This is a genomic window from Shewanella phaeophyticola (genome assembly GCF_025398315.1).
GTDB lineage: Bacteria > Pseudomonadota > Gammaproteobacteria > Enterobacterales > Shewanellaceae > Shewanella > Shewanella phaeophyticola.
Map to the genome: position 1 here is coordinate 4325354 of NZ_JAODOQ010000001.1, position 57671 is coordinate 4383024.

At 43.2% G+C, this 57671-nt stretch carries 47 protein-coding genes, 1 tRNA gene, 2 rRNA genes and 9 pseudogenes (1 of these 59 cut by a window edge); 39 read left to right on the plus strand and 20 right to left on the minus strand.

Annotation, left to right across the window (positions count from 1 at the left end):
* The first annotated feature begins 265 nt into the window (after positions 1 to 265).
* From N4T56_RS20105 to N4T56_RS20115, 3 genes are all read left to right on the plus strand, one after another.
* Positions 266 to 3161: ribosomal RNA gene (locus N4T56_RS20105) — 23S ribosomal RNA — on the plus strand.
* Between the two features lie 129 nt (positions 3162 to 3290).
* Positions 3291 to 3406, plus strand: a 5S ribosomal RNA gene (rrf, locus tag N4T56_RS20110).
* Positions 3407 to 3510: 104 nt separating this feature from the next.
* Positions 3511 to 3587: transfer RNA gene (locus N4T56_RS20115), tRNA-Asp, on the plus strand.
* Between the two features lie 383 nt (positions 3588 to 3970).
* On the opposite strand, the gene rbsK is transcribed toward N4T56_RS20115, so the two are convergent.
* Positions 3971 to 4882 (minus strand): ribokinase, encoded by a 912-nt coding sequence (gene rbsK, locus N4T56_RS20120; RefSeq protein ID WP_261734427.1) that lies wholly within the window; start codon positions 4880 to 4882, stop codon positions 3971 to 3973.
* 49 nt (positions 4883 to 4931) lie between these two features.
* The gene (gene rihA, locus N4T56_RS20125) at positions 4932 to 5864 is read right to left on the minus strand and encodes a pyrimidine-specific ribonucleoside hydrolase RihA (protein ID WP_261734428.1); all 933 of its coding nucleotides are present in this window, start codon (positions 5862 to 5864) and stop codon (positions 4932 to 4934) included.
* Positions 5865 to 6107: 243 nt separating this feature from the next.
* Between rihA and N4T56_RS20130 the strand changes: the two genes are divergently transcribed.
* Together N4T56_RS20130 and N4T56_RS20135 are read left to right on the plus strand one after the other, a co-directional pair.
* Positions 6108 to 6359, plus strand: coding sequence for a YkgJ family cysteine cluster protein (locus N4T56_RS20130; protein WP_261734429.1), 252 nt, complete (start codon positions 6108 to 6110; stop codon positions 6357 to 6359).
* 35 nt (positions 6360 to 6394) lie between these two features.
* Positions 6395 to 6850 carry an Rrf2 family transcriptional regulator gene (locus N4T56_RS20135; RefSeq protein ID WP_261734430.1) on the plus strand — a complete coding sequence of 152 codons (456 nt, stop codon included), beginning with the start codon at positions 6395 to 6397 and terminating at the stop codon, positions 6848 to 6850.
* Here the strand turns inward: N4T56_RS20135 and N4T56_RS20140 are convergent.
* The 3 genes from N4T56_RS20140 to gpmM form a co-directional block, all read right to left on the minus strand.
* The gene (locus N4T56_RS20140) at positions 6825 to 7583 is read right to left on the minus strand and encodes a divergent polysaccharide deacetylase family protein (protein ID WP_261734431.1); all 759 of its coding nucleotides are present in this window, start codon (positions 7581 to 7583) and stop codon (positions 6825 to 6827) included. The genes N4T56_RS20135 and N4T56_RS20140 overlap by 26 nt on opposite strands.
* A 120-nt stretch (positions 7584 to 7703) precedes the next feature.
* A complete protein-coding gene (locus N4T56_RS20145) occupies positions 7704 to 8837 on the minus strand; it encodes a murein hydrolase activator EnvC family protein (protein WP_261734432.1) in 1134 nt (377 codons plus the stop codon).
* A gap of 10 nt (positions 8838 to 8847) precedes the next feature.
* On the minus strand, positions 8848 to 10389 hold the full coding sequence (gene gpmM / locus N4T56_RS20150; protein WP_261734433.1) for a 2,3-bisphosphoglycerate-independent phosphoglycerate mutase: 1542 nt from the start codon (positions 10387 to 10389) through the stop codon (positions 8848 to 8850).
* A gap of 239 nt (positions 10390 to 10628) precedes the next feature.
* Between gpmM and N4T56_RS20155 the strand changes: the two genes are divergently transcribed.
* The 4 genes and pseudogenes from N4T56_RS20155 (at position 10629) to N4T56_RS20170 (ending at position 14058) form a co-directional block, all read left to right on the plus strand.
* On the plus strand, positions 10629 to 11063 hold the full coding sequence (locus N4T56_RS20155) for a rhodanese-like domain-containing protein (RefSeq protein ID WP_261734434.1): 435 nt from the start codon (positions 10629 to 10631) through the stop codon (positions 11061 to 11063).
* A gap of 201 nt (positions 11064 to 11264) precedes the next feature.
* Entirely contained in the window at positions 11265 to 11738 is a 474-nt protein-coding gene (secB, locus tag N4T56_RS20160; protein WP_188922756.1) for a protein-export chaperone SecB, read from the plus strand.
* A 3-nt stretch (positions 11739 to 11741) separates the two neighbouring features.
* Positions 11742 to 12759, plus strand: a pseudogene (gene gpsA, locus N4T56_RS20165) (NAD(P)H-dependent glycerol-3-phosphate dehydrogenase).
* Positions 12760 to 12876: 117 nt separating this feature from the next.
* Entirely contained in the window at positions 12877 to 14058 is a 1182-nt protein-coding gene (locus N4T56_RS20170) for a BaiN/RdsA family NAD(P)/FAD-dependent oxidoreductase (protein WP_261734435.1), read from the plus strand.
* A gap of 223 nt (positions 14059 to 14281) precedes the next feature.
* Here the strand turns inward: N4T56_RS20170 and N4T56_RS20175 are convergent, their stop codons facing one another.
* Positions 14282 to 15037: a TetR/AcrR family transcriptional regulator gene (locus N4T56_RS20175; RefSeq protein WP_261734436.1), complete on the minus strand. Its 756-nt coding sequence runs from the start codon at positions 15035 to 15037 to the stop codon at positions 14282 to 14284.
* A gap of 550 nt (positions 15038 to 15587) precedes the next feature.
* Between N4T56_RS20175 and N4T56_RS20180 the strand changes: the two genes are divergently transcribed.
* From N4T56_RS20180 to N4T56_RS20200, 6 genes and pseudogenes are all read left to right on the plus strand, one after another.
* Positions 15588 to 16274, plus strand: coding sequence for a hypothetical protein (locus N4T56_RS20180; protein WP_261734437.1), 687 nt, complete (start codon positions 15588 to 15590; stop codon positions 16272 to 16274).
* Positions 16256 to 16435, plus strand: a pseudogene (locus N4T56_RS22885) (hypothetical protein); the annotation flags it as partial. The gene N4T56_RS20180 and the pseudogene N4T56_RS22885, both read left to right, overlap by 19 nt.
* A 21-nt stretch (positions 16436 to 16456) precedes the next feature.
* Positions 16457 to 16579, plus strand: coding sequence for a hypothetical protein (locus N4T56_RS20185; protein ID WP_261734438.1), 123 nt, complete (start codon positions 16457 to 16459; stop codon positions 16577 to 16579).
* A 23-nt stretch (positions 16580 to 16602) separates the two neighbouring features.
* Positions 16603 to 18111 carry a flavocytochrome c gene (locus tag N4T56_RS20190; RefSeq protein ID WP_261734439.1) on the plus strand — a complete coding sequence of 503 codons (1509 nt, stop codon included), beginning with the start codon at positions 16603 to 16605 and terminating at the stop codon, positions 18109 to 18111.
* A gap of 14 nt (positions 18112 to 18125) precedes the next feature.
* Positions 18126 to 18494 (plus strand): cytochrome c3 family protein, encoded by a 369-nt coding sequence (locus N4T56_RS20195; RefSeq protein ID WP_261734440.1) that lies wholly within the window; start codon positions 18126 to 18128, stop codon positions 18492 to 18494.
* A 116-nt stretch (positions 18495 to 18610) separates the two neighbouring features.
* The gene (locus N4T56_RS20200) at positions 18611 to 19834 is read left to right on the plus strand and encodes an MFS transporter (protein WP_261734441.1); all 1224 of its coding nucleotides are present in this window, start codon (positions 18611 to 18613) and stop codon (positions 19832 to 19834) included.
* 33 nt (positions 19835 to 19867) lie between these two features.
* On the opposite strand, the pseudogene N4T56_RS20205 reads toward N4T56_RS20200, so the two are convergent.
* A pseudogene (locus N4T56_RS20205) lies at positions 19868 to 20276 on the minus strand (MarR family winged helix-turn-helix transcriptional regulator).
* Positions 20277 to 20283: 7 nt separating this feature from the next.
* Positions 20284 to 21312, minus strand: coding sequence for a cation diffusion facilitator family transporter (locus N4T56_RS20210; RefSeq protein WP_261734442.1), 1029 nt, complete (start codon positions 21310 to 21312; stop codon positions 20284 to 20286).
* Positions 21313 to 21584: 272 nt separating this feature from the next.
* Here N4T56_RS20210 and N4T56_RS20215 point away from each other — a divergent pair, with 272 nt between their 5' ends.
* From N4T56_RS20215 to N4T56_RS20250, 8 genes and pseudogenes are all read left to right on the plus strand, one after another.
* Positions 21585 to 22448, plus strand: a complete 864-nt coding sequence (locus N4T56_RS20215; RefSeq protein ID WP_261734443.1) for an alpha/beta hydrolase family protein — start codon at positions 21585 to 21587, stop codon at positions 22446 to 22448.
* Positions 22449 to 22576: 128 nt separating this feature from the next.
* Positions 22577 to 23399 (plus strand): annotated as a pseudogene (locus N4T56_RS20220) (metalloregulator ArsR/SmtB family transcription factor).
* A 55-nt stretch (positions 23400 to 23454) separates the two neighbouring features.
* Positions 23455 to 23961 (plus strand): phosphatase domain-containing putative toxin, encoded by a 507-nt coding sequence (locus N4T56_RS20225; RefSeq protein WP_261734445.1) that lies wholly within the window; start codon positions 23455 to 23457, stop codon positions 23959 to 23961.
* A gap of 97 nt (positions 23962 to 24058) precedes the next feature.
* The gene (locus tag N4T56_RS20230; RefSeq protein ID WP_261734446.1) at positions 24059 to 25069 is read left to right on the plus strand and encodes an ArsJ-associated glyceraldehyde-3-phosphate dehydrogenase; all 1011 of its coding nucleotides are present in this window, start codon (positions 24059 to 24061) and stop codon (positions 25067 to 25069) included.
* A gap of 6 nt (positions 25070 to 25075) precedes the next feature.
* Positions 25076 to 26287: an organoarsenical effux MFS transporter ArsJ gene (gene arsJ / locus N4T56_RS20235; RefSeq protein ID WP_261734447.1), complete on the plus strand. Its 1212-nt coding sequence runs from the start codon at positions 25076 to 25078 to the stop codon at positions 26285 to 26287.
* A gap of 331 nt (positions 26288 to 26618) precedes the next feature.
* Positions 26619 to 26792 (plus strand): DUF1328 domain-containing protein, encoded by a 174-nt coding sequence (locus N4T56_RS20240; protein ID WP_223419036.1) that lies wholly within the window; start codon positions 26619 to 26621, stop codon positions 26790 to 26792.
* Between the two features lie 62 nt (positions 26793 to 26854).
* Positions 26855 to 27049: a hypothetical protein gene (locus tag N4T56_RS20245; protein WP_188923183.1), complete on the plus strand. Its 195-nt coding sequence runs from the start codon at positions 26855 to 26857 to the stop codon at positions 27047 to 27049.
* 68 nt (positions 27050 to 27117) lie between these two features.
* Positions 27118 to 28761 carry a diacylglycerol kinase family protein gene (locus N4T56_RS20250; protein ID WP_261734448.1) on the plus strand — a complete coding sequence of 548 codons (1644 nt, stop codon included), beginning with the start codon at positions 27118 to 27120 and terminating at the stop codon, positions 28759 to 28761.
* Positions 28762 to 29315: 554 nt separating this feature from the next.
* Here N4T56_RS20250 and N4T56_RS20255 read toward each other — a convergent pair.
* A complete protein-coding gene (locus tag N4T56_RS20255) occupies positions 29316 to 30491 on the minus strand; it encodes a hypothetical protein (RefSeq protein ID WP_261734449.1) in 1176 nt (391 codons plus the stop codon).
* A gap of 762 nt (positions 30492 to 31253) precedes the next feature.
* Positions 31254 to 32615 (minus strand): sigma-54 interaction domain-containing protein, encoded by a 1362-nt coding sequence (locus N4T56_RS20260; RefSeq protein WP_261734450.1) that lies wholly within the window; start codon positions 32613 to 32615, stop codon positions 31254 to 31256.
* A gap of 259 nt (positions 32616 to 32874) precedes the next feature.
* Here N4T56_RS20260 and N4T56_RS20265 point away from each other — a divergent pair, with 259 nt between their 5' ends.
* The 5 genes and pseudogenes from N4T56_RS20265 to N4T56_RS20285 all read left to right on the plus strand — a co-directional run bounded on the left by N4T56_RS20265 (position 32875) and on the right by N4T56_RS20285 (position 35957).
* The gene (locus tag N4T56_RS20265) at positions 32875 to 33369 is read left to right on the plus strand and encodes a glutamyl-tRNA reductase (RefSeq protein ID WP_261734451.1); all 495 of its coding nucleotides are present in this window, start codon (positions 32875 to 32877) and stop codon (positions 33367 to 33369) included.
* Positions 33370 to 33541: 172 nt separating this feature from the next.
* Entirely contained in the window at positions 33542 to 34099 is a 558-nt protein-coding gene (locus tag N4T56_RS20270) for a BON domain-containing protein (RefSeq protein WP_261734452.1), read from the plus strand.
* Positions 34100 to 34178: 79 nt separating this feature from the next.
* A complete protein-coding gene (locus N4T56_RS20275; RefSeq protein WP_188738978.1) occupies positions 34179 to 34448 on the plus strand; it encodes a hypothetical protein in 270 nt (89 codons plus the stop codon).
* Positions 34449 to 34719: 271 nt separating this feature from the next.
* Positions 34720 to 35304, plus strand: coding sequence for a TetR/AcrR family transcriptional regulator (locus N4T56_RS20280; RefSeq protein WP_261734453.1), 585 nt, complete (start codon positions 34720 to 34722; stop codon positions 35302 to 35304).
* 129 nt (positions 35305 to 35433) lie between these two features.
* Positions 35434 to 35957: pseudogene (locus N4T56_RS20285) on the plus strand (NlpC/P60 family protein).
* 87 nt (positions 35958 to 36044) lie between these two features.
* Here the strand turns inward: N4T56_RS20285 and N4T56_RS20290 are convergent.
* Positions 36045 to 39179 carry an efflux RND transporter permease subunit gene (locus N4T56_RS20290; RefSeq protein WP_261734454.1) on the minus strand — a complete coding sequence of 1045 codons (3135 nt, stop codon included), beginning with the start codon at positions 39177 to 39179 and terminating at the stop codon, positions 36045 to 36047.
* A gap of 10 nt (positions 39180 to 39189) precedes the next feature.
* The gene (locus tag N4T56_RS20295) at positions 39190 to 40428 is read right to left on the minus strand and encodes an efflux RND transporter periplasmic adaptor subunit (protein ID WP_261734455.1); all 1239 of its coding nucleotides are present in this window, start codon (positions 40426 to 40428) and stop codon (positions 39190 to 39192) included.
* 412 nt (positions 40429 to 40840) lie between these two features.
* Between N4T56_RS20295 and N4T56_RS20300 the strand changes: the two genes are divergently transcribed.
* Positions 40841 to 41461: a TetR/AcrR family transcriptional regulator gene (locus N4T56_RS20300; RefSeq protein WP_261734456.1), complete on the plus strand. Its 621-nt coding sequence runs from the start codon at positions 40841 to 40843 to the stop codon at positions 41459 to 41461.
* Positions 41462 to 41614: 153 nt separating this feature from the next.
* On the opposite strand, the gene N4T56_RS20305 is transcribed toward N4T56_RS20300, so the two are convergent.
* Positions 41615 to 42106, minus strand: a complete 492-nt coding sequence (locus tag N4T56_RS20305) for a prepilin-type N-terminal cleavage/methylation domain-containing protein (protein ID WP_261734457.1) — start codon at positions 42104 to 42106, stop codon at positions 41615 to 41617.
* Between the two features lie 201 nt (positions 42107 to 42307).
* Here N4T56_RS20305 and mog point away from each other — a divergent pair.
* Positions 42308 to 42843 (plus strand): annotated as a pseudogene (mog, locus tag N4T56_RS20310) (molybdopterin adenylyltransferase).
* Between the two features lie 338 nt (positions 42844 to 43181).
* Here mog and N4T56_RS20315 read toward each other — a convergent pair.
* The 4 genes and pseudogenes from N4T56_RS20315 to N4T56_RS20330 all read right to left on the minus strand — a co-directional run bounded on the left by N4T56_RS20315 (position 43182) and on the right by N4T56_RS20330 (position 46985).
* Entirely contained in the window at positions 43182 to 43406 is a 225-nt protein-coding gene (locus N4T56_RS20315; protein WP_261734458.1) for a hypothetical protein, read from the minus strand.
* Positions 43407 to 43510: 104 nt separating this feature from the next.
* Positions 43511 to 44644, minus strand: a complete 1134-nt coding sequence (locus N4T56_RS20320) for an ABC transporter permease (protein WP_261734459.1) — start codon at positions 44642 to 44644, stop codon at positions 43511 to 43513.
* Positions 44644 to 45379: pseudogene (locus tag N4T56_RS20325) on the minus strand (ABC transporter ATP-binding protein). Before N4T56_RS20325 ends, N4T56_RS20320 begins: the two are co-directional and overlap by 1 nt.
* A 2-nt stretch (positions 45380 to 45381) precedes the next feature.
* Positions 45382 to 46985 (minus strand): annotated as a pseudogene (locus tag N4T56_RS20330) (alpha/beta hydrolase).
* Positions 46986 to 47079: 94 nt separating this feature from the next.
* On the opposite strand from N4T56_RS20330, the gene N4T56_RS20335 reads away from it, so the two are divergent.
* The 7 genes from N4T56_RS20335 to N4T56_RS20365 all read left to right on the plus strand — a co-directional run bounded on the left by N4T56_RS20335 (position 47080) and on the right by N4T56_RS20365 (position 52959).
* On the plus strand, positions 47080 to 47457 hold the full coding sequence (locus tag N4T56_RS20335) for a GntR family transcriptional regulator (RefSeq protein ID WP_261734460.1): 378 nt from the start codon (positions 47080 to 47082) through the stop codon (positions 47455 to 47457).
* Positions 47458 to 47494: 37 nt separating this feature from the next.
* Complete coding sequence (locus tag N4T56_RS20340; RefSeq protein WP_261734461.1) at positions 47495 to 48364, plus strand: ABC transporter ATP-binding protein; 870 nt, start codon at positions 47495 to 47497, stop codon at positions 48362 to 48364.
* A gap of 178 nt (positions 48365 to 48542) precedes the next feature.
* Entirely contained in the window at positions 48543 to 49001 is a 459-nt protein-coding gene (locus tag N4T56_RS20345; protein WP_261734462.1) for a hypothetical protein, read from the plus strand.
* Positions 48973 to 49653, plus strand: a complete 681-nt coding sequence (locus tag N4T56_RS20350; protein WP_261734463.1) for a hypothetical protein — start codon at positions 48973 to 48975, stop codon at positions 49651 to 49653. Before N4T56_RS20345 ends, N4T56_RS20350 begins: the two co-directional genes overlap by 29 nt.
* 139 nt (positions 49654 to 49792) lie before the next feature.
* On the plus strand, positions 49793 to 51586 hold the full coding sequence (locus N4T56_RS20355; RefSeq protein WP_261734464.1) for an AMP-dependent synthetase/ligase: 1794 nt from the start codon (positions 49793 to 49795) through the stop codon (positions 51584 to 51586).
* Between the two features lie 119 nt (positions 51587 to 51705).
* Complete coding sequence (locus N4T56_RS20360) at positions 51706 to 52494, plus strand: lipase family protein (protein WP_261734465.1); 789 nt, start codon at positions 51706 to 51708, stop codon at positions 52492 to 52494.
* Positions 52495 to 52572: 78 nt separating this feature from the next.
* Positions 52573 to 52959 carry an acyl-CoA thioesterase gene (locus N4T56_RS20365; RefSeq protein ID WP_390904135.1) on the plus strand — a complete coding sequence of 129 codons (387 nt, stop codon included), beginning with the start codon at positions 52573 to 52575 and terminating at the stop codon, positions 52957 to 52959.
* A 7-nt stretch (positions 52960 to 52966) separates the two neighbouring features.
* Here N4T56_RS20365 and N4T56_RS20370 read toward each other — a convergent pair whose 3' ends face one another.
* Positions 52967 to 53221 carry a GNAT family N-acetyltransferase gene (locus tag N4T56_RS20370; protein ID WP_261734467.1) on the minus strand — a complete coding sequence of 85 codons (255 nt, stop codon included), beginning with the start codon at positions 53219 to 53221 and terminating at the stop codon, positions 52967 to 52969.
* A 41-nt stretch (positions 53222 to 53262) separates the two neighbouring features.
* Positions 53263 to 53686, minus strand: a pseudogene (locus N4T56_RS20375) (acyl-CoA thioesterase).
* Between the two features lie 813 nt (positions 53687 to 54499).
* Between N4T56_RS20375 and N4T56_RS20380 the strand changes: the two are divergent.
* Positions 54500 to 55644 (plus strand): IS3 family transposase gene (locus N4T56_RS20380; RefSeq protein WP_261731852.1). Its coding sequence is split into 2 segments (ribosomal slippage): positions 54500 to 54755 and positions 54755 to 55644, totalling 1146 coding nucleotides; the frame shifts between segments, so codons are not numbered across the junction.
* Between the two features lie 194 nt (positions 55645 to 55838).
* On the opposite strand, the gene mtnC is transcribed toward N4T56_RS20380, so the two are convergent.
* Positions 55839 to 56519, minus strand: a complete 681-nt coding sequence (gene mtnC, locus N4T56_RS20385) for an acireductone synthase (RefSeq protein ID WP_261734468.1) — start codon at positions 56517 to 56519, stop codon at positions 55839 to 55841.
* A gap of 203 nt (positions 56520 to 56722) precedes the next feature.
* On the opposite strand from mtnC, the gene N4T56_RS20390 reads away from it, so the two are divergent.
* Positions 56723 to 57671, plus strand: the 5' portion of a protein-coding gene (locus tag N4T56_RS20390) for an alpha/beta hydrolase-fold protein (protein ID WP_261734469.1). The gene runs 272 nt beyond the window's last position; 949 of the gene's 1221 nt are visible here — the first part of the coding sequence; the start codon lies at positions 56723 to 56725; its stop codon lies beyond the right edge, outside the window.

Sequence of the window (57671 nt, forward strand, 5' to 3'; positions counted from 1 at the left end):
GTTCTTTAACAATTTGGAAAGCTGATAGTACTAACTAAAAGGCGCATAAATGACGATTCGTTGTTGTTTGTGTGATTAGGTTAGTGCGAAAAACGTTAATGCGAAAGCATTAACACTTGAGTTCTCAAAACACTGTTTAAGTGTCTTGAATATTCTAAAAACTAAGGCGATTTCGTGTGCGAAAGTGCATGAATTATCAAAGTAAAAACCAGCTGGTCATGATATGACCCAGAGTTCACATAAGTGAAACTCATTTGGGTTGTATGGTTAAGTGACCAAGCGTATACGGTGGATGCCTTGGCAGTCAGAGGCGATGAAGGACGTAGTAACTTGCGAAAAGCGTTGGCGAGCTAGTAACAAGCATTTGAGCTAACGATGTCCGAATGGGGAAACCCACTCACATAAGTGAGTATCTGCACATGAATACATAGTGTGTAGAGGCAAACCCGGGGAACTGAAACATCTAAGTACCCGGAGGAAAAGAAATCAACCGAGATTCCCCTAGTAGCGGCGAGCGAACGGGGATTAGCCCTTAAGTCAGTGGGGTGTTAGTGGAATGTGTTGGAAAGCACAGCGGCACAGGGTGATAGCCCCGTACACGAAAACTAACCATTGATGAAAACGAGTAAGGCGGGACACGTGACATCCTGTTTGAATATGGGGGACCATCCTCCAAGGCTAAATACTCCTGACTGACCGATAGTGAACCAGTACCGTGAGGGAAAGGCGAAAAGAACCCCTGTGAGGGGAGTGAAATAGAACCTGAAACCGTATACGTACAAGCAGTGGGAGCGGTTCTTGAGACCGTGACTGCGTACCTTTTGTATAATGGGTCAGCGACTTACATTTTGTAGCGAGGTTAAGCGAATAGCGGAGCCGTAGGGAAACCGAGTGTTAACTGCGCGTTTAGTTGCAAGGTGTAGACCCGAAACCCGGTGATCTAGCCATGGGCAGGTTGAAGGTTGAGTAACATCAACTGGAGGATCGAACCGACTTATGTTGAAAAATGAGCGGATGACTTGTGGCTGGGGGTGAAAGGCCAATCAAACCGGGAGATATCTGGTTCTCCTCGAAAGCTATTTAGGTAGCGCCTCGTACGAACACCATTGGGGGTAGAGCACTGTTAAGGCTAGGGGGTCATCCCGACTTACCAACCCTTTGCAAACTCCGAATACCAATGAGTGCTATACGGGAGACAGACGGCGGGTGCTAACGTCCGTCGTCAAAAGGGAAACAACCCAGACCGTCAGCTAAGGTCCCAAAGTGTATGTTAAGTGGGAAACGATGTGGGAAGGCTTAGACAGCTAGGATGTTGGCTTAGAAGCAGCCATCATTTAAAGAAAGCGTAATAGCTCACTAGTCGAGTCGGCCTGCGCGGAAGATGTAACGGGGCTAAACATACCACCGAAGCTACGGGTGCATTTCATTAGAGATGCGCGGTAGAGGAGCGTTCTGTAAGCGGTTGAAGGTGAAGGGGTAACCCACACTGGACGTATCAGAAGTGCGAATGCTGACATGAGTAACGATAAAGGGAGTGAAAAACTCCCTCGCCGAAAGACCAAGGGTTCCTGTCCAACGTTAATCGGGGCAGGGTGAGTCGACCCCTAAGGTGAGGCCGAAAGGCGTAATCGATGGGAAACAGATTAATATTTCTGTACTTCTGCTAACTGCGATGGAGAGACGGAGAAGGCTAGGCTAGCGCGGCGTTGGTAGTCCGCGTTTAAGGTGGTAGGCTGATTTCTTAGGCAAATCCGGGAAATCTTAAGGCCGAGAGCTGATGACGAGTCACTAAGGTGATGAAGTAGTTGATGCCATGCTTCCAGGAAAATCTTCTAAGCTTCAGGTTAGTAGAAATCGTACCCCAAACCGACACAGGTGGTCGGGTAGAGAATACCAAGGCGCTTGAGAGAACTCGGCTGAAGGAACTAGGCAAAATGGTACCGTAACTTCGGGAGAAGGTACGCTCCTGACGGTGATGAGACTTGCTCTCTAAGCTGTTGGGAGTCGCAGATACCAGGTGGCTGCAACTGTTTATCAAAAACACAGTACTGTGCAAAATCGCAAGATGACGTATACGGTATGACGCCTGCCCGGTGCCGGAAGGTTAATTGATTGGGTTATCCGTAAGGAGAAGCTCATGATCGAAGCCCCGGTAAACGGCGGCCGTAACTATAACGATCCTAAGGTAGCGAAATTCCTTGTCGGGTAAGTTCCGACCTGCACGAATGGCGTAATGATGGCCACGCTGTCTCCAGCCGAGACTCAGTGAAGTTGAAATTGCGGTGAAGATGCCGTATACCCGCGGCTAGACGGAAAGACCCCGTGAACCTTTACTATAGCTTGGCACTGAACATTGAACCTACATGTGTAGGATAGGTGGGAGACTTTGAAGCATGAACGCTAGTTTGTGTGGAGTCAATCTTGAAATACCACCCTTGTAGTTTTGATGTTCTAACCGCGGCCCCTTATCGGGGTTCGGGACAGTGCCTGGTGGGTAGTTTGACTGGGGCGGTCTCCTCCCAAAGAGTAACGGAGGAGCACGAAGGTTGGCTAAGTACGGTCGGACATCGTACGGTTAGTGCAATGGCATAAGCCAGCTTAACTGCGAGACATACACGTCGAGCAGGTACGAAAGTAGGTCATAGTGATCCGGTGGTTCTGAATGGAAGAGCCATCGCTCAACGGATAAAAGGTACTCCGGGGATAACAGGCTGATACCGCCCAAGAGTTCATATCGACGGCGGTGTTTGGCACCTCGATGTCGGCTCATCACATCCTGGGGCTGAAGTCGGTCCCAAGGGTATGGCTGTTCGCCATTTAAAGTGGTACGCGAGCTGGGTTCAGAACGTCGTGAGACAGTTCGTATCCCTATCTGCCGTGGGCGTTGGATGATTGAAGGGGGCTGCTCCTAGTACGAGAGTGACCGGAGTGGACGAACCGCTGGTGTTCGGGTTGTTATGCCAATAGCATTGCCCGGTAGCTACGTTCGGGATCGATAACCGCTGAAAGCATCTAAGCGGGAAGCGAGCCCTAAGATGAGTCATCCCTAGAGCTTTAAGCTCTCTAAAGGCCGTAGGAGACTACTACGTTGATAGGCAAGGTGTGTAAGCGTTGTGAGGCGTTGAGCTAACTTGTACTAATGACCCGTGAGGCTTAACCATACAACCCAGATGGGTTTTACTGATACGAACTTAGTATTAGAATAGAGCACTTAAATGGTGTGAGAATACTCAATAAAATTAGCTTTCCGAATTATTATTTAATGCCAAGGCGTTAAATAAACAATTTTGTCTGGAAACCATAGAGCTGTGATTCCACCTGATCCCATTCCGAACTCAGAAGTGAAACACAGTATCGCCGATGGTAGTGTGGGGTCTCCCCATGTGAGAGTAGGTCATTTCCAGACGCCTAATTACCTCGATATGAGATGCTCGAAAGAGCAAGTCTCCTAGTGATGACACACTAGCGACTTAAAAAGCATTTAGCATCCTGCGTAAGCAACTTGCTAAAGGAGCGGTAGTTCAGTTGGTTAGAATACCGGCCTGTCACGCCGGGGGTCGCGGGTTCGAGTCCCGTCCGCTCCGCCAACTTTAGATGAAGGCCTTTGCAGCAATGCAAAGGCCTTTTTCGTATTTAACACGGGCGAAAGACTAAAGATAGAGCGGTAGTTCAGTTGGTAGTTTAGTTGGTTAAGGTTTTTTATTAGAGATACCGGCCTGTCACGCCGGGGGTCGCGGGTTCGAGTCCCGTCCGCTCCGCCAACTTTAGATGAAGGCCTTTGCAGTAATGCAAAGGCCTTTTTCGTATTAAAATTTTAAAACCCAATCTACGTGGAAATGTAGTTTGCTGCACTATATATGTATCGCAGGCGGTTTGTCATACTTCACCTCCCGCGACTACTTGTATCAGCTTAAGTAATGACAAAAAAGCCTCGTCATAGGCGAGGCTCTTCGTTGTAGAGAACTTGATATCAATTATTCAGCTGATCTCGGTATGGAATACTACTTTGTGCTCCATGACGAGTAACCGCAATTGATGAGGCTTTATTAGCAAAAGTTACCGCTTCTTGCAGACTTTTACCTTCATCTAATGCCACCATCAGTGCACCATTAAATGTATCTCCCGCCGCGACAGTATCGATAGCATTAACTATTGGTGCTGGTATCAGCTTTCCTTTACCTTGTTCACTAACATAAGCACCTTTGCTACCTAGGGTGATAACAACTTTATTGATACCTTGTTGATGAAAATAATCAGCAGCTTTTGAGGCACTTAATTGATCGCTGACCTCTACGCCCGTTAATGCAAATGCTTCTGTTTCATTTGGTGTGATAATGTCGACTAAGCTAAGTATTTCTTTACTTAACATAGCTGCTGGCGCAGGGTTGAGTAGGCTGATGCATTGATGTTGTCTTGCAAGTTGTAATGCTGCTTTAACACTTTCTAACGACGTTTCTAGTTGGATTAGCATGTAATTTGCTTGAGCAAACTTAGCTTGCTGTTGTTGAAAATGCACTGCCGATAGGTAGGCATTAGCACCGGGAACTACACCAATGCTATTTTCACCTTGTTGATTAACAAAAATCATCGCAGTCCCAGTACTTTGATCCGCGATTTGGTAGCATCCTTCAAGTTCGATACCATCAGCAGCCCAAGCATTACGCATCATGGCCGCGTTACCGTCATCACCGAGTGCTGTTATAAAACTGATAGTCTGCTTTGCATTTCGTAAGCGAGCAGCCGCGACAGCTTGATTTGCGCCTTTACCACCGAGTTCAAGGCGATATTTTTGGCTAATTAAGGTTTCTCCGGCTTTGGGAAGAACATCAAAAGTCAGGACATGATCGGCATTGGCGCTACCGACTACTAATAAAGTGCTCATGCTTTTCCTTTATTGTCATGTAGATATCAACCTACATGACATTTTGGGGTTAGTAATCGTTTAGGCGGTCTACGATAAAGTCGACAAACCCTTGACGGTTTATATCAAACAAGACTTTGGTATTGTGCGGATTTCCAGTTAGTTGATATCGGTCTACAACCGTCATTCCTTGAGTGTGCTCACCTTTTGTTTCAACGCCAACCCAACAATCTACAGTGGTAAATAATGATGGATTCAGCAGCCAGGCAATGGTGCACGGGTCATGCAGTGGTGCGCCAGTAAAGCCCCATTTAGGATCACGGTGATAAATCATAAAGAAGTCGAGCAGCTCGGCAACACATTGAGCAACAGGGTTGCTAATGGCTCTTATACGTTCTATGTCTTCATCCATAATCTGTGCTTCATGAGTAACATCAAGTCCACACATCACGATTGGAATGCCTGATTTAAACACCATGTCAGCCGCTTCTGGGTCGACAAAAATATTGAATTCAGCTGCAGGGATCCAGTTGCCAACACCAGCCGCACCACCCATCAGTACGATGCTATCAATATTATGATGCAGCTCTGGGTGTGTTGCTAAAAACAGTGCAATATTGGTTAAAGTGCCTGTTGGAACAAGGGTTACAGGTTTAGGGCAATTTTTGACTTTTTCAGCCATTAATTCAATTGCTGTTTGGCTGACTGGATTAAATGCAGGATCAGGTAGTTTAGGCTCATCAAGACCCGTTTCACCGTGGACGTTATCTGCAATAATTAATTCGCGCGCTAAAGGTTTAGGTGCACCGGCGGCCACGGGTATATCATGTCGGCCTAATAAGGTAAGCACGCGTAAGGCATTGTTTAATGTTTTATCTGGTGTTTGATTACCCGCACTGGTTGTTACTGCAAGGACATCAAGCTTGTCTGAACTTAATGCTAAAATGAGTGAGATGGCATCATCATGGCCAGGATCACAATCGAGAATGACAGGACGTTTCATAGGTGATTTCCTTATTCAATAAGAGGGATAATGTACCATTATGACGGAGGTCGATTTAATGCTTAATAACTGAAAATGTGATCTGATATACGCCGATATAATGGGGACTAAAAAAGCATCGCAGCTAATTTGCCTTAGTTGGGTTGCCGTTTCAATTATTGATTTGATGAATAATGTAATTAAACGTGTTTCTATGATGCTGTTTTTAAATATAATAAGCTGTTATAACCCGCGGAGTAAGTTATGGATTGTCGTTTAGGTTGTGGTGCTTGCTGCATTGCGCCTTCAATCACGAGCCCGATCCCTGGTATGCCAAATGGTAAACCAGCGGGTGTGCGTTGTGCGCAGCTAAATGACGACAATTTATGTAAGATTTTTGGTCTGCCTGAACGACCAGATGTGTGTGCTGAATTTACTGCCAATATTGATGTTTGCGGCACAACAAATGAGCAAGCTTTATGGTTGATCACTGATTTAGAGTCTTCAACATGTTAATCTGCGGCAAATATTTACTTTGGATACTTTAGATTATGCAACTGACTCGATATACAGACTTTGGTATTCGTATTTTAATGTACCTTGCTGTGCAACCAGAGCGCGAAAACTTGTTTCGCATTGCAGAGGTAACGAGTGTATTCGACTTGTCGTCTAATCATGTCGCTAAAATTGTTCATCAATTGGGGCGATTGGGTTACTTACAAACAATACGCGGTAAAAGTGGTGGATTTAAATTGGCTAAAACGGCTAGTGAGCTCAACTTAGGCCAGTTAGTGCGTGACCTAGAGCATTCACTTGCCCCCATTGATTGTGAATCTCCTTATTGTCGTTTTACCCCGGTTTGTAAACTGAGGGGGGTTTTAGCGCAAGCGGTTGCGGCGTATTTAGCCATATTAGATCAGTATACTTTAGCTGATATCGTGACCAACAAAGACGACCTATTAGCGTCTTTACCTGATTTATCTATTTCAGTGTTGCAGTTGGATTAGCCTGACTTGTGGTGGCAATGTTGATGTCATCAAATAACTGCGATGTTTGAACTAACACAATGCCGTTGGCTTCTAAACGGGTTAGGTTTGCTCGTAAAAACTGAATCGTTTCAGGATAAGGATGGGCAATAGCCACTAATTTACCTTGCTGTTTAGTTCGCTCAATTATCTGGTTAAATTGTTTCTCTAACCCTCGCTGACTCACGTCATTATCTAAAAATACATGCCTTCTTAACAACGGAACCCCAAGTTGATTAGCGGTATCGCTCGCCTTAGTGTATTTGGTTGTCACACTGTCGACAAAAAACAATTGTTGCTGCTTTAAGCTCTGCATAACCCAAAGCATGGGGTCGTCCATTTGGGTTAACAGGCTACCCATATGGTTATTTGCCCCTTTGGCAAAAGGGATACTTTTAAAGGCGGCTTGTAACTGTTGTTTTATTTGGGTTTCGCTCATGTCGTTAGTTAATCCGCCATGGCCTAAGGCTTTACCGTTTAATGCCTGCATGGGCAGATGCAACATGATTTCGTGGCCTTTTTCATGGCCATCATTAGCCAGTTTTTGGCCGAGTGGGGTATGAGGTAATACTGACAAGGTAATATTGGCAGGCAGTGTTAATGCTGCTTCGTCAGTGAGTCTATAACCAATATCGTCGATGATAATGGCTAGTTTGGCAGCATTTGCGGGTAATAAACCGCATAAGTAAATGAAGAAAATTAATAGAATTCGCACAAGTTTAGCTTATCTTTTTAAGAGGTATTGTTGTTAATATCATGCTAACAAACCGATTATAGGCATATTTGATAGGCTTGATACAGCGCTATTTAGACGAAAACGTCGTGAACAGTATCATTAGCGACAATAATAAGCAGGATCGACCGCTTTACCTTTATTACGGATTTCAAAGTACAGTCCGGGTTCGCTTTGCCCACCAGAGCTACCCACTAAAGCAATTGAGTCGCCACTTTTGACCATATCGCCAGGTTGCTTTAATAATGTTTGTGCGTGACCATAAAGGCTCATGTAACCCTTACCATGATCTATCACCAACACCATACCAAAGCCTCGTAGCCAGTCGGCATAAATGACTTTGCCAGACGCCACAGCATGAATATTTTGCCCTTCAGGTGCCGACAAAACGCTACCTTTCCAGACTATTTGCCCTGAACGGCTACTGCCAAAGCGTTTGTTCATACGGCCTTTAGTTGGCCATTTCAACTTACCCCGTTGATTGGCTAAGCCGTCCATTGTTGGATTAGCTTGAGCGGTTACCATGGCTTGCTGAATAATGCGCTTTAAACTGGCCTCTTCAATTTGTAACTGCTCGAGCTCTGCACCTTTACTCGATAAGGTACGCTGTAATTGAGTGAGGGTTTGCTTTCGTTGATCTTGTTCTTTAGATAACAGCTGTGCCTGCTTTTTTTGTTCAAGCACTAATGCATTGAGTTTTTGCTGCGAAGTTACTTGTTGTTGCTTCACTTTATCTAAATCAATGCTGGTTTGCTTTAACTGTTTAATTGCTTTAATGCGGGCGTTATTTAAAAATTGATAATACGCAAGCATGCGCTCAACAGTGGCTGGGTTTTGCTGATTAAGCATCATTTTGGTGTAGTCATGATTACCGGCAAGGTAGGCACTAGATAGTTGTTTTGATAATGTTTTTTGCTGACTACTTTTGAGGCTGGCGAGTTCGATCTGTTGCTTGTCCAATTCGCGTAATTTAGCATTGACCGCTGATAGTGAGGCTTGAGATTGATTCACTTTTTGAGCTGCTTTGGCAATGGCTTGCTCGTCACTTTTTAATAAATTAATCAGCTTTTCGCGTTGTTTAGCGGTATCTTTAAGTGAGTTTTGTTGTTGGTTTATTTGCGATTGAATAGATTTTAATGCCGATTGACGAGAAGCCAAATCAGCACTGTTTGCCATAAATGAAAGGATTAGAAAGCCAGCAATTATGCTGGCTTTAACAAATAAACGAGTTATCACGAGTTAATGTTTACTCTTTAAGGTCAATAATACAGTGCCCGCTCATTTCTTCCGGGATGCTTTGACTCATTAAGGTTAACATAGTTGGCGCGATATCGCTCAAGCGTCCACCATCTTTTATTGTGGCATCACGACCAACATAAACGAACGGTACCAAGTTACTGGTGTGCGCAGTAAATGCTTGTCCATTAGAAGGATCTTTCATTTTTTCGGCATTACCATGATCAGCTGTAATCAAGCATTCGCCATCAACTTTAGCTAATGCTTCAACGACACGACCAATACAAGCATCAACAGCTTCACAGGCTTTAACCGCAGCATCAAAATTACCCGTATGACCAACCATATCGCCATTAGGATAGTTACAAATAATCACATCGTATTTGCTTGATTCAATTGCGGCAACGAGCTTGTCGGTCAGCTCTGTTGAGCTCATTTCAGGCTGTAAATCATATGTAGCCACTTTAGGTGATTGGATTAAAATCCGATCTTCGCCTTTAAATGGTTGCTCTTTGCCACCGTTAAAAAAGAACGTCACGTGAGCGTACTTTTCTGTTTCAGAAATACGTAGCTGAGTTTTACCCTGGTTTTGCAGGGTTTCACCAAGGGTATTCACTAGGTCTTCTGACGGATAAGCCACTGCTGCGTTAATGTCGGCAGCGTACTCAGTTAGCATCACAAAATTGACTTTTGGGGTTTTATTACGAACAAAACCATCAAAGTCAGGGTTGACGAAACAGCGGGTAATTTGACGGGCGCGGTCGGCACGGAAATTCATAAAAATAAGTGCATCGTTGTCGTTTAATTCAGCGACTTGACCTTGGTCATCAGTAATGGTCGATGCCGCGACAAATTCATCGTTTTCGTCACGAGCATAAGCCGCTTCTAAGGCTTCAGGGGCACTGCTGTAACTAAACTTGCTTTTGCCTTCACTGATTAATTCGTAGGCTTGAGACACTCTATCCCAGCGGTTATCTCGATCCATCGCAAAGTAACGGCCAATGATTGATGCCGTGCGTCCATGGCCTAATGATGCAAACAGTTTATCAAAATGCACTAAGCTATTTTGGGCACTGCGTGGCGGTGTGTCGCGACCATCTAAAAATGCATGTAAATACACTTTAGTTGCGCCACGCTCAACAGCCATACGGCACATGGCTTCAATGTGCTCTTCGTGGCTGTGTACGCCACCAGGAGACAATAGCCCCATGATGTGAACCGCCCCATTGGCTGCTATAGCCTTGTCTACCGCTTCACAAAGCGCTTGGTTTTTTTCAAACTCATGGTCAGCAATCGCTTTGCTGACACGGGTCAGTTCTTGATAAACAATACGGCCTGAACCGATATTGATATGGCCAACTTCAGAGTTACCCATTTGACCGTCTGGTAAACCAACATCGATACCAGAACCTGAAATTAAGCTGTGAGGATATTGCGCATTTAGCTTATCTAACACAGGGGTGTTTGCATGGAAAACCGCATTGTCTTGCGGATCTTCACTGTAACCCCAGCCATCGAGGATAAGTAATGCTAAAGGACGTTTTTGGGTCATTTGCAAGTACCTTTTAAGTTAAAAATAGAAGTGCTATAAAATTTCAATTGTATGAATATTACTACTTATCGATTGCGCGCAAAAGGCATATAGGTTTGAAGATATAACTAAAGCAATGATTAAAGTGGTGCGGCCACGAATAAACGCGTTATTTAGGTGTTTCACTAATGAAAACTACCTAGCAAAACGATATACTCGGTGGCATCTCATCTTAGCCATTGTCAGAGAAATCAGTAATTATGCAAGAGTACATGGAATTTTTTAAAGCTAACCCAATGTTAAGTTTAGCGTGGGTAGGCCTATTTGTGGCGCTTGTTGTTAGCGTCATTAAATCGGGTACATCTAAAGTTAAAAACGTCAGCCATCAAGAATTAACCATAATGGTTAACAAGCAAGATGCAAAAGTTGTCGATGTACGCGGTAAAGAAGAATTTAAGAAAGGCCACATTGTTGATGCATTAAATGTGACCTTGTCTGAAATTAAAAATAATCAAGTCTCAAGCCTTGAAAAATTTAAAACTAGCCCCATTATACTTGTATGTAACTCAGGTATGACATCGTCACAAGCGGCTCAACTCCTTACTAAACAAGGTTTTGAAAACGTGTTTAACCTTAAAGGTGGCATGGGCGAATGGCAGGGTGCAAATTTACCCGTAGTTAAAAGTAAGCGTTAATTACGCGACTAAATAGACAACAGTGTTAACGAATTGGGAATGCGCTAACACTGTTTATCAACAAGATTTTGTTGAAATTATTTTAGCAAAATCAACTTTACGGGACAGCACTAACGATAGATCAATCGATTGATTATTAGTTGCGAAAGCCCAACACAATTAGCTGCAAAGAAAAGCTAAATAACACATAGGTAGGACATTATGGCTGAAGTCGCAAACAACGAAGCACAAGCACCACAATTTAACATTCAGCGTATTTATACAAAGGATTTGTCTTTTGAAACGCCAAACAGCCCAGCTGTTTTCCAAAAAGAATGGAACCCAGAAGTCAAGCTAGACCTAGACACTCGCAGCAACAAACTGACTGACGACACATTCGAAGTGATTTTATCTCTTACTGTTACCGCTAAAAATGGCGAAGAAACCGCATTCTTATGTGAAGTTCAACAAGCCGGTATCTTCTCTATCTCTGGTTTAACTGAACCACAACTTGCTCATTCTTTAGGTGCATACTGCCCTAACGTATTGTTCCCATACGCACGTGAATTAGTCGGTAACTTAGTGGGTCGTGGTACATTCCCACAATTAAACCTAGCACCAGTTAACTTTGACGCGCTATTCGCTCAGTATGTTCAACAGCGTCAAGCTGCTGCAACTGAAGAAGCAACAGCATAATTTATGAGTAACACTGCCGAAATTACGGTATTAGGGGCGGGGTCTTATGGCACCGCCCTTGCTATTTCTTTGGCGAGCAACGGTCATAAGACTTTGCTTTGGGGACATGATCCTAACAGCATGCAAGTGTTAGCTGACAATCGTTGTAACCAACGGTTTTTACCGGGTATTCAGTTTCCGGATTGTTTAGTAATTGAACCCGATTTAGGTAAAGCACTTGCCGCCAGTAAAAATATTTTAGTGGTAGTGCCAAGCCATGTATTTGGTGATGTGCTTAAACAAGCTAAACCGTTATTGCGTAAAGATGCACGCATTGTGTGTAGCTACCAAAGGGCTAGAGCCTGAAACAGGTCGTCTATTGCAAGACGTTGCACGTGAACAGTTAGGTGAGCAATACCCATTAGCGGTATTGTCTGAGTCGACTTTTGCTAAAGAATTAGCTGCGGGCTTACCTACTGCCATTTCGGTTGCAGGTACTTGTCCTCAGTTTACCCACGACCTAGTAGAATTACTCCACAGTCCAAAACGTTTACGTGTTTATGCTAACGACGATTTTACTGGTTTACAGTTAGGCGGCGCGGTTAAAAACGTCATTGCCATTGGTGCCGGTATGTCAGACGGTATTGGCTTTGGTGCCAATGCGCGTACGGCATTGATTACCCGTGGACTTGTTGAGTTGAGCCGCTTAGGTGAAGCGCTAGGCGCTGATGCCTCAACCTTTATTGGTATGGCCGGTTTAGGTGACTTGGTACTGACATGTACCGACAACCAGTCGCGTAATCGCCGATTTGGTTTGGCTTTAGGTCAAGGCAAAGACGTGAACACCGCGCAAGAAGAAATTGGCCAAGTGGTAGAAGGGTATCGTAACACTAAAGAAGTGTTCACTTTAGCCAAGCGTCTCGGGGTAGAAATGCCCATCACAGAGCAAATCTATCAAGTGCTATACCAAGGTAAAGCACCCGTTGAAGCAGCAAAAGAGCTACTCAGTCGTGATAAAAAGTCAGAGACACTCAAAAAATAGCGCAGCAGAACGGTTAAGTTAACCGTGAGTAGATATCAAAAAGGATGCTAAAATAGCATCCTTTTTTGCATTTATGCTTAAAGATAATTGAGTCACTTAATTTGTGTGGAGTAAAGCGTGAAACATCATGACGTAATCATCATCGGCGCCGGCGCGGCAGGATTAATGTGTGCTGTAACTGCGGGCTATCGAGGTCGTGATGTATTAGTGCTAGACAACGCCAAACAGGCTGGTCGCAAAATTTTGATCAGCGGTGGTGGGCGTTGTAACTTCACCAATCAAAAAGTCGAACCACACCAGTTTATTTGCGGCAATCCGCATTTTGTTAAATCGGCGCTAGCACGTTATCGCTCAAGCGACTTTATTGAGCTCGTTGAACGCCATGGTATTGAATATCATGAACGCGATCATGGTCAGCTATTTTGTAACGATTCAGCCAAAGATATCGTTACCATGTTAATGACCGAATGTGAGTGGGCAGGGGTTAAGATTAAGCTGCGTACAGAGATTTTGTCAGTTAATAAAACCAACAACGGCTTTTTGTTAACCACCAGTAATGGCGAGCTAAGCTGCCAATCTTTAGTGGTGGCGACAGGCGGTTTATCCATGCCTAAACTTGGTGCCACGCCTTATGGTTATAAACTCGCAGAGCAATTTGGTTTAACCGTATTACCGACCAGTGCCGGTTTAGTGCCTTTTACTTGGCATGCTGATCAAAAGGTGCGGTTTGAAGCATTATCGGGTATCGCTGTGCCTGCAACTATCACCGCACAAGATGGCACGCAATTTAGCGAAGCATTATTGTTTACCCATCGCGGTTTATCTGGCCCAGCAGTACTGCAAATTTCAAACTATTGGCAAGCTGGTGAAGCCATTTCAATCAATCTACTCCCAGGTGAAAATGCGCTAGAAAAAATTGAACTTGCGCTTAAAAACCACCCTAAACAAAGCCTTCGCAACACCCTAAGTCATTGGTTGCCAAAACGTTTAGTTGAAGCCTTATTTGAAGAAACACAATTAGATAAAGCCTTAAACCAACTCGGCCACGGCGAGCGTGAACAACTCGCTGCAAGTTTAAATAACTGGTCAATTATCATGAATGGCACCGAAGGTTATCGCACCGCAGAAGTCACCCTCGGTGGCGTTGATACCAACGAGCTATCGTCTAAAACCATGGAAGCTAAAAACGTATCAGGGCTTTATTTTATTGGTGAGGTAATGGACGTAAGTGGTTGGCTAGGCGGGTTTAATTTTCAATGGGCTTGGTCATCTGGCGTTGCAGCAGGGCTGGCTGTTTAGTTGTATTTTGATTAAATTAGAACGAAGGTTCTTTTAAGAAAGCATATTGGCTTAGTTTGTATATTGCGGTAGTAAATCTTATCTTTTATCTAAATTAAAAGTGTTTACAATCTAAACCTAATAAACCCGATTGTTTTATTATTATTCCATAGTATAGTCTTGTTTTTTGAGGTTTTTATTTAGTTTAAAACGACAGGTTCGCTAACTATGAATATATTAATAATCAATAAACTATATTTGATTTTTTTTGACGTAGACAACGTTGACAGCTGTTAATGTCTTCTTTAATACCTTGATAATAAAGGTGAACTTTCATACCTATACGCTCAAATTGATTAAATGTTAGAGGTGTTATCCAGTTATAACGTTCGAATAGCAACTGTAAATGACGAAACATCGTTAAACGTGTCTCTTGTAGGTAACTCCCTTGAATAAGCTGAGATTGAAATGCATTAAGTGCTCCGGAAAGATAGAATGTTATTCCTTGTGTCAATTCGTTAATCTCAAGTTCAGTTGCTATTAATTCATTTCCTGAAACCGCATCTTCAATAAACTTATGAATCCATTGCCAATAGAGATTAACCCTATGTTCTATAATTTTACTTTTTTCTGAGCTTGCTAGTTCCCAGACCAAGCGATTTACGGCAACTTGTCTAACAATATTAAATACGGGTGAAAAGTAAAGTGTTTCGAACGTAAATATGATCGGTAATAAAACTTTATCTAAACTAGACAAATTAGGTGTGACATCAATGAATTCTTGGAAGTGGTTGCTTGTAGCATTGCGCAAAAAGCAGCAGACAATTAAGTCCTCTTTACTTTCAAATAATTTATAAAAACTCGCGTTAGCACATCCAGATTCTTGAATAATCTGTGATAACCTGAATGATACGATTCCCTGATCTTCAATTAATCTTTCAGTTGCATTCAGTATGTTGTTGCTGCGAGCTAATTGGCATTCATTTTGTGGACAATGCATATATGTGTACTCATTCGTTGACTAAAAAAGTAGAGTCACTGATTATCATCATAACAGTCGAAAAGTATATGTGTTGTGACGTGGTCTTCTTTTAATCAGATTTTTTATGAGTATATCCCCCGTTATTAAATTTTTTCTAGTGCATCTAGTGAAAAGTTATTCTCGATGTTGATCGTAAGCTCCAGCTCAATAATTTTTATTTAGATGTGATTAGTCTTTATAAACTAAAGCTTCAGTTTAAATTTTTATAGAATTTAATGGGGTATTTTTCATATTTATATATGTTTTGGAAAAGAATATTCTCGCTTGCCTCCAAAGTTACGTAAAACCAGCCTTGGTAATATTACATCCACTAAGAAATCAACCCTTTCTTCTTATATGAACTATTAATGCTCGTTTATTAAAAGATGTTTGAATTTAGATTTAAGACTAAAAAGCAGTGAAATCTAGTTTCCTTAAAATTTTTTAAGCCACTTATACATAACGAACCATTATTTTGTTTATTTAGTTTCGGAACGGGTTAGATATTAAAAACCTTAAGGAGAGTGAAATGTTTAGAGTTTCTTGTGGTGTGGTGAGTTTGTCCGTTGTTATGGTATCTACCGTATTTGCGGCAGAATCACCGGCTTCGTTAGATGTTTACGGAGATTTTCAAGGGCAAGGTATTTGGCAATCTGGTGCGAGCAGCACTTTTAACGCTGAAGCCAAGCAGGTTAATTTAGGTGCGAAAGGTGTATATAAAGTCGACGAAATAACAACGTACTACAACTTATCTGCTCAATATAGCGATAACTTTGATGATATAGAAGTACGTAACGCTAGTTTGTATTTCAATACTGAATATGGGGGGATTTATGTAGGTAAAGGCTCTTCCGGTAGCTATGCAAATGTCTACGGTCGAATTGATATACATGCCAATAATAATAATGATCCATCAGGCAAGAATAAGATGCTGTATGAGCAAGGTAAATATACAGACAATGTTCTTTTCTATGTGTCTCCAGAATGGTCAACCAATTTAGGTAAGTGGCAATTCAAAGGTGGGATTGTCACTTACAACGAAGCCAGCGAATCTAGTGATGATGCTTTAGTTGCCCGCTTATTATATTCCCACGATAACTTCAATGCAGTTCTTAATTACCAGCGTTTTGATGAAAATGTGGACCAGAAGGGACTGATCAAGTTTATAACCGTTTTTCTTTCGGAGCCGATTATAGCATCGGTAACCTTAAATTAGCTGCGACAACAGAGGTCACCGACAATAGTTTTAATGGTGCAGAAAACACATATATTGGCGCCGCTATATACAGTCGTGGAAAAGTTGAATTTAGTGTTAGTTATCAGCACAAAACATTTGAGAGCGATTTTGATGACCTTGGCTTAATCATTGCCAGTGTCAAATATCACTACGGGAAGCAGTTGACTTTATATATTGAAGCTGCCGACTACACCGAAGACACCATTGATTATGTTGAATTTTCTGATAATCGATTTGCCGAAAGTGATGATAATGTCGCAATCGGTGGAATTTTCAAATTTTAGTATTAACGATAAGGGAATACACTATGAACGATAGACGATCCTTTTTAAAGAAAAGTGCAGGTTTAGCTGCTGTTGCAACTGGAATGGCGACTATTTTGCCAGCTCATGCGAATACTCTAAGTTCGACTAAGTGGGATGAAGAGGTTGATTTACTTATTATTGGGTCTGGGTTTACTGGTCAATCAGTTGCTGTAAATGCAAACCGTGCAGGTATTAAGGTTACAGTGTTAGAAAAAATGCAAGTCATTGGAGGCAACTCTGCAATTAATGGTGGTTGGTTTGCCGTACCGCGTAATCCAATTCAACTTGCTCAAGGTATCACTGATGACAGTCCAGCTGAACTAGTAAAAGATCAAATGATCGCTGCTAGAGGTATGGGCAATGAAGCTATGCTAACTCGAATAGCTGAGAAGGCGCTCCCGGCTTATAACATGTGTATTGAAGCAGGTGTGAAGTTTAAAAAAGATTTCAATATTCAGGTAGGTGGACACAACAAAGCTCGTGCTATTCGACTAGAGGCTGGTACAGGTGGTGGCATTACTACTAAGCTTTACGAAGCTGGCGTTCGTGAAGGTGTTGATTACCGTCTACAGCACAAAGTAGAAGATTTCATTATGGACGGTGATGAGATTTTAGGCGTAGTCGTTCGAAAGGGCTACCGATTCCCTAATGAAGACACAGGTCATCTGGTGAGGATTCGTGCGCGTAAAGGGGTAGTACTAGCATCTGGTGGCTTTGCTCGCAATATGAAACTGCGATTCATCGTTGATCCTTCTTTGGATCCAACATTAGATTGCACTAATCAACTTGGTGCAACGGGTGAAGCGACTCTGACTGCTATGAACCATGGTGCTTTACCTGTTCATATGAATATGATCCAAACCGGACACTGGGGGTCTCCTGATGAAGGTGGGTTTGGATGGTCGAATGCACTCTTATCTATTGGTTGGCACAAAGGAATTGCCGTTAACCCAACTACCGGTAAACGTATTATGGATGAGCGAGCAGATAGATTAACTTGTTCAGCGGCCATAATGGCTTGTCGTCATAAAGATGGTTCTCCTGCTTATCCTCTAGTGTTTTTCAATAAAAACGATCACTTAGGTGACGACCGTGTAACCCGTGCTGTACGTGATGAGATGGCATGGGAAATGGAATCGCTGGAGCAGTTAGCTGATAAGTTTAATGTTCCGTTGAAGCAGTTACGATCCACTGTTGAAGAATGGAATCAATATGTTATTAACCAAAAAGATCCTGACTTTAATCGTAAAATGGATTCAGCTGTTAAGTTAGAAGGACCTTTTGTCGTCTCAAGAGTTTGGCCAAAGGTGCATTATTGCATGGGAGGGTTGAAAACGGATTTGGATGGTCGAGTTATCAATTCTAGTACTTTAGCACCAATGAAAAAACTTTATGCTGCAGGTGAAGTTACTGGTGGCGTTCATGGTCATGCTCGTTTGAGTTCATGTGCTTGCCTTGAAGGCTTGGCTATGGGATTTATCATCCCTAATACAATTAAAGCAGACGCATAAGAGGAGATAGCACAATGAAAAAAATAATTTTTATTATCAGCGTTGTTTTTATTATGGTTGGCTATGCAAATGCTGGGGATTTGGTCGATATAAAGAACGGAATAAAAGGTCGGGTTAACCACGAAGCTTTATATGAAAGTGGTTGTAATGGTTGTCATGTGGGTTCAGCTCGAGAATATGTGGATGACAGTGCTTGCAAAGACTGCCACGGAAGCATTAATGACATCGAAATTGACGTATCACAATTAAAGATGTCATCGGCTAACCCACATGAAAGTGTACACTATAATCAAGGTGCTAGTTGCATTGCTTGTCATGCGGAACATCAAACAAAAAAACCTGTTTGTTCCGAGTGTCATCGTACTTGGTTTGAAGAAATGTAACTTCAATCTATTTTCAAAGCTTTCAAAGCTTTCATAGCTTAAATTGGCGTAGCGCTCATATATCGCTATGCCTTTTTCTGTCAGACTTGATTCATATTTAAGAGATGTATTGCACTATGAAAACAAAGTCTGAAATACCTGTTAGAGGCTGGTCTATTCTATCGGTTGCATGGTTAACTTTTTCAATTTCAAATTTAGCTAATTTTGCATTCGGTGTGATTTTGCCCGATATGAGATCTGATATTGGATTTGATCTTCAAATGGCTGGTTATTTAAGTGCGATAGCTTGGGTTGGAAAGGGGTTATTAACTATTCCAATCATCTGCTGCATTAGCAAAGGAAGGCCAAAGACAGTGTTGTTTTGCATTTTTGTCCTTTCAGGTCTTGGTATGCTTTTTCAAGGTTATGCAACAAATACGTACATGCTTTTTTTGGGGCGGCTTTTGGTCATGGGAGTTGCTGCAGGAATTGTTTCAGTGTTGGTCGTTTTCAAAATACAGTGGATTCCAAAAGAAAAAATGGGAATGGTTAACGGGATCGAAGTGTTTACAAGCCCCATTGGGCAGCTACTTGGAACTGCTGGTTTTCCTATATTCCTAGCAATGATCGCTGGCTGGCGTGATGCGATGCTATCAATGGGCTACTTTGTCCTTTTACTTGCGTTTGTTTGGTTGTTTGTTGCTAAAGAGCGTGACAGTTCTTTATCAGGCAGTTATATAAAAGTTCCAATGCTCCAACCATTGAAAGAAGCTCTAGCCTATAGAAACACGTGGCTGCTCGCTTTAGCTTGGCCTGCGACATCTCTAACCTGGATTGCGATATATACATTTTGGGCTAGCTACGCCGTTGAAAGCTTAAACTTTTCAATATCAGAAGCAGGTATTATTCTTGGTTTTATGCCAATAGGATCTGCTATAGCGTGTTTAGCTTCACCATTAATAGCTCAAGTGTTAGGTTATGATAAACCATTAATTATTGCTTCAGGGATAGTGCTGCCATGCTCTTATTTCGGCCTGATGCTGTCCGACAACATTACGATACTATCTTCCTGCTCTTTTATCTGCGGGTATGCAGCATATAACTTTGTACCTATAGCGTTAACTATGCTCTATAAAACAGGTATGTCTCCTAGGGCTGTTTCTATGGCTACAGGTTTTATTTTCTCTTTGGTTGGATTTGGAGGGGCTATCGGAGCGGTACTATCAGGTTACCTTAGCGAACACTACGGTATAGAATTTGCCTTGTTAGTATTATGTATCGCTCCAATAATATTTGTTATTTTTACTGTATTTTTGACGGAAACGGGGTGGAAAACTAAAAGCATTACGCGCACTCGGTAACGTTTAATTGTATATAGTTTTTTATCACTCATTTCAAAACTCGCGGTTCATTTTTTCAAAGCTTTGGGTGAGCACTTTGATTGACTCTGGGTCTATATGACGGGTGATGTCTTGTGTTAGTTGTAAATGCATGCGGTTGTGGTGCTTGTGCAGCGCGGTGCCTTCACTGGTTAATTCGACCAATATTGAGCGGCGGTCGACTTCGTGCGGAGTGCGGGCGATAAGACCAAATTGCACTAACTTTTCTACCTGCACGGTTAGTGTGCCGGTGGTAATGCCCAACCTATCGGCTAACTCTTTCATTCGCATTGTGGCCGTGCGAGCCCAATACCTCAATGGTATGCACCTGTGCTAACGAGTAACCGGTATCTTTAACGACAGACTGCTCCCAAGAAGACAGTTTGTCGTAAAATTCGATGATCAGGTTATTCAAAGAATGCATAAGAGCCTCAGGCGTAATTCACTTCAATTGTTAAGTGGTTTAGCTTACCAAACTTACTCAGTGATTGTTTAAATGTTTCAGCATTCGTGTCGCTTGTGGTGCAAATTGCGATGGCGGCCGAATAGTGATCTGCGCTTATTCTCCAAATGTGAATGTCGGTCACTTTGGTTTGCTCATTTTCAAGAGCGTTAATAATATCTGCTTGATAATGCTTGTCGATGCTTTCATCTAACAAAATTGGGCTCGTTTGTTTCATTAAGCCTAAAGCCCATTTCGTGATAACCACGGCACCCACGATCCCCATAACAGGATCTAGCCAATACCAGCCAAGATACTTACCCACTAAAAGCGCACCAATAGCTAACACAGAGGTGAGTGCGTCAGCGAGCACGTGAAAATAGGCTGCTTTGAGATTATGGTCGCTGTGTCCATGATGGCTATGATCATGATCGTGTGTATGGCCGTCATCTTCGTGGTGAACATGATCATGGTGGCTGTGTAAATGGTGAGCGTGCCCATGGTCGTCATCGTGATGGTGAGCATGATCATGGTGGTGGTCGTGATCATCATGGCCATGGTGGTGATGTTCATGACCAAGAATAAACATGCTCGCCACGTTAACCACTAAACCGATAATTGCGACCATAATGGATTGGTTAAATTGGATATCAACCGGCGACAGTAATCTATGTACTGACTCAACCAACATAATGAGTGCAACAATACCCAAACCAATCGCACTAGTGTATCCACCAAGTACGCCAACCTTGCCCACACCAAAAGAGAATCTGTCGCTATTGGCGTGTTTTCTTGCATAGTGATAAGTAAATAGCGTGATACAAAATGCCGCTGCATGGGTGCCCATGTGCCAACCATCGGCAAGTAACGCCATAGAGCCATAAATCGTACCGGCAGTCACTTCGATAATCATAGTAATAATAGTGATCACGAGTACATACCATGTTCGGCGTTCGTTTTGTGCATTCACTGAGGTGAAGTTATGCTGGTGGACATATTTATCGGCAAAGTTGGTCATAATTTATTTGTTTGATTATCAAGTTATTTGGACTTTATGTTATTTGATTGTCAAAGTAAATGGTTGGCGGTTGATTTTATGACTGTCGCAATAAATCTATTCAGTGTTTAGCGGGTAAAAGTGCCGCTAACTATTGTGGCTATTTGGGCATAAAAATGAACCCAATTTTTATGAACGCAGTGATAACCCTTTAAAAGCTATAGTGAATCAAGCTTGCCGTATAAAGATATTTTAGGTAATACTGAGTTACGATTAGGATGATGAGGCAGCCAATGAGCAACCCAAATGTAACGGATACAATAATAACTTGCGGTGATGGCGTACAACTGGCCGCCAGTATTTACATGCCTACCACCTCGTTAAAAGGGGCGGTGATGATGGCGCCTGCCACGGGGATTAAAAGACAGTTTTACGCTAATTTTGCCACTTATCTCGCTAATAATGGTTATGGGGTGATCACTTTTGATAATCGCGGCATTGGCGGTTCGTTACATGGTTCGATTAAACACAATACTGCATCGTTGCAATGCTGGGGTGAAAAAGACATGCCTGCCGTGCTTGAGCATCTAAAGACGACATTTCCGAAAATTAAATATCATTTAGTGAGCCACAGTGCAGGCGGCCAGTTAATCGGCTTAATGCCAAATGCGATAGACATTAGCTCAATGTTTAATGTTGCCTGCTCATCGGGTCAGCTACGTAATATGAGGTTGTTGTATCAGTTACAAGCGCACTTTTTTATGAACTTTTTTATCCCGTTAAGCAATGGACTGTTTGGTCATACTAAGTCGCAGTGGGTTGGTATGGGGCAACCATTACCTAAAACAGTCGCTAGGCAGTGGCAGTTATGGTGCAACGGTCAAGGCTACGTTAAAACGGCATTTGGTAAAACAATCACCCAGCATTGTTATGATCAACTCACATTGCCATCGTTGTGGGTAAACGCGGTAGATGACGACATTGCTAATAATATGAATGTAGCAGACATGATGTCGGTGTTTCCAAAATTGAACGGCCAAACACTCACCCTTACACCCAGTGAACACGGTTTAACTGAAATTGGCCACATGAAGTTTTTTAGCAGCAAATCGCAAACTTTATGGCCTCTAGCCTTGAATTGGCTAGACAAACATTAACCTTTAGCACAGCTATTAAGACATTAAGCCTATTCATTCCTTTGGATGGGCTTTTTTTGTATATGAGATTGTATATATGAAAAAATACATATAAAATATTTTTAAGAAATCAGCTGAGCTTATTATTTATGAAAAAGAAAAGTGTATTGTTTTTGTGTACTGGTAACTCTGCCCGTTCACAAATGGCCGAAGCGTTATTAAGAAGCAAAGCCGGTGATCAATTTGATGTATTCAGTGCGGGTACTCAGCCAGAGGACATCGACGCTAGGGCGATTGAGGCGATACAAAAGTTTGGTGTCGATGCCAGCGAGCTAGTCTCTAAAGGCGTGCAGAGCTTTGACGGAAAAGACTTCGACTACGTGATTACGCTTTGCGATAAAGCCAATACCGAATGCCGCAGCTTTCCCGGCGCAGGTAAACAACTTGCTTGGGATTTTCCTGATCCTAAAACACGCAAGGGAAACCATCCTTTTTCTAGTACCTTAACTGAGCTAAACAATCGCTTGTCTATGTTTTTGCTGGTGGAAAATAAAGTATCAGCAACGGCAAAAATTGAAGCGCCAACAGAAGCGTTGCAATTTACTGATGAAGGGCAGGTCGATGTTGATCCCATCGCATTTTATAAATGCTTAACCGACGATATCCGTCTAAAAACCTTAATGTTGACCCACTATCATGGTGAGCTGTGTGTGTGTGAGTTAATGCAAGCGCTGGATGAAGATAGCCAGCCTAAAGTGTCGCGCAACTTAGCCTTACTAAAAAAAGCCAACATTCTTAGCGACCGAAAGCATGGTCAGTGGGTGTTTTATCGCATTAACCCTAGCTTGGCTTTGTGCAGTCAAGTTGGTGATTGCGCAAACCACTGAAAATAATATTGCCTTAATTTCGCCGTATCTTGAGCGTTTAGACGCTATGGAAAACCGCCCTAATAAAGCCAGTTTTTGCCGTTAGGTTTTGCAGGTTTTTAAATATTAATATCAGTTTTAAACGATTTTTGGAGTTAATAATGTCGCCACATCCATTTGATATTTTGCCATTAGACCCATTCAATGAGAATGGCGCTAAATTAATTTTTACCCCTTGCCCTGGCACCAAAGAGCAAGCATTGGCTGAGTCGCTTACTACGTTAAAAGCGGCTGGTACTCAAATGCTACTTACCCTGATGTTTGACGAAGAAATGGCTCGTAATAATGCCAGCGATTTAGCCGCACAATGTGCCAAGCAAGGCATTACATGGGTGCAATTGCCTATCTTAGATGACGCCGCACCGGGCACTGAATTTGAAGCAAGCTGGATAGCCAATAAAGCGCAAATCTTAGATTTGATGCACAACCAGGGCACCATCGCCGTGCATTGCAAAGGCGGCTCAGGGCGCACAGGGCTAGTAATTGGACTTATTTTAGCCAGTTTAGGTTGGCCAAAAGACAAAGTCGTTAGTGCTGTGCAAGCACTAAGGCCAAAAGCATTAGCGCACCCAGTACAGCGCGAATATTTTGATGGGTTTACTCTTTGATTTTTTTAAGAGATTGCTGATAAGAGATTGTTGATTAAAGACGATTACTTAAAGGCTACTGATTAATAAGCCAAATAACACAATGTAGGACAATATTATGACGATTAAAATAGGTATTAACGGTTTTGGCCGTATGGGACGTTTATCAATGCGCGCCGCGTATGATTGGGACGACGTGGAAATTGTGCACATTAACGATCCCGCTGGCGACGCCGCAACGTTAGCCCACTTAATGACCTTTGACTCTGTGCATGGTCGTTGGCATCACGAGGCGACACATCAAGGCGATGCGATTGTGATTAACGGCAAAGCCATTCCATGTACTCAAAACAAAGCCACTCAAGATACTGATTGGTCAAAGTGCGATGTGGTGATTGAAGCGTCGGGTAAAATTAAAACCAAAGCGTTACTGCAAGCTTATTTAGATCAAGGCGTTAAACGCGTAGTGGTCACCGCACCGGTTAAAGAAGATGGCGTGCTCAATATTGTAATGGGCGTGAACGATGATCTCTATGATAAAGCGATCCACCCGATAGTCACGGCGGCGTCTTGTACCACTAACTGTTTAGCGCCAGTGGTAAAAGTAATCCACGAAAAAATCGGCATTAAACATGGTTCGATGACCACAATCCACGACATCACTAACACTCAAACCATTTTAGATGCACCGCACAAAGACTTACGCCGTGCACGTGCCTGTGGCATTAGCTTAATCCCCACCACAACGGGTTCAGCTACCGCCATTACCCATATTTTCCCTGAGCTTAAGGGCAAGCTTAATGGCCATGCGATACGTGTACCGTTAGCCAATGCTTCAATTACCGACTGCGTATTTGAAGTGGCGCGCGGCACCACAGTAGAAGAAGTGAATCAGCTGCTTAAACAAGCCGCAGATACTGAGCTAAAAGGCATTATGGGCTATGAAGAACGCCCGCTTGTATCAGTGGATTATAAAACAGATCCGCGCTCAAGCATTATTGATGCTTTGTCGACCATGGTGGTTAACGACACCCAAGTGAAGCTATACGTGTGGTACGACAATGAGTGGGGATACGCTAACCGCACCGCTGAGCTTGCCCGCAAAGTCGGCCTAGCAGATAAGGAATAACCCAGCATGGGGCTGTTATCACTGAGCGCATTGCCGCCACAAATTAAACAATACCTGATCATTACCGGTAATTATTGGGCGTTTACCTTAACCGACGGCGCATTGCGGATGCTGGTGGTGTTGTACTTTCATCAGCTTGGTTACAGCCCGCTTAACATTGCCATGTTGTTTTTGTTTTATGAAATCTTTGGTGTGGTGACCAACCTCGTTGGCGGCTGGTTAGGTGCAAGGCTAGGGTTAAATAACACCATGAACATTGGTTTAGGGCTGCAAATTGTCGCCCTTGCCATGTTAACCGTGCCAGCCGACATGCTCACTGTTGTGTATGTGATGGCGGCGCAGGCCTTGTCTGGTATCGCCAAAGATCTCAATAAAATGAGTGCCAAAAGCGCGATTAAAATGCTGGTGCCAAGTGATGCTCAGGGTAAGTTGTATCAGTGGGTCGCGATTCTTACGGGGTCAAAAAATGCCTTAAAAGGGCTTGGCTTCTTTTTAGGCGGCTTATTACTGACACTAGTTGAGTTTCGCGGCGCGGTGATACTCATGGCGGCTATGTTAGCGGTTGTGTGGGTGATGAGTTTATTCAGCTTAAAAGCCGATTTAGGCAAAGCCAAAAACAAGCCTAAATTTACTGATATGTTTTCAAAAAGCCCGGCGATTAATATGTTGTCGGCGGCGCGGATGTTTTTGTTTGGTGCCCGCGACGTGTGGTTTGTGGTGGCACTGCCGGTATTTTTAGCGGTTACATTTCAATGGGACCATTGGTGGGTTGGCGGCTTTATGGCTAGCTGGGTCATTGGTTACGGTATTGTGCAATCTTTTGCACCGTATTTTACCGGTAAAAAACAAGGCAAAGTCCCTAGCGGGCAAGCCGCCTTTATGTGGGCAGGGTATTTATTAGTTATCCCAGCCGCCATTGCATTAGCACTGCATTTTGACTTTTATATCCAGCAGTCATTAATCGCCGGTTTATTGTTGTTTGGTGCAGTGTTTGCGATTAACTCATCGCTACACAGTTACCTTATTGTCAGTTATGCCGGTCATGATGGTGTGTCACTTGATGTCGGCTTTTACTACATGGCCAATGCCATGGGGCGCTTAATTGGTACTGTGCTTTCGGGTTGGGTATATCAGCAATATGGCCTTGAGGCATGTTTATGGATCTCAAGTGCATTTGTGACGTTAGCGGCGGTGATATCCGTTAAATTACCAAGATAAACATGCGCTAAATCATAAATCAACGTCATAAAAAAATAGGGTTGCCATTGTTGGCAGCCCTTTTTTATATCTGTTTATTGCTTATTAGCTTGAGCATGAAACTCTTACCGAGTTGTCGGTAAAAATTTCCCACTTAGTGGTACGCCGCAGATTGTACTTATTACATGCACAACGATTAAGTCGTTATTAATTAATGTCTTATGGTTTGTTTTCGAAGTTGGCACGATGCTGGCTTTAGTAAATATACCAACAAAGAGAAATATACCATGTACGAATATCGTCTATTTATATTCAGTACATTAAAGACAAACCGTACACCAAGGAGGTTTATATGTTGGGCTGGACATTAATGTTTTTAGTGATAGCCGTTATTGCAGGTTTATTAGGTTTTAGCGGTATTGCGGGTGCAGCAGCGGGGATCGCTAAAGTTATTTTCTTTATTTTTGTGGTGTTGTTGCTGATTTCACTCGTATCGAATGCACTGCGTGGTAAGTCGCCTCGATAACCTACATAGCCAACCTAATTAATAACACGGTCAAAATATTTACCATCATCAGGAGATGAATTATGAAATTATTAAAATTAATCACAATGGCAAGTTTAATGGTACTACTTACAGCGGGCTTATCAGCATGTTCAGATAATAAAGCCGAAAATGCAGGTGAGAAGGTCGATGAGATGATGCAAGATGCGGGTAATGCGGTTGAAGATGCTTGTGAAGATGTAAAAGAAGGCATGAAAGCCGAAGATCCTGACTGTTAATAATATCACGGCACTCATGCATTAGGCATGAGTGCCGCTTTTATTATTTTACTTCAGGAGGACAGATTATGCCGACCCAAATCCACATTAAATATTATTACACCCTTGGTACTTTTATCGCATTGTGCCTATGCATCGCATTGCCTTATGTAGTGCTGCAAGTGGTGTTTGGCTGGGTGGCATTGTCATTAGCTTTAGTCAGTTCTGCCTATTGGTTTAATAGCGCAGGGATTTTTCGTAAAAGCCAAGACGGCAGCATTCCTTGGTATATCAGCTGGAGTTTTGTGCCTTTTTTAATGGGCAGTCAGGCGTACAACTCATGGGCTCGAAAGCACGACAAAGTGCCTGCTATCCAACAAATAGACAAGCAACTGTATTTAGCGTGTCGCTTGTTTCCAAGCGATGTTGAGCAACTAAAACGTGAAAAAATAGGTGCTATCTTAGATGTTACCGCTGAGTTTGATGCACTTGAATGGACCTTAGTCGATGAGAATATCGAGTATTTAAATATTCCGGTGTTAGACCATAACGTGCCAACGATTGCCCAAGTAAATCAAGCAGTAAACTGGTTACATAATCAGGTGCGTAAAGGCAACAATGTGGTAGTGCATTGTGCCTTAGGTCGAGGCCGCTCAGTGCTTATGTTGGCCGCGTATTTAGTGTGCCGCGATAAAAACCGTCAGTTTAGCGATGTGCTTAAAAGTATCAACGATATTCGCCAAACTGCTAGGTTAAATAAATGGCAGTTAGCTGGCGTTGAAAAAATGCATCAACAACAGCAAATTAATATCCATAAGCAAGCCTGGTTAATTGTTAATCCGGTATCGGGCGGTGGTAAGTGGCACAACGAAGCTGATCATATTAAACAAACCCTATCGCGTTATTTTCAGCTTAAGGTGTTGTACACCGCCAAAGATAAATCGGCAGTGCAATTGGCCGAACAAGCTAAAGCGCAAGGTGCCGATATCATCATTGCTTGCGGCGGCGACGGCACAGTTAACGAGGTCGCCTCGGTGTTAGTCGACAGCGATATTTATTTAGGCATTATCCCTATGGGCACCACCAATGCATTAAGCCACACCTTATTTGGGGTTAACAGTAAATTGATACCCGTGTCGCAGGCGTTAGATATTTTAATTCAAGGACATCATCAACGCATTGATACCGCAGTGTGTAACGACAGCATTATGTTGTTGCTGGTGGGCTTAGGGTTTGAGCATAAAATGATCCAAAAAGCCGACCGCGAAACCAAAAATGACATGAGTCAGTTAGCGTATTTAACGGGGTTGTGGGAAGCCATTGATGAAAATCAGTCGTTATCAATCCGCATGCAATTTGATGATGGTGAAACCCACACTGTCGATACCACCAGTTTAGTGGTTGCCAATGCCGCGCCATTTACCAGTGTGTTAGCCCAAGGTAATGGTGAACCGATAATTAATGATGGTTTGTTAGACATCACCTGGATTGAGGCGAGTGACACTTCTCCGCAGCAATTACTTAGCATGACCGAGTTATTGTTTGCAGGCTTAACGGATCGTCGTGATCAACAAGCTGAGAATAGTGCGATTCATCATCAGCAGGCCAAAAAAGTCTATTTAACAACGGATGCTCAGTGTCAGTACGTGATTGATGGTGAGCTGTTTGAAGCTGAAGATATGCGTATTGAGGTGAAACCCAAGTCGTTGTCTGTGATGATTCCACAGAGGTAATTTTCATTTTATGGCCTACGGCCACACCAATGTTCAAACTCCGTTTGAATCAAGATCGCAAGGTTCCACCCTGCACGAGCTAAAAGGGGATCAACAGTAATCCCCTCTTGGATCACCCCTGCCGTTCCGGCAACATTTTCGCTTTTTAACCAAACAACAGCAGCGAAAAAATTGCGACGGAAAATTATCCAGCTTTGAGCCGCGTTTTTAGCCTGTTTCAGCCTTATTCGAAAATGCTAACGCTTCAGATGGGAGTCTGATGTGAAGGATTCACGAATGTCGTGGTGGCATGGATGCCAAGGAACGACCCTTCCCCTCTAAAGCTAGCTGGCCGTCCATGGCCAACTCACGTCATTTTCTTCAACGGCCTCAAGTTCAGAGTTGAATTTGGGCGTTTGAAAGCTAAGACCAACTCGTTTTTGGACAGATATCAGTTAGTGCAAAGGGTCTAAAGGTAAGTAGTGGAATTAGTAAATGTATGGCGATAACATAAAGTTTATACTGAGCCCCACATATCATGACCTACTTCCGTGGCTTGGTACATAACATCCTAGTTATTGCTCTTTTCTTTCTGAAACAGGCAGGTCAAATAACACTCGGCAAGGCTCAAATCGGTCACTCTGTACCAGTTTTTCGATATCTGCATTGAGTCGCTTACTGGCCTCAAATTCGCCGAGTGTTTCCATGTTACTTAACCAACCTTTGGCTAGCTTTTCATTGGTAAGCAAGAATAGTTGTGTATAAGGGGGGCTGCGATGAACAGAATCCTGCATCATCTCTTCGCTCTGTTGTTGCAGTTCAAGCGCGGCTTTTACGTTATTTTCATCATCATGAACACCTTTTTGTATTCCAAAGCCGAACATCTGATTCATAAGGGTGCTAGGCCTTGTTATCAAGTTCCGCCCAAGTGTAAGGCAGGCGTTGGACTTTTTATAGTCATTCATCTCATTCTTGCACCACGTAGCTATTGGCGAGTATGGAGAAGTATTCGCAGCTTCAATACCAATGGCGCTGACTAAATTGGTGCCAAATTGACCGAATTGATTGTTCTCTGCTACTTGCATAAAAAGCTTGATACGTTTTGCATAATTGTTAGTAAAATAAGCACTTTCATCTAATTTGTTAATAGCGTCATATACTCGAACATCATCATTTCTAGCAGCGAAATAGGCCGTTGCAGCTAACCAAAAAGAACCATCATTTCTAATGGTCAGAGCCGCGCGATCAATCAACTCGGCACTACATATTTGATTCTCTATATCACTTGCGCATTCAGTTACAAGCGCTATCAGAGGTAATGGTGCATCAGGATTGCTCAGGCTAAATTGATTCAAGGTTTCTAACTTGGAACCATCTGTTGGGTTTGAAAATAATGCGTAAACAAGTTGCTCTTCAGTCAGACTAGATTCTACTAACCCGTCTACCATTGGTTTAGGATGATCCTCTTGACTACCATTCAATACATCAGCATCGATACCGCACTCCGCCAGTAAACCTTTAACTTCCGATTCTGATAGCTGCTTATATTCAGTTCTCTTTTTGGCTGCGTCTTTGGTTTCCTTTATGGCATGCTTTGTTAAACTTTTTCTAGGTTGTTCGGCATGATGTTGGGTAGTAATTTCGGTTATATTAACCTTGTTCTCTACTGGATGAGATTGATGCTCAAAATGGTTGAACAGCATAAATGCTCCAGTGAGTATGATGACTATTACTGGTATTAAAGTTTTCATTTTCGCAGCGAAGCTCCATTCGACTAAAAAAAGGATTTAAATAAGATACCTCAGCTTTAAAATCAAAGGAGGCAGAGACATTCATTTCGAGTACTTCCAATTTGCTTCATTACAAAAACTTGGTCAAGCCAGAGAAGCTTGAAACTCGTTTTGGCAATTTAGTGGGGTCAGGATAAACTTTTATAAAAAGTAATTTGAAACACTGGCTTTCTAAAACTTTTCTGTCCAGAAATGCGTTACGTATATTGCTTGCAACAGCCAAAATTCAACTCTGAATTTGAGGCCGTTGAAGACTCTTTATAAAAGAATACTTGAGCTAGCCATGGCCTTTCTAGCACATCTGACCGATAAGGATATTGGAAATGTCATTATGATGTCGGGAACATCATTGACCATGTGCTTCAAGGTATTTAGGCATCCTGCCTATCAGAGCGAACTAGCTTTGGAGGGGAAGCTCCATCTGAAGCGTTAGCATTTTCATTCTTTACCATAAAGAGTTGGCCGAAGAACACTCAGACGAAGTTAAAAGCTGGATTCAACCACGTCGCGAAATTTCGCAGCTATCGTTTGGTAACAAGAATGATAATTTTGATGTGGCGGCTAGGCCAATTCTTTAATAAAGAGTAAAGAGGGAACAGCCGTTGGTTTCCTCTTGGTCTGGTGTGGGCGAAGCGCCACGACGTTAGTGGCCGCAGGCCATAAAAATCGAAGAAAGACAAACTGGATCCCGGCTCAAAAGCACTGCCGGGATGACGGGTTTAATTAATCTTCTGAGCTGGTTTGATCTTCGTATTTACTCAGTTTATTGTACAAGGTTTTGACACTAATGCCGAGTTGTTTAGCTGTGTCATTTTTATTGCCATCGGTTTGATCTAGTGCTTGATAAATGGCCACTTTCTCAAGTTCATCTAAACGCATACCTGCGGGGATTTGGACATCGTCTTCAGCTGATTCGCTCGATGGTTCTAGCGGGTTAATATTGATGTGGCTGACATCAATAATATCGTCGGCGAGAATATAAGCGCGTTCGATGGCATGCTTTAACTCTCGTACATTACCTGGCCATTTTTGCTGTTGAATAAGCGCTAAGGCATCGTTGCTAAAGGTTTTGCTGAGCTTTTCTGCCGAGTTACGATAGGCCAAAAAGTGCTGAGCTAAGCCGCTTATGTCGTCGCCTCTGTCACGTAATGGCGGTACGCGAATTGGAAAGTGGGCTAAGCGAAAGTATAAGTCCTCGCGAAATTGTCCTTGCTCAATAGCCTTGGCGGGGTCGCGGTTGGTGGCGGCCACGATGCGTACATTGGCCTTTTTGACCTTTTGGCTGCCCACTTGTCGATATTCGTTATTTTCAAGCACCCGCAACAACTTCACTTGATGCTCGAGTGGCATTTCGGTGACTTCATCTAAAAATAGCGTGCCACCTTCAGCTTGTTCAAATACCCCTGAGTGATCTCGATTTGCCCCTGTAAACGCACCTTTTACATGGCCAAATAACTCGCTGTCGACTAACTCTGGGCTTAATGCGCCGCAGTTAATGGCAATAAAAGGCTCGTTAACTCGGCTGCTGGCTAAATGAATCGTATTTGCTACCAACTCTTTACCGGCTCCGCTTTCACCAATAATAAGCACATTGCTTTCGGTTACTGCCACCTTACGAGTGGTGCGATACAGTTTATGCATAGCGCGCGATGAACCCACAAGCAAACCGTATTGGTCTAGCTCGCTCGAAAAGGGTTGCTGCTTTTTGGTTGATTGCGAGACTAAATCCTGGGCAAAGTCTTCTAAGGTGTCGTCAATCAATGTCATGTCGTAGGGCTGACGGAAATGATACCCCGCGCCAGTTGCCATAAGCTTATCGAGATTTGGGTTAGGTTTGCCTTCGCTTAAAAAGATAAATTCGATATCAGACATTAACGCACTGTTGGCGATGTCTAAATAGTCTTGTTGGCTTAAGTTGGCGAGCTCAATAATGGCGACATCGACAGCATTGTCTTCAAGCTGAGCTAACCAGGGTTGGTCGACGCTGCTCGCAATCTTATTAAAATGCTGGCTGGCTGAAAGTTGTAACAGCTGCGTTTGAGTTTGCGGCTGGCGCAAATGATAAAAAAGTACTGGACGACCCATGCCGATGTTACTCCCTGTCTATTAATAACCACTGTAATCGGTGATGTAGATTTGACAATTAAAGGCGGTAATTTTTTCCTATTCGGCGTTTGTCCCGAGAACGTATTGCTAGCATAACAATTTAAAATCAACAGTTTAATTAAACTTTGTCAATGTGTATGAATTATGCAAGTCATCATAATGACTCAATATTACATTCATTAGCAAGTCATCAAGCGGGCTAACGAACTCAGTTAGTCGATGATAAGGAGATAGAGCCTTGATTATAAAGCAATCACATAGTGTCACTCACGATGGCAGCGACTTATGGTTATTAAATGAAGCGATTGATTTATGCCAGGCGGGGCAGCAATTTTATGCACAAGCCACTAAAGGGGTCATTGATTACAATATTAAGCGCATATTTAGTCATATGGCAGAGGTAAGAAAAGGCATGTTAAGCCGTTTAACGGCGCTTTTTAAGCAAGTAGAACCGCGCTACCCGCAAGTAATCGACAGTATTGACCATTTAACACCGCCACTGAGCCCCTATTATGCTGAGGCTGAAAAAGCCATCGCGCAAAACCGCATGACAAAAGCGATTAAGGTGCTGATTACCGCTGAGCAATATGTGTTAAGCCGCCTCAAGCTTGCCGCTAAGCGCGCGAATAGCCAACGTGTTACTAGGCAATTAGCAGAGGGTATTGCTTGGCTGCAAATCAGTTGTGACAGCATGAAAAACTTACCACTTAACGAGTCGAGCCAATCGCCATGAAATTTTTACATCAAGTCGGTAAAAAAGTCCGAAATTAAGTCACTATTATTGAAAGGTTTTCACAAATATTAATGATAAATCATTTTAAAACAGCAGCTTAATAAACTTGGCACAGTTCGCGCATTATCTAAGGTGTAATACAGGATTAACATTAACAATGGAGAATATCTTTATGAAAAAGACGACATTATCAGTATTAACAAGCATTGTTCTTGGTTCAATGGCATTCACTGCAAACGCAGCTCAAGATTGGCAGGATGATGCAAAAGATGCATGGATTGATGGTAAAGCTGAAACCACGTTATTGTTAAACACTAACCTTAACTCTTTTGATATTAATACCGACGTAACAGACGGCAACGTAACCTTAACCGGTAAAGTAAACAGCAGTGTTGATAAGGCACTGGCTGCAGAATTAGTCAAAAGTGTTGATGGCGTCAACGAGGTTAATAACGAATTAACCGTGATGAAACAACATCATGATAAAGACCATGACAGCGAAACGTTAGCCGAAACTTTAACTGACTCAAAAGTGGCTACTGTGGTGAAAACCCGCTTATTATTTTCAACTGACATTTCGGGTACCGAAATTGATGTTGACGTTGAAAACGGCGTAGTCACTTTAGAAGGTACAGTATCAAGTGACGCTGAACGCGATTTAGCCTTAACTATTGCTAAAAATACCGACGACGTTAAAAAGGTTGTCGATGAATTACGCATTACTGGGTAATCGTGATTGATTAGCGTACTATTAACCAGCCTGCGGGCTGGTTTTTTAATGGGGTCACTTTTAATGGGGGAGCAATGATATGCATGATGACAAAATAAGCCGTGGTTATTTGGCGCTATCATCGAGATATTTACCCGGCCTAGTTGTGGCAATGAGTGTGTTGTTAAGCGGATGCAGTAGCGTGTTATGCCAGGCACAAACAGATAAAGCGACCGATCCTTTAAGCCAATATGACCAGCAAAAACAATGTGAGCAATTGGTTAATCAACACATCGATGATGAACGTCGCCAGCAGCGTGCAGACACCCAACAACTGCTCGATGAGTCTATTAAGCAAAACACCCACTAATTATTCTCCCGCGGCTCACTCTCTGTTACTTGCTGTGTTGCTAATTACTGTTGTGAAATGTTGAGCCACAACTCATTGGCCGACTTTTTACTTAATCTGAATTCAGGTTATTTAGCTCCTTTTTAGGTCAACTCCCTTTACGCTAACCTCACTAATGTCTTTGCCTTTTAGTGCTTTTTATCTGCATCGAGCTCCCATGTTATCGGTAAACCGGAAACAAATAGACGACTGGTCTATTTTTGTTTATTGTAGCGAGCAAAATGGAGAGCTTATGAACAAAAATACCACCAGTAAACAGTCAATTTGCGCCGTCGGTGAAAAGCTATTTGCTTTACATGGATACAGCGCCGTGGGGATTAAACTTATTTTGGATGAAGTGGGCATTCCTAAAGGCTCGTTTTATCACTACTTTGCCAGTAAAGAAGCCTTTGCCGCTGAAGTCGCGCAATATTATTTTGACCACCGTATCGCCCCGATAGCCATGGATCCTAATGCTAATTTTAAAGCCAATATCACAGCGGTATTGAGCGGTTATCATCAACTGATCGATTTTTTGTTTAGTGACAGTCAACCCCGTGGGTGCTTAATGGGCAACTTAATGGTTGAAGTGAATCCGAAAATGACCTTGTTACATCAAACACTTAATCAACTGTTTGACCAGTGGTTGAATCTGTTTAACGCGCTTATTGAACAAGGTCAGCAGCAAGGATTTATTAAAACAGACATGAATGCCAGTGTATTATCGAACGTTTTTTGGTCAAATTGGCAAGGGACTATGCTACGCTGTCAAATTAAAGCAGATAAAACTGCAGCAAAACGCGCCATAGTGCAATGTATGCAACTGATTACTCGTTAGATTAAGCTTGATATCATTACTCAGTGGTTTATGACGTATTTTGTTATTTAAAGGTCTTTATATTTCGGTGATTTTTTTCGGGTCTTGGAGTGGGTCGAATTGGCTAAAGGATTATATAGTGTTGTATTAATGGTGTTGCTGTCTGCGTGTGCGTCTAACCCGCCAGTGGTTGTCGCCCCTAAGCCTGTGGTGGTGCCACCTATGCTTAAGCCGCAACCGCCTAAGTGGAGCGAGTCAAGCTTACTCAGTTTTCATGACCAATGGAAAGGCACGCCTTACCGGTTAGGCGGCTTAAGCCGTAACGGTATTGATTGTTCTGGTTTTGTATACTTGGCCTATCTTGATATTGTGGGCGACAAACTACCGCGCACGGTTAATGCTCAACGAACTTTAGGTAAAGATGTCCCACGAAATCAATTAATCATTGGTGATTTAGTTTTTTTAAAACCGGTAGAACAACTCGCCATGTGGGCATTTACATGGGGCAGGACAACTTTTTACATGCTTCTACCAAAAAAGGTGTGAAAATATCTAGCTTAAATAATGTTTATTGGAAGCCTCGTTATTGGTTTGCCAAGCGCTTAAAGCACCCAACTGAACAACAAAATATGTCGTTAGCGAGTTTAGTTGATTACGCCCAGTATCAAGATTAATCGTGAGCTGCATTTTAGATAGATATAAAAAAGGTAAACCGCAAGGTTTACCTTTTTTGCTTGTCAGCTTAATGGCTTAGCTAACGATTATGCTGCTACTGTTTTTGCGCGTTTTGCTAATGCGTAGTAAAACAGCGGCGTGAGCAGTAGACCAAATATGGTCACACCAATCATACCGGCAAACACTGCTACACCAATGGCTTGACGCATTTCTGACCCCGATCCACTCGAGAACACCATAGGCACTACACCCATAATAAAGGCGATAGAAGTCATTAGAATAGGGCGTAAACGTAATCTACCCGCTTCAAGAATGGCCTCTAATGGTGATAGACCTTCATCCTGCAGTTCTTTAGCAAACTCAACAATCAAGATAGCGTTCTTGGTGGCCAGCCCTACAAGAACGATCAGCCCAATTTGAGTAAAGATGTTGTTGTCGCCACCGAAAAGTAATACCCCGCTTAATGCTGACAATAAGGTCATCGGAATAATTAAGATAATCGCTAATGGTAAGCTTAAGCTTTCATACTGAGCAGCCAACACCATAAACACTAATAAAATGATCAGTGGGAAAATATATGCACCTGCATTACCCGCCAAAATCTGTTGATAAGTAATATCAGTCCACTCGTAGCTCATTCCATTAGGCAAGGTTTCAGCCAAAATTTTCTCAATTGCAGCTTGCGCTTCACCACTGCTAAAGCCTGGCGCAGCACCGCCATTTATCTCTGCTGTTGTGAAGCCGTTATAGTGCATAACACGGTCTGATCCCGCAACATTAGCAATGTTTATAAATGAGCCTATAGGCACCATTTCACCTTGGATGTTACGAACTTTTAATTGAGATATTTGTTCTGGTGTTTGTCTAAACTGCTCATCTGCTTGCACTTTTACTTGATAAGTACGACCAAACTGATTGAAGTCGTTAGCGTACACAGAACCTAAATAGCCCTCTAATGTCGAAAATAGTTCGTCCAATGACACCGATTGCTGTTTAGCTTTAGTACGGTCGATGTCAACTTCAAGTTGCGGTACATTGACTTGATACCCAGAGAAAATCCCCGCCAACTCAGGTGTTGCTCTGGCTTTTTGTACCACTTGCATAGTGACTTTATACAATTCTTCATAGCCATAGTTTGCTCTATCTTGAATCTGTAATTTAAAGCCACCAATAGTCCCTAAACCGCGTACTGGTGGTGGTGGAAATATGGCAATAAATGCACCATCAATGGCGGCAAATTTTTGGTTTAATGCCGCAGCAATAGCCCCTGCTGATAACGATGGATCTTTACGGTCGGCAAAGTCATCTAGTGGGGTAAACAAAATTGCGCTGTTAGTGCTGTTAGTAAAGCCGTTAATGCTTAAGCCTGGAAACGCCACTGCATGTGCAACTCCCGGTTGCTCTAGCGCAATCCCTGCCATTTGTTTCACGATGGCTTCGGTGCGATCAAGCGATGCCGCGTCGGGTAATTGTGCAAAGGCAATTAAGTACTGCTTGTCTTGCCCAGGTACGTAACCCGTTGGCGTGCTGGCAAACTGTAAGCCCGTTAAGCCAACTAAGCCGATATACAGCACGCCGGCAACTACACCAAAACGAATGACTTTTTTTACTACCCAACCATAACCGTCTGATAAGCGCGCAAAGAAACGGTTAAAAGGAGTAAATAACCAACCGCCAAGCATTTTATCCATGCCGCGGGTAAGGAAGTCTTGTTTATCGTCATGGCTTTTAAGCAATAATGCCGATAATGCAGGGCTTAAGGTTAGTGAGTTTATTGCCGAAATAAAAGTAGATATGGTAATGGTTAAGGCAAATTGTTTATAAAATTGGCCTGTTAAACCTGACATAAATGCCGTTGGAATAAATACCGCGGCTAGCACCAGTGTGGTAGCGATAATCGGACCGGTCACTTCTTTCATGGCTTTTTGTGTTGCCGCTAAAGGTGATAAGCCTTCTTCGATATTACGCTCAACGTTTTCGACTACAACGATGGCGTCATCGACCACAATACCGATGGCAAGCACTAAACCAAACAGTGATAAAGCATTAAGCGAAAAGCCCATTAAGTGCATAAAGGCAAAAGTACCCACAAGTGATACAGGTACTGCCACTAATGGAATAATTGAGGCGCGCCAGGTTTGTAAAAACAGCACCACAACCAATACCACCAGTAAAATGGCTTCTAGTAAGGTTTTAACTACAGCTTCAATCGAGCCGCGTACGAATACCGTTGGGTCATATACGATGTCGTAGGTTAGGCCTTCAGGGAAAGATGCTGATAGCTCTTTCATTTTGGCTCGTACATCATCAGAAATTTGAATCGCATTCGAACCTGATGCTTGGAACACTGGTAGTGCTGCAGCGTCTTTATTGTCTAACATAGAACGTAATGCGTAACTTGCAGCGCCTAATTCAATGCGGGCGACATCTTTTAAACGGGTAATTTGTCCCTGCTCGCCCACGTTAATGATTATTTGTTCAAATTCTTCAACTTCAGTTAAACGACCTTTAATATTGATCAGTAATTGAAAGTCACTAGTGCCACTAGGTTGAGCACCTAAACTGCCTGCTGCCGCTTGTTGGTTTTGCTCGCGAATGGCTGCAACGACATTATTAGGAGACATTCCAAGTGTTGCCAATTTATTGGGGTCTAACCACACTCGCATGCTGTAGTCACCCGCGCCAAATACGCGCACAGCACCCACACCATTAATTCGCGCAAGTTCATCTTTGACTTTTAACACCGCGTAGTTGGACAAATACAACATGTCATAACGCTTATCTGGTGAGGTTAAATGCACCACCATGGTTAAGTCTGGAGACGATTTCTCGGTCACAATCCCCAAGCGTTGTACTTCTTCTGGTAAGCGCGGTTTTGCGCGTTCAACACGGCTTTGTACCTGGGTTTGGGCTAAATCAACATCGGTACCAATGGCAAAGGTAATGGTTAATGTCATGCGGCCATCGGAGGTGGCTTGAGATGACATGTAAAGCATGTTTTCAACGCCGTTAATTTCTTGTTCCAGCGGTGATGCAACCGTTTCGGCAATGACTTTCGGATTGGCGCCAGGGTAGTTAGCAGTAACAACAATTGTTGGCGGCACAACTTCAGGGTATTCAGTGATCGGTAATTGCCAAACTGCTATAGCGCCACAAATAAAAAATAATAACGACAAAACCGCAGCAAAAATCGGTCTTTTAATGAAAAATTGAGACAACATTGTGTATTCCTTAGCCTTGACTAGCATCATCAATAATTTGTGCTGTGAGTGGCTGATTATCAAATAGCAATTGTGCTTGGTGCAGCGCTTCTATTTGGCTGCTATCAGCCATATCGGTCAATTTAGGGGTAATGGTTACACTAGGACGTACTTTTTGCAGACTGTTAACCACAATTTTGTCGTCTGGCTGTAAACCTGCAGTAATAATGCGTAAACCTTGAATTTTCTCGCCTAAAGTTACGCCGCGATATTCAAGGGTGTTTTGCTCGTTTACTATTAATACATACTTGTTGTTTAGGTCAGTAAAAATGGCTTTGTCATCAATTAAAATGCCTTGATATGAAGCACTACCAGCAATGCTGACACGAGCAAATAGGCCTGGTATTAATAGATTGTCAGGGTTAGAAAATGTAGCGCGTACCCGGATAGTACCTGTTTGCTGATTGACTGTGTTATCAACAAAATCGATCACACCTTGATGAGTAAACTCGGTTTCATTGGCGAGAGCCATTAATACTGTGTTGTTACCTGAGCGTGGATCCTGGCGCTTATTTTCGCCCGATAGCGAAGCATATTTAAGGTACGTTTGCTCGTCGATATCAAAGTAGGCATGCATATTTGCCGTTGAAACCAAGCTGGTGAGCTGGGTTTGTCCCGCTGTTACATAGTTACCTGCGGTTTCGTTGGCGTAAGACACGCGGCCAGAAATGGGCGCGGTAACCTGAGCGTATTCAAGGTTTAATTTTGCGCTGGTTAATGCCGCTTTTACTGAGGCCACTGCCGCTGCGGTTTGGTGCATTGTGCTACGGCGAGTGTCAATTAACTCTTCTGATACTGCTTGTTGATTAAACAATTTATTGGCACGGTCAAAGTCGTTTTTAGCCAGTTCATGTGCCGAGTTTGCACTGGTGAGTTCAGCTTGAAGACGCTCCACTTCTGCAGTAAAGACTTTGGCGTCAATGGTAAACAGCACATCGCCTTTGTTTACGAGTGCACCTTCTGTAAAGTTTACCGACTCAATGTAACCCGAAACGCGCGGTACCAGGGTGACTTCTTCTGGAGCTTGTAGGCGTCCGGTAAATTGATCCCATTCGGTAATGCGCTCGTGCAATACGTTAGCAACATTCACTTCAGGGGCGGCAGGTGCAGCACCAGCTTGTTGTGCTGCAGGTTGTTGCCCACAAGCCACTAGCAGTACTGCCATTAGGCTGACTAACAAAGTAGATTGAATTGATTTAAACATAGTCATGTTGCTGTCCTCTAATCAATAGCGTTTATGTCATTTAACAGGCTATTGGTTGCGTTACTTTTTTGTCTGTGGCTAGGTTTTGTACCGGTTGGTATAAATTGTTCTGTACCGAACGGTAATATATAGATTAAAATACCCTTGTCAATGCGTTTTGTACCGATGGGTATCAAATTATTTTGACCAGGCGTTCAATTAGCTGATTGTTAAGCCAAGAATACAGTGGAATAGCGTGATTAATTGCAATGAAATAGCGTTTATTAATGCTTGAAGGGTAGTCTAAGTAGTGACTAGCCTGTATGTTATTAACTTTATTGGGGTTAATTCTATGTTAAAATATGCGGGTTATTGATCATAAAAAATTCTGTTTAAGATTATGATAAATATAGGTTCGTTAATGTAAGAGGTACTGTTTATGACAACATCAAAAGCCGCTTGTGTTGGTCGCCCACGTGGGTTCGATATCGACTTGGCGTTAGAGCAAGCGCTTAATGTGTTTTGGCGTAATGGTTATGAAGGAACTTCTTTAAACGAGCTAACCGAGGCGATGGGCATTAAAAAACCCAGCCTTTATGCTGCCTTTGGCAATAAAGAACAGTTATTTTTAAAAGCCATTGAGCTTTATGAAAACCGTCCAGATGCTTTATTTAATACCGCTTTTAAACATGCACACATCGCTGATGTTTTCCGCGGCTTATTATTTGGTGCTGCAGCCAAGTTTACTGATTGTAGCCATCCGCAAGGTTGTGCATTAATCAACAGCACCCTTTCTTGCACTGAAGCGAGTGAGTCTATTAAGCAAGCTGTTTTAGAGCGTAAAGCGAGTAATAAACAAAAGTTAATCGCACGATTAGAACAAGCCAAAGTTCAAGGTGAACTCAATGCGAATTGCCAGCCTGAAGTGTTAGCTCGATTCATTAGTATTTTGCTTCAAGGAATGTCGGTACAGGCGTCTGAAGGTGCAAGTGTTGATGAGTTGCAACAGGTTGCTGCCATGGCTGCTGAAGGTATTTTAACGGTTTGCGTTAAGCGTTAATGTTTTATAAGTTTTCAGCTTTAAACGTCTAAAGCTTTAAACGCCTATAAGCCTTAACGTAAGCAGGGTTGTAAACTCAACATAAGCATTGGAACTGATACTGATACTGATACTGCACGAGCCATGGCTGGCAGTATCAATGTTGCGGGGACATTAACAGCCGCTGGTGGTTAGGCTGTAAAAGGCAGGTTCGGTTTCTGCCGAGTCAACATTGTATTGTAAGTGGCAACTACTGCTTATGTTGTACCCCTGAGGGAAAATGAATGTGCCGCTATTTGGAATATCATACAAACCCCAGTCAGCACTAAACTCACTCGTTGCATCAGTCATTGTCTCAAATGATCCTTCTAACGCTAATGGCAGATTGGCTGGTGAAGAAGTTATGTATCCTACAGTTGTACTCACAGCACTACCATTCAATGTCACCGAACCAGGCTCGAGTTTTTCCTGACCAGCCAATACGGCTTTTGAATACACCAGAGTGTTAGCCGACTTTAATGCACCTTGTAAGCCATTTAAATTGGCAATGACCGCATCACTTTTTAAGTTTATAAACTTCGGCGCGGCGACTACCGCTAAAATCCCTAAAATAATAATCACTACCACTAATTCAATGAGGGTAAAACCACGTTGTTGTTTTTGCATAGTAAATCCAATGTTCTAATAGCTGCGATTAGTATAATTAATACTTTTGCCAGTGTCATTGTTTGAGTCAGTTTGCATTTATCGGTGAGTGACTTTGTGATGTCGATGTTTTTTGGTAGATTAGCAAGCTATAACAGCATTACTGATTTAACCTCACCGCGAACCGAGGTTAATCACCCCCACAATTAGGGAAAGATTACCATGAGCAAAGCTAAAATCGGCATCGTGACAGTAAGCGACCGTGCCAGCGCTGGCGTATATGAAGACTTGTCTGGCAAAGCCATTATTGATGTATTAAATGAGTATTTAACCTCTGAGTGGGAGCCTGTGTATAAGGTGATCCCAGATGAGCAAGACGTGATTGAAGCAACCCTGATTGATTTGGCCGACAACCAAGATTGCTGCTTAATTGTTACTACAGGCGGCACTGGTACCAGCTAAACGCGATGTGACTCCAGAAGCAACTGAAGCCGTGTGCGATAGAATGATGCCTGGCTTTGGTGAATTAATGCGCGCAGAGTCATTAAAATTTGTGCCAACGGCAATTTTGTCGCGCCAAACTGCGGGACTACGGGCTGATTCGTTAATTGTGAACTTACCGGGCAAACCTAAGTCTATCCGCGAATGTTTAGATGCAGTGTTCCCAGCCATTCCGTATTGCATCGACTTAATGGATGCTACCATTTTTAGAGTGTGATGAAGCGGTAATTAAGCCGTTTAGACCTAAAGCGAAGTAAAAGCTAGCTGATATTGCAGAGACATTATTTTAACCTCAACTCTGGATAAGAGATGTATTGATAACGATATAAATCAATAGATTGACTAAAATCCACTGTCAAGCTTGTAATTTGTTTTGCTAACAAGGCGAATTACCGCGTCAATAGCTAGCCTATTGCAAGTTAATTCAACGCAGTGAGGAAGGCAAAGGACTGCTTGAAAGGCGTTTGTTATCCAGAGCTGAGGTTATTTTAATAACCACAGCTTTATTTCAAAAGAATGCCGTCAAATATGACGGCATTTTTATGTCTGGATATGCTTGCTGGCAAAGGTTGGTATGAGCGACCGATTAGCAACATTACAAGTTTTTAAACTGTTGCTTGAGCTCAAAGTCGTTGTCGGTTACCAATCTTTCCAGCACTTGTATGCGCTCAATCAGTGCCTGGTTTTGTGCTTTCATGTCAGCCAGACCATCGACTTCTGCTTTTTGCTTATGCTTTAAATACTGTTTAAACATTTCTGATGCTGTGGTACCGACAATGATGATAAATACCAGTGCGATAATCGCCATATCTTCGTTCATAATCACTCCTTAATTGCCTAACTTTGCATGATGTCCAGCCTTAACGGTTAGTTGGCTAAGGCTGGATGACACTTAGCTGGTTGTATCAGTTGTTGTTACAACACTTATAATCCAAAGACCACTTTTTCACTTTTTAATGACTTTTCTAACCCGGCCGCAAGGGCTACTGCAATGATTAAGGTGGCCACTGATGACACGACTAACTGCATCATTGGAATTTCGCGACCTTTAATAAAGTCCATTAATGCTTGTTGCTGTCCAGATACCGGTAACCACTGCAATACGTCTGGGGCAATGTTGTAGCTGGCTGCCATTGACAGTGCCAGCGGCACAAATAACACCATGGTTAAGTATGACTGAGCTTCTTTAAATGTTTTGGCCATAAACGACACATACAATTGTAATGTTGCTGCCATTAACGCTACAGGAATACCGATTAACAACATTAACCCCATAAAGTCATGGCTGATGTTGACGGTAAAGCCAATTTGTTGCCAAGGCACAAAAGGATACGCCACCTTAGACACTAGCAAGATTAAGATTAATCCCAGCATCGCAAAGCAGGTCACGGCGATAATTTTGCCCAACACCAATTGGCGGGTGCTCATTGGGTGGCTAAGTAGCAAGGCCAGTGAGTTACGTTCACGTTCGCCGGCACTGGTGTCGATTGCTAGGTTCATGCCTGAAATAAACACCGAATACATCATGGTGAAAATGGCGATACCCAAAATCATTCCGCCTTTTGAATCTGCGGTGGCCTTGTCTTCAACATTGATTTTGATTGGCTGGGTAATGCTTGGGTTAATCCCGCGGGCAATTAAGCGTAAGCTGCCCATTTCTGCACTGTAAGCCTGTAACTGCAACTCAAGACGGCGGATAGACTTTTGGATCTTTTCATCTGAGTTATCGGCAACTAATAACACTTCTGCAGGCTTAGCTTTCGCCATGTTGGCGGCATAATCGTCACTAATGGTTAAGGTGATTTTATTCGCCTGTTCATCGTCTGCGTGATTAATGCCGTTATTGCTGAGGTAGCGCACTAAATCTGGTGCGTTATTGGCATTTTTAATGTTGATGTTAAGATCTTCTGGGCTAGATAGTTGGCCAATTAACACCATAAATAGGCCACACATGATCAGTGGCGTACCGATGGCGTAATATAAACCTGCCATCACTGAGCGTTTGTCTCGTGCGGCATCGATAAGCTCTTTGCGCACCATTGCGAGTATCATTTTCATTATGCTGCAATCCCTTCGTCAGTACCGATAAGTTCGATAAATGCATCTTCTAGTGAGTCTTTGCCCGTTTGCTGACACAGTTCGTCAGGGCTGCCAATGGCGACCACTTTGCCGTTTGCCATTACAATTACGCGGTCACATAAAGCGGCAACTTCTTGCATTACGTGGCTTGAAAACAACACACAATGCCCTTGTGCTTTTAGTTGTAATAAAATGTCGCGCAGTAAGCGGGTGCTCATCACATCAAGTCCGCGGGTGGGCTCATCTAAAATGATGTTGCTTGGCTGATGCACTATGGCTTGCGCCAATGCGGTTTTCATCCGTTGGCCTTGTGAGAAGCCTTTGCAACGACGGTCGCTAATGTCTTCTAGCTTTAATTGGGCTATGACATTGGCGGTGGCTTCTTTGGCTTGTTTGCGCGACATACCGCTTAGCTCGGCAAAGAAACTAATGTATTCACGTGGCGTAAGGCGTTCGTACAAGCCAAATGGATCGGGGAATAATCCTAATTGTTTTTTTGCGCCTATTGGGTCAACAGCGACGTCAATTTTGTCAACAGTTGCGATGCCTGAGTCTGGTTTGAGTAAACCAAACAAGGTGCGTAAACAGGTGGTCTTACCGGCGCCATTTGGCTTCAAGTAAACCAGTGATTTGGCCATTTTCGGCGCTAAAACTTAAATCGTCTAACGCCTGCACATCGCCAATTTTTTTGGTTAAGTTTGCAACAGTAATCATGACTATTCCTTATCAGCAGCTGTGTTTGCTGGCGCTGTTGTGTCGGTTTTAATATCTGTGTCGGTGCTGGCAATCGGTAATGCTTCTACTGTGTTGGCATTAAGGTAAAAGCTGCGGCGCACATCTTTTTGTAAGCATTGGCCATCAATCTCTTTTATTGAGCCTTGTTCAACGAGCTGAGCGACTAAGTCATTGCCACAACTTTGATAGGCCACACCATGAGTCGCGTAAGGCGCGATAAAATGCTTCGACTTGGTGAGTTTTTCTTGTGCCAAAGCGCCCCAGTTTGGTGGTGTTGCTGGGTCGAGTTCGCCTGACAATAATAAAGTCGGAATGTCGCTGTCGATCGGGTTACTAAAGCTGTCATCTTCTTGCTTTGCAGGCCATGCCTGACAGGTTTTTTCTAACCCGTCTAACATGCTGCCGCTGATGTAAGAGTCTTTAGCATCTTTACGCATTTGTTCGGTAATACGGTGAATATCTTCTCCACACACAACCGATGCGTGCATGCCCATTGCTATCCCTGTACTGTCGGCGGTTAAAGCGTAAATCCCTAAAATGGGCTGGTAATTGCCTTGCGCTGCTTGGTGTATTGCATGGGGAATAAGCGCACGGATATTAGGCATATACATTGCCATGCGGATAGCCCCGGTGAACTTACTGCGCGTGAGTAAAAAGTCACTCGGCACGTCAGTTTGTGGGTCGCGCACTTTTTGACTAATCGGTGTGTCTGCAAGTTGTTGGTTGACTTTATTATACTCGTCGGCTAAATCAGGAAACTGCTGCTGACATTCTGGGGTGCTCTTACAGTCGCGCCACAATACGTTTAAACCTCGCTCAATTGAACTACCAATGGCGACCACGCTTTGTTGCATTGGCACCACACCGTCTAAGGTGACTGTGGCTAATGCTTCAGGATAATGGCGCATATACAGCTGAGCCATACGTGTTCCATAAGAGATCCCGTAGAGATGCAGCTTGGTATAACCTAAAAACTCACGTACTGCTTCAAAGTCTTTTAATGCAGTATTACTGCCGTATTGAGTCACGTCGGCATCAATCCCCGCTAAACATTCTTCGGTTATCGCCAGCATGTCGAGGTTGTCTTCATTGATGTTGAGCGCATTTAAGTCACCGTCGTCGCAACTCAAAATATTGGATTGGCCTGTGCCACGCTGGTCGATAAGTAAAATATCGCGTTGTTGACGAACTTTGGTCAACATGCGATCAAATCCTGCGGCATTTTCGATAGCCGATTGCCCTGGGTACCGGCAATGGCGAGTAATGCCTCATCTGGGTGGGTGTTTTTAATTGCAGGTAAAATCGCAAAGTGAATGTCGATTTGCTTACCGTCAGGTTGCTTTGGGTTTTCAGGTACGCTGATTTTGCCGCACTGAAACTGCTCATCTAAGCCATCTAAATAACACGTTGCTGTTTTAGCTGGTGCAGCCACTGGTGTGTCTGTGGGTTCTGCACTGCTGTAATTAGCCACTAATATCGCGGCAGCAACAGCGACCCAGCGGCTAGCACGAGTTGCCGATTGGCATAAACCTAAAGCGCGTAATCGCGATATTGAGGTTGTGTTGACAAACTTCCTGTTGATCATCGGAACGTTTCCTTTTTGCATTTCATGACGATTATGATACCTTAACACCTAGTGTATGAGTGTATCAATGTATTAATACAGTTGTTAAAGGCTAATGTTAGAATTACTGAATGTCAACCCCAGCAGTGGCGAACCCATTTATCGACAATTGCATGATCAAATCGTGCGTTTAATTGTTGGCGGTCAATTGCAGCCTGAAGATGTACTTCCTTCAGTGCGCCAATTGGCCGAACATTTGGCAGTAAACCCAATGACAGTGTCGCGTGCGATGCAACAACTTGTCGACCAGGGCTGGGTTGAGCGTCGTCGTGGCCAGCCGTCACGCGTGGCTGCGAGAACATCAGCAAATAACGCCTCAGGCAGCAGTTTATTAGCGCCGCAGTTAAGCGCATTAGTTGAGCAAGCACAACAATTAGGTGTTGAATACGACGAGTTGCAACAGCTATTGAAGCAATTTTGGCAAAAAGAATAGCCGTCATTTAAGCTAAATTTTGGTAGGAAAGTCGAACATGGAAGCCGAAGATAAGCCCGTTTTACAGTTTAATTTAGTCAATAAAACCTATGTCGAGACAGACAAGTCTGCAACCGGGCATAAGGTGTTAGTCGATTTATCGATAACACTTTACCCTGGGATGGTCGTGGGATTATTAGGTCAAAATGGCGCGGGTAAATCGACATTAATGCGCTGCGCGTTAGGAATTGTTGATATCGATAGCGGCAACATCAATACCCTGGGCGAATCGCCAGAAAACCTTTCCATTGAAGCAAAACAGCGCATTGGCTACGTACCACAACAGCCTTTCGGTTACGAAGGCTTTACCATAGATAAAGCCTTAGAGTTACACCGCAGTTTTTACCCCAATTGGGACATTGCCTTAGAACAAGATTGGTTAAAACGCTTTGATTTAGATGTTACTCAAGCCGTACAAAAACTGTCTGTCGGTCAGCGCCAATCGTTAGCCTTGATCATGGCGATGGCGTATCGACCGACTTTGTTGTTACTCGACGAACCCGTCGCAAGCCTCGATCCTATTGCTCGTCGCCAATTTATGGGGGCTATGTTCGATCTCGCCCTAGAATCAGGTTCGGCGGTATTGTTTTCATCGCACATTACTTCTGATTTAGAGCGTGTCGCCAGCCATGTAGCACTCATTAAAAAAGGCGACTTAGTGCTGTTTAAAGAAATTGATGCCCTGCGTGAAGAGGTTAAATTACTCACGATTAACGACGACACCAAACTACCTGCAAGCTACAGAATATTAAGCCAAACCGGCCAAACCGTACTGGTGGACACTCAAGGTAACTCGGATGTAATTGCAGGTGTACAGAATGAAAAATCATTAAATTTAGAACAGTTATTTATGGAGCTGCACCGATGAGTGCGCTGCCAGCTCAAGGAAAACAAGCTACAAGGCGTAAACCCTATCAGGGTATGTTGCGTCTGTGGTTATATGACTTAGGTAGCGTTAGTTTTTTAGGCACGAGTCTGCTTGGGCTAGTGTTCGGACTTACGCTGTTAATTAGCGGAAGAGTCGATGTGGTGAGTTTGGTTTTGCTATGTCGACTGTTTCGGCTGCAGCCAGTATTGCCTGGCAGTTAAATCGCTTAGTGGCGACTGAGACCAGCCAACTAATCCCAGGTTATCAAACCAATGTATTGCAACAGGCGTTGACTATAGCGCTGGCGGTTATTGGGTTTCAGGTGTTGGCTTGTGTGATTTTTTCGGCATATGAAGTAATAGCGCATTTGTGGTTAGCCGTTGCGGTAGGGCTTGGTTTTGTATGGTTATGCTTGTGGCGCAGTCATTATTTTCATTTATCGTTTGCGCTGTTTATTGCGGTGCCATTTTTAGATGAACTTGCCTCTCGTTTGTCGCAGTGGGTACAGCTTAATCATTGTTGCCATGCTGTTTTATCGGGTGGTTGGCTTATGTCGGCAACTGCGCTGGAACAGCGATGCGCGGGTGGTGTACCTCAATGCCGTACAAATGGGCTGGATGTGGTTACCGAGCATTAAAGGTGTCGCGTGGGTGGGTAAATTCGAGCGCCTGTTTCATCCAATGAATTTCTTTATTGGCCCAGTGTTAACCATGATGATGTTAACCCTGCCTGTTATCGCCATCGTCTTAATGCTGATTTCGTGGCTGTTCGATTTTAACCTTCCAACTGTGTTTTTAATTGCTCAATTTTCAGTGATCAGCTGTGCAATTATTCATTGGAGCCGAATTCAACGTTGGCGTGCCACTGAAACCTTATTTTTATTACCTGGTTACAGCGGATTAAGCGGGATGAAAGAGGCTTTTTACCGCAGTCAAAATCGTTTTATTGCGGTGATGGTGTTGATAGTGACCGCAATAGGGTTACTAAAATCCTTGTTTGAACCGCAACTCAGCCTGATGTTTTTAGTTCACTTAAGTTTAAGCACCTTTTGGGGCTGTGCCATTATGCTCGGCACTGGGGCAGCAAGCCGTAATAGTCATCAAGCCACAGCGGCGATGTTGGTGGTGCTTTTACACTCGATATTGGTGTCTATGAGTTTTGCTGCGCTAAGAGATGGCGACAGTCTTACTCCGTGGCTATTGCTGGATATTCCGCTAACGGTAGTCGGTGTGCTGGCATTGATGTGGGGTAAGCGACAGCTATGGAAGCACGGTATTACCGCGCCTTAAAGCGGTGTTTGTTGTTTATCAGTTTTGCTTGTGAACGTGATGTTAATCGCACAAATAGAGCAAAAGCTCTTATGATTTTTTTAGCTTCAGGTAGAATGCAAAAAGCGGAACACTTGTAAGCTAAAAAGGTCACTGTTAAATGTCATTAAATCAATACCACGTCGTACGACTTCTGCAACAGCAAAGTCAGTCTTTAGGCAACAACATTGCCCTAGAAGGCTTTGAAGTACCAGCGCCCTGGCACACAGTAACGTGGAATAAATTCAATACCTTAACAGACTCTGTTGCCCAATTGCTGATCGAGTTTGGCTTACACGTGCAAGACAAAGTAGTGATATTGTCGCAAAACTGCCCGCAATGGACTTGTGCCGATATTGGCGCACTTAAAGCGCGGAATGTGGTGGTACCTGTTTACCCAACCAGTACACTTGAACAAGCCGTATTTATTGTTAACGATGCCCAAGCTAAATTAATTTTTGCCGGTGATCAGCAACAATATGACATGGCGTGTGATATTGCCGAGCAAGCTGACAGCGTGCAACACATTGTAGTGTTTGACGCCAATGTAACCTTAAAAGCCGACAATCACCTGTATTTTGATTCACTATTAACCGCACAATTTAATCCAAGCGTAACCCAAGAGCTAACTAGCCGATTAGCCAATACTGATCTGGATGACTTGCTCACGTTGATTTACACCTCAGGTACCACAGGCAACCCAAAAGGGGTGATGATCGATTACCGAAATTTTGCGTCGATGATCAGCCAACATGACCAAAAACTGCCTTTTACCGCTGGCGATGTGTCATTAGCCTTTTTGCCGCTAAGCCATGTTTTTGAGCGTGGTTGGAGCATGTATGTATTGTGCCGTGGCGGTCATAATGTTTACTTAAACGACACTAATAAAATTAAACAGGCGCTTGTCGCGGTTAAGCCACACACCTTATGTGTAGTGCCACGATTTTTAGAAAAAATTTACAGTGCCGTGCATGATAAAGTTGGTAAAGCGCCTAAAGCACGCCAAGCATTGTTCGCCTGGGCGATGAAAGTTGGCCAACGCCAATTTGAAGTCAATCAAGGCCGCGCTAAGCCGAGCTTATGGTTAAGTACCCAATGGAAACTGGCTAACAAGCTGGTTTACAGTAAATTACAACAGGTGCTCGGCGGCCGACTTAAATTTATGCCAGTGGGCGGCGCTGCATTAGATATTAATGTTGGCCGTTTTTTTCACAGTATTGACGTGCCTGTATTGTGTGGGTACGGCATGACCGAAACGTGCGCGACCGTGACCTGTAATACCCTCGATAATCGTGTGCCAGGCTCAAACGGTAAGCCGTTAGAGGCCATGCAAATTAAGCTGGGTAAAGACGATGAGATTTTAGTACGCGGCGACACAGTGATGCGCGGTTATTACAATCGCCCCGATGACACCGCCGAAGCCTTTGAAGACGGTTGGTTAAAAACCGGTGACGCAGGGCGTATCGATGAACAAGGTAACTTATACATTACTGACCGCATTAAAGAGTTAATGAAAACGTCTAACGGTAAATACATTGCCCCGCAGCGTGTTGAAGGTAAAGTGGCTTGTTGTCCTTTTATTGAGCAGGTGGCTATTGTTGCCGATGCTCGTAATTACGTGTCAGCCCTTATTGTGCCAGCATTTGAAGCGTTAAATAGCTGGGCTACAGCGCAAGGTATTCATGTTGAAAACCCTATTGAGCTACTACGCCACTCGCAAGTGGTAGCACATTTTGAACAGCGTTTAATCGAGCTGCAGCATGAGTTAGCAGGCTTTGAAAAAATTAAAAAATTCACTTTATTGCACGAAGCATTTTCAATGGAATCTGGGCTAATTACTCCGACTTTAAAATTGCGTCGTAAGATGATTTACAGCAAATATCACCACGAAATTAATGCTATGTATGGTAGCTAATCATTGCGAAAAGCTTTAACAAATAGGGCGCCGTCGGGCGCCCTTTTTGTTATCTATTCACTGAACTGTCATCTGTTTGTCTTATGCTCAAGCCTGTCTTATCTGGCAGGCTATAGGATGTGAAAAAGCTTAAGCGTTATCAATATGAACGTTACGCAGTGCTCTGCAAGGTAACGTATCAAACCGACTTTGATCCGCAAAGTTTGGGATTCTCACCTGATAATTATGCCGAAATTGCCAATCGTTGGGGGCATATTTGTGCGCGGGTATTATGGCGTGATGATCACCCTGAAGTGTTGGTGGTGTTTAGGGGCTCGCAAACCGTACACGAATGGCTTATTAACATGCATTGTTTACCCAAAGTGAAACGCTTTGCTGGTTGTCGTTATCATGTGCATGCAGGTTATGATTATTTACTCGAACAGCGAAGTAACCCTTGTGCGCCTGATTATCAAAGTGGCATTAGTATTTACCAGCAGTTACATGCCATTGTTAGCCCGCTGATTTTGTTAGGTAAAAGAGTCACGCTCACAGGGCATTCATCGGGTGGTGCGATGGCGATATTGGCCGCCGACAGGTTAGAGCGCCAATACACAAAGTCAATAAAACGCGTAGTGACATTTGGTCAGCCTGCGCCGGGGTTTGGCAGTTTTCAGCGCCAATATTTACTCCATCGGCGTACCTATCGAATTTGTTGTGGTGTTGATGTGGTGACATTTTTACCGCCCCTGCCGGGGATGTTTCATCATGTTGGGCGAATGCTGTGGTTACACAACGAGCGTATATACGACAATATCTCGCCTGTTAAACGTTTTTTATTGAGTTTTGCCAGTTGGTTATTGTCGCCATTTGTTTCGCATTACATGCACAAATACATTCGCGATAAAGATTTTTTTGATGACCTGTAGCAACAAGTATCGTTAGAATAGTTGCACACTATACATAAGAATAATAAAGGATATTTTGTGACAGAGACTCAATTTAGCATGACCCTAAAACCGCGTTTTTGTGAAACCGATGCATTAGGACACATCAATAACACCGTGATCCCAGTATGGTTTGAAGCGGCGCGAGAGCCAATTTTTGATATTGTTAATCCGGGGCAAGATTTAACCAAATGGAACATGATTATTGCCGGTTTTACCATCGCCTTTACTGCGCCAACTTACTACGGCAACGAAGTGACAGTAAAAACCCACATTAGCCGTTTAGGTAACAGTAGTTTTGATATTTTACAAAGCTGCTGGCAAGGCGGTAAAAAAACCGCCGAAGCCACCACCACCATGGTGCATTACAACTACCAAACCGAAAAAAGTGAACCATTGGCCGAGAATGTGCGTCAACAGTTAGCTGCGTTAACGGGTCCGGTGTAATGGCTAATTAACGTAAAAATTTAACCACATAACTGCAACTGGCATTGATATTAACATTTTCTGATTTTGCCCATGCCAGCCCAGTACGCACGAGCTTTTCTGCAATCCCTTGGCCGCGTAATTGTGGTGGAACAAAGGTGCGATGAAAATCAATATCTTGACCAGCCAAATGGTATTCAAGCACTGCCTCAACGTCCTGGGTGTTGACCACAAAACGATGTTGTTCGGCCTGGTGCACGACTACCAAATCCTGATTGCTCATGCTGTTATCCTTTTATGATGTTAATTGCGTAAGAGTAAAACTTACTGATGCTGCGACAAGGCGGCCAGTAATTCTGGCGTGAGTTTGGCTTTTTGACCGGTTTTAAAGTTAAACATGACAACTTTTGCCCAACCGTGTGTGGTGACCGATTGTTGCGATTGACTGAACACGGTGTAATGCATGACAAAGCGGTCTTCAGTAATATCGCTAATTTTGGTACCGATAATAATGGTGTCCGGAAATGTTAACGGGCGCTTAAAGCGAGCGTTAGTTTCACTGAGCACCGACTTCAACACCTGTGGTTTTTAAGTCGGCAAGTAGGTTTATTTGATTAAAAAAGTCGAGACGCGCGGTTTCAAAATATCGAAAATAAACGGAGTTGTTAACGTGTTGCAGTGCATCCATTTCGCCCCATGCAATTTGGATTTTGGTGCTGATAGAGTGTTTAGCTAGAAAGTCTTCCATGAGATACCTTGTATAAAAAGTTAAACGCTTGTTTGAAATTGGCAGTTAATTTACCAGTCACAAGGCGAAACAACAAGGGGTATAGTGTTTAGCCTAGTAATACCAATTCCACTAATTATCTGGTCATTCAGCGGGAATTCTGTACCTTCTAGGCAAGTAATAGGATTGTAGGCATAGTTGCTCTCGGCAACTGCTCCTGCGTTGCTCTACCTCCTGCGTCCATGCAGTCGTCGGCAACTGCTCCTGCGTTGCTCTACCTCCTGCGTCCATGCAGTCGTCGGCAACTGCTCCTGCGTTGCTCTACCTCCTGCGTCCATGCAGTCGTCGGCAACTGCTCCTGCGTTGCTCTACCTCCTGCGTCCATGCAGTCGTCGGCAACTGCTCCTGCGTTGCTCTACCTCCTGCGTCCATGCAGTCGTCGGCAACTGCTCCTGCGTTGCTCTACCTCCTGCATCCATGCAGTCGTCGGCAACTGCTCCTGCGTTGCTCTACCTCCTGCATCCATGCAGTCGTCGGCAACTGCTCCTGCGTTGCTCTACCTCCTGCATCCATGCAGTCGTACGTCAAAATACTATTAAGCAGCATAGAAGGTACAGAAACCCGCCTTGCAGGAGACGCTCAGACAGTCCATTTCTTTGTTGTATTGCCTTAGAAGGGAATAACCATTATTTCAACAATGCGCCTCAAACTGAACAGTCTGAGCGACTCTGACTGGTTACATAATTAATGGAAATGGTATAAGGGATTGTTATGGCTTAATGAATCTGTACACCGATATGGGGTAAACTCCCCTTAAGATAAATTGGTGTAAAAATGATGACAACTCAACCTACTTACTCAACAGAGTTCAAAATTGATGCGGCTAATCTTGTGATTAAACAAGGCTATAGCGTTCGAGAAGCTTGTGAAGCAACAGGCGTAGGCTCAACAGCTATAAGACGTTGGGTTGCACAACTAAAAGAAGAATTTAGTGGTATTACACCATCAACAAAAGCCCTGACGCCCGAACAAAAGAGAATTCAAGAGCTTGAGGCTCAAATTAAAAAGATTGAATGGGAGAAAGATATCCTAAAAAAGGCTACCGCTCTCTTAATGCAAGACAACATCAAACGATAGCGTTAATTGAGTCACTATCAAGAGAGCAAAGTATTGTTAAACAACTATGTCAGTTGTTTGAAGTGCCACGAAGTAGCTATCACTATCACCTAAAACAGCGCGGTATAGTTAACCCTGATTATCAGCGATTATGCCAGCAAGCTGTTGAGATACACAGTGATAGTCGAGGCTCTGCGGGAGCTAGAACAATTGCAGGTCAATTAAATCAGCAAGGCGAAAATATCGGTCGCTATAAAGCAGCAAGCTTAATGAAGCATGCAGGCTTGGTGAGCACTCAGCTCAGAAAACATCGATACAAAATAGCTAAAGGCGAGTCAAAAATAGCTCCTAACCTGCTAAAAAGACAATTTAATGTTAACGCTAAAAACAAGGTTTGGTGTGGCGATGTCACCTACATTTGGTCTGGAACAAAATGGTTATATTTAGCGGTAGTCATGGATTTATATGCGAGAAAAATAGTTGGCTGGGCTTGTTCTGATAGCCCGAATACAGATTTGACCTGTGCAGCTTTAAGAATGGCGTTTGAAAGCCGTGGATGGCCTAAAGGTCTATTATTTCATTCAGACCAAGGTTGTCACTACAGCAGTCTTCAGTATCGACAAATGCTCTGGAAATACCAAATCAATCAGAGCATGAGCCGTCGAGGTAATTGCTGGGATAATGCCGTAATGGAGCGTTTTTTTAGGAGCTATAAAACGGAATGGATGCCCAAGAATGGATATCAACATTTTGATGAAGCAAAACATGATGTGCTGAACTACATATTGAAACATTACAATACAAAACGCGGGCATAGTTACAATAATTATATGACCCCAACGGCAGCTGAAATGGCGGCATGATAATAACTCCCCTAAGCGTGTACAGATTTACTTGACCACATCAGATTTATTTTGCTAAAGCTGACATGACTTAGCGCTCCTGGCACATGGCTTTCTTCTTGGTAGGCGGCGTTTGTGGGTTATTATTGGCTATTGGAAAAAATAAAAACGACCATCAAGGTCGTTTTTTATAGGAAAGTGTTTGCCGTGACAGGTTAGTCGAATTGCAATTCGTTAAAGCTGGTCACTGTTTTGCATTTTGCTTTAACCTGCTCTGGCAAACGCAGCATTTGGCACGTTGTCATGCCTGCCGCTTCAGCCGCTTTGAGCTCTTCAGCCATATCTGACACAAATAAAATTTGTTTTGGCTTTAAGCTAATTGTGTTGCAAATGTTGCAGTAGGCTTGCTTGTCTAATTTGTTACCGGTACGGGTATCAAAATGGCCGCTAAATGAAGGCGTTAAATCGCCAGAATCTGAGTGGCTAAATAGTAATTTTTGCGCATCAACCGAGCCTGACGAAAAGCTGTAAATACGGATGCCTTTTTGGGTAATGCGTTCAATCGACTCAATAAAATCTGGGTAGATATGACCGGTAAACTCAGCATTATTGTAACCTTGCTTCCAAATCAAACCTTGTAATGTTTTCAATGGGGTGATTTTGCGGTCTTCGTCAATCCACTGTTGTAAAATTTCGGTCACGCGCGCTAAAGATGCATCGGGTTCTAACGCGATGTCTTTAATGTCGCTAATGCAATAATCAACCAATACATTATGTTGATTTTTTTCAAGAAACTCTGGCATTGCAGTGCGTGAATATGGAAATAACACATCCTGAATAAAGTTAAGATCGGTAGTGGTACCGGCGGTATCAACGATGATAGCTCTAATACTCATAAGACTTGTGACTCCCAAACAATAAATTAACTTAATGATGATCCTATGCTTTATTGGCCGTTAAGGCTAGTGCTATTAATCAGATTGCACCGCGGTTTGGCGACTTTTAGTACAAGATGTGAGCTAGGTTTAGATAATGCTAAATTGCCTTGTGTAAGTGGGTCTGTTAGGTTCAACAAGGTGTATAAAACAGGGACGAAAAGATGGCTACAGTTATGAACCACTGCACCTCTAAGGGATTGAATTTATGGAGACGATGCCAGCTTATTGGCTTACTGCTATTGAGTGCTGTCGTTGTAAATGCTTACGCTGTTAATGTGCCTAAAATAGATGCCTTTCCGCAACCGAAAACCGAAATACTCAGCGTTAACTCAAGCTCATTTGGCGCCCCGGCCGATTTTGTTGTGACATTGCCTCATGATTATACCGTTCACCCCGACAAACGTTATGTGGTGTTATTGGATCTCCATCCACGCAGTCATTTGTATTTAAGCGGTATGCATGATTGGATGAGCCATAATGGTGGTTGGCCGTGGTTAGACACCATTATTATTACTGCGCCAGATGGCCATAAAGGGTTAGGGGAGTTAAAGTCTGCCGCGATTGAGAAACGAGGCGATCAAGGACTACTCGACTTTTTTGAACAACATTTGTTGCCCGCCATCGACAAGCAATACCGCACCAATGGCTTTAGGGTTTTTAACGGTTTTACTGGTAATGCAGGCTTAGTGCTGCATAGCTTACTCAATCGCCCGCAGTTATTTAATGCTTATATTGCTGCCAGCCCTGTGCTGTCAGATGATTTTGCCTTTGTGCTAAATGATGCGCCCAAGCTGCTTAAGGCTCTCAAGGGTAAGCAAAGATTGTTATTTATGAGCACCAGCGACAGCGATTTTGAGCAAAGACAACTCGACTCGTTTGCCATGCTTGAAGATATGCTTGAAACCCACGTTAATGCACAACTGAGTTATAAAATAAAACGCTTTGATGGTAGTTATTATATGACGCAACCCATTTTGGCGACCGCCATGGGTATCGAGATGATATTCAACGATGTTCATACCGTATTGGCTGCAGATTCGGTGGTATCACAACAAGGTACTGGTGCAATTTTAGCCTACTATAAACGCTTGTCTGATGAAGTGTATGGCT

What these genes read in the sequence shown, in the direction of transcription:
- rbsK (WP_261734427.1), bottom strand. Translation starts at nt 4,882, where the DNA reads ATGAGCACTTTATTAGTAGTCGGTAGCGCCAATGCCGATCATGTCCTG.
- rihA (WP_261734428.1), bottom strand. Translation starts at nt 5,864, where the DNA reads ATGAAACGTCCTGTCATTCTCGATTGTGATCCTGGCCATGATGATGCC.
- N4T56_RS20130 (WP_261734429.1), top strand. Translation starts at nt 6,108, where the DNA reads ATGGATTGTCGTTTAGGTTGTGGTGCTTGCTGCATTGCGCCTTCAATC.
- N4T56_RS20135 (WP_261734430.1), top strand. Translation starts at nt 6,395, where the DNA reads ATGCAACTGACTCGATATACAGACTTTGGTATTCGTATTTTAATGTAC.
- gpmM (WP_261734433.1), bottom strand. Translation starts at nt 10,389, where the DNA reads ATGACCCAAAAACGTCCTTTAGCATTACTTATCCTCGATGGCTGGGGT.
- N4T56_RS20155 (WP_261734434.1), top strand. Translation starts at nt 10,629, where the DNA reads ATGCAAGAGTACATGGAATTTTTTAAAGCTAACCCAATGTTAAGTTTA.
- secB (WP_188922756.1), top strand. Translation starts at nt 11,265, where the DNA reads ATGGCTGAAGTCGCAAACAACGAAGCACAAGCACCACAATTTAACATT.
- N4T56_RS20175 (WP_261734436.1), bottom strand. Translation starts at nt 15,037, where the DNA reads ATGCATTGTCCACAAAATGAATGCCAATTAGCTCGCAGCAACAACATA.
- N4T56_RS20180 (WP_261734437.1), top strand. Translation starts at nt 15,588, where the DNA reads ATGTTTAGAGTTTCTTGTGGTGTGGTGAGTTTGTCCGTTGTTATGGTA.
- N4T56_RS20190 (WP_261734439.1), top strand. Translation starts at nt 16,603, where the DNA reads ATGAACGATAGACGATCCTTTTTAAAGAAAAGTGCAGGTTTAGCTGCT.
- N4T56_RS20195 (WP_261734440.1), top strand. Translation starts at nt 18,126, where the DNA reads ATGAAAAAAATAATTTTTATTATCAGCGTTGTTTTTATTATGGTTGGC.
- N4T56_RS20200 (WP_261734441.1), top strand. Translation starts at nt 18,611, where the DNA reads ATGAAAACAAAGTCTGAAATACCTGTTAGAGGCTGGTCTATTCTATCG.
- N4T56_RS20210 (WP_261734442.1), bottom strand. Translation starts at nt 21,312, where the DNA reads ATGACCAACTTTGCCGATAAATATGTCCACCAGCATAACTTCACCTCA.
- N4T56_RS20215 (WP_261734443.1), top strand. Translation starts at nt 21,585, where the DNA reads ATGAGCAACCCAAATGTAACGGATACAATAATAACTTGCGGTGATGGC.
- N4T56_RS20225 (WP_261734445.1), top strand. Translation starts at nt 23,455, where the DNA reads ATGTCGCCACATCCATTTGATATTTTGCCATTAGACCCATTCAATGAG.
- N4T56_RS20230 (WP_261734446.1), top strand. Translation starts at nt 24,059, where the DNA reads ATGACGATTAAAATAGGTATTAACGGTTTTGGCCGTATGGGACGTTTA.
- arsJ (WP_261734447.1), top strand. Translation starts at nt 25,076, where the DNA reads ATGGGGCTGTTATCACTGAGCGCATTGCCGCCACAAATTAAACAATAC.
- N4T56_RS20240 (WP_223419036.1), top strand. Translation starts at nt 26,619, where the DNA reads ATGTTGGGCTGGACATTAATGTTTTTAGTGATAGCCGTTATTGCAGGT.
- N4T56_RS20245 (WP_188923183.1), top strand. Translation starts at nt 26,855, where the DNA reads ATGAAATTATTAAAATTAATCACAATGGCAAGTTTAATGGTACTACTT.
- N4T56_RS20250 (WP_261734448.1), top strand. Translation starts at nt 27,118, where the DNA reads ATGCCGACCCAAATCCACATTAAATATTATTACACCCTTGGTACTTTT.
- N4T56_RS20255 (WP_261734449.1), bottom strand. Translation starts at nt 30,491, where the DNA reads ATGAAAACTTTAATACCAGTAATAGTCATCATACTCACTGGAGCATTT.
- N4T56_RS20260 (WP_261734450.1), bottom strand. Translation starts at nt 32,615, where the DNA reads ATGGGTCGTCCAGTACTTTTTTATCATTTGCGCCAGCCGCAAACTCAA.
- N4T56_RS20270 (WP_261734452.1), top strand. Translation starts at nt 33,542, where the DNA reads ATGAAAAAGACGACATTATCAGTATTAACAAGCATTGTTCTTGGTTCA.
- N4T56_RS20275 (WP_188738978.1), top strand. Translation starts at nt 34,179, where the DNA reads ATGCATGATGACAAAATAAGCCGTGGTTATTTGGCGCTATCATCGAGA.
- N4T56_RS20280 (WP_261734453.1), top strand. Translation starts at nt 34,720, where the DNA reads ATGAACAAAAATACCACCAGTAAACAGTCAATTTGCGCCGTCGGTGAA.
- N4T56_RS20290 (WP_261734454.1), bottom strand. Translation starts at nt 39,179, where the DNA reads ATGTTGTCTCAATTTTTCATTAAAAGACCGATTTTTGCTGCGGTTTTG.
- N4T56_RS20295 (WP_261734455.1), bottom strand. Translation starts at nt 40,428, where the DNA reads ATGACTATGTTTAAATCAATTCAATCTACTTTGTTAGTCAGCCTAATG.
- N4T56_RS20300 (WP_261734456.1), top strand. Translation starts at nt 40,841, where the DNA reads ATGACAACATCAAAAGCCGCTTGTGTTGGTCGCCCACGTGGGTTCGAT.
- N4T56_RS20305 (WP_261734457.1), bottom strand. Translation starts at nt 42,106, where the DNA reads ATGCAAAAACAACAACGTGGTTTTACCCTCATTGAATTAGTGGTAGTG.
- N4T56_RS20315 (WP_261734458.1), bottom strand. Translation starts at nt 43,406, where the DNA reads ATGAACGAAGATATGGCGATTATCGCACTGGTATTTATCATCATTGTC.
- N4T56_RS20320 (WP_261734459.1), bottom strand. Translation starts at nt 44,644, where the DNA reads ATGAAAATGATACTCGCAATGGTGCGCAAAGAGCTTATCGATGCCGCA.
- N4T56_RS20335 (WP_261734460.1), top strand. Translation starts at nt 47,080, where the DNA reads ATGTTAGAATTACTGAATGTCAACCCCAGCAGTGGCGAACCCATTTAT.
- N4T56_RS20340 (WP_261734461.1), top strand. Translation starts at nt 47,495, where the DNA reads ATGGAAGCCGAAGATAAGCCCGTTTTACAGTTTAATTTAGTCAATAAA.
- N4T56_RS20345 (WP_261734462.1), top strand. Translation starts at nt 48,543, where the DNA reads ATGTCGACTGTTTCGGCTGCAGCCAGTATTGCCTGGCAGTTAAATCGC.
- N4T56_RS20350 (WP_261734463.1), top strand. Translation starts at nt 48,973, where the DNA reads ATGGGCTGGATGTGGTTACCGAGCATTAAAGGTGTCGCGTGGGTGGGT.
- N4T56_RS20355 (WP_261734464.1), top strand. Translation starts at nt 49,793, where the DNA reads ATGTCATTAAATCAATACCACGTCGTACGACTTCTGCAACAGCAAAGT.
- N4T56_RS20365 (WP_390904135.1), top strand. Translation starts at nt 52,573, where the DNA reads ATGACCCTAAAACCGCGTTTTTGTGAAACCGATGCATTAGGACACATC.
- N4T56_RS20370 (WP_261734467.1), bottom strand. Translation starts at nt 53,221, where the DNA reads ATGAGCAATCAGGATTTGGTAGTCGTGCACCAGGCCGAACAACATCGT.
- mtnC (WP_261734468.1), bottom strand. Translation starts at nt 56,519, where the DNA reads ATGAGTATTAGAGCTATCATCGTTGATACCGCCGGTACCACTACCGAT.